This is a genomic window from Hyphomonas sp. (genome assembly GCF_017792385.1).
Lineage (GTDB): Bacteria > Pseudomonadota > Alphaproteobacteria > Caulobacterales > Hyphomonadaceae > Hyphomonas.
The window spans coordinates 1-57,671 of the sequence record NZ_CP051230.1 but is presented as its reverse complement, the minus strand read 5'-3'; the positions used below and the strand labels follow the sequence as shown (position 1 = coordinate 57,671).

Below are 57,671 nucleotides of genomic sequence, written 5' to 3'. Positions count from 1 at the left end.
TGTAGGGTGCAGGCAGGGCCGCGAAGGGCGATGGGGCGTCCGTTGCAGGCGCCGCGGGTGCGGGCGTGGCGGCCGGGGTGGCCGCGGCCGGAGCGGGCTCAGCAGGCGTTTCATTTGCGGGGGCATCCGAGCCGCCACAGGCAGCAAGCCCCACAAGGGCGGCGATTGCGATGGAGGAAATCATCTTCATGTCAGGTCAGGCTCCGAAAGGTCTGGCCGCACTTTGTGAGGTAACCGGGCGGAAGGCAACCGGCCTGCGTCAAGTGGCCGCCGCGTACACTGGCGTGCCGGGCCTGCGGGCAGGCAGGGACAAGCACGCCGCATCGCGATATGCTGGAGGAATGGCTGATTCCGTCCGATCCCGCCCCGAAATACGCAAGCTGCCCCCCGATGTCGTGAACCGGATTGCGGCCGGTGAAGTGGTCGAACGCCCGGCTGCGGCGGTCAAGGAACTGGTCGAGAACGCCCTTGATGCGGGGGCGCGGCGCATTTCGGTATCGATCGAGGCCGGCGGCCTGAAGCGGATCATCATCGAGGATGATGGTTGTGGCATGTCTGCCGATGACCTGCTGGTCGCTCTGGAGCGGCACGCCACGTCAAAACTCGTCCCGGATGATGGCGGACGGGTTGATCTGCTCAACATCCATACGATGGGGTTTCGCGGCGAAGCGTTGCCGTCGATTGCCTCCGTCAGCCGGTGCAGCATTTCCTCGCGTGCCGCAGGCGAGGATGCTGCGGAAGTGTTTGTCGAGGCCGGACGGATGGAAGGCCCCCGCCCGGCAGCGTTTACCGGGCGCGGCGAGACCGGAACGCGGATCGAAGTGCGGGACCTGTTCTATGCAACGCCCGCCCGGCTGAAATTCATGAAGGGCGAACGCGCCGAAGCGATGGCCGTGACCGACACGGTGAAACGGCTGGCCATGGCCAATCCGCATGTGGCGATCTCGCTGGAGAACAATGGCCGCAACTCCCTGAGATATGCCGCCGAAGCGGAAGGTGCGGCCGGGCAATTGGCAAGGCTGGGCGCAATCATGGGGCGGGACTTCCGTGAGAACGCCCTTGAAATCGATGCGGAACGCGAAGGCGTGCGCCTCAGCGGATTTGCCGGGCTGCCGACGCTGAACCGCGGCAATGCGCAGATGCAGTTCCTGTTCGTCAATGGCCGGCCGGTGAAGGACCGGATGCTGAATGGTGTCATCCGGGCGGCGTATCAGGATTTCCTGGCGCGGGACCGTCACCCGCTGGCCGCCCTGTTCGTGGATCTGGATCCGGAATATGTCGATGTGAACGTGCATCCGGCGAAGACGGAAGTCCGCTTCCGGGACGCAGGGAATGTGCGAGGGCTGATGATTGGTGCGCTGCGCCATGCCTTAGCAGCGGCCGGGCACCGGGCCTCCACCACCGTAGCAAACTACGCCCTCGGCAAGGTGAAGATCGAGGAGGCGACTTCTCCGAATCTCTGGTCCGTGCCGCCGGCACCAGAACGCCAGGCTTCGCCCTCGTCCTATTATCGCCAACCCGTCGGGCCGGATCTGGACCAGCCCCTGCCGCCGTCCGCTGCGGCCCTGCACGGGCTGAGCGAAGCCCCGCCCCCTGTCTTTCGCCACGATGGGGCCCCCTCGGCGCGTGTGGAGCCCGGGGCCACGCCCGCGCAGGGCGTGCCTGGCGACTTTCCGCTTGGCGTGGCCCGCGCGCAATTGCACGAAACCTATGTCGTGGCGCAGACGGCGGACGGGATCGTCATTGTCGATCAGCACGCCGCACATGAGCGCCTCGTCTATGAAGACATGAAGCGGCAGATGGCGGCTGGCGGCGTGAAACGGCAGGCGCTGTTGATTCCGGACGTGGTGGAACTCTCCGAAGACGAAGCCGCCCGTGTGCTGGAGCGTGCAGACGAACTGGCTGAACTCGGTTTGGAGATTGAACCCTTTGGCGCTGGTGCGATCTGCGTGCGGGCGACCCCGGCCCTGTTCGGCGAAATGGATGCGATGGGACTGATCCGCGACCTTGCCGATGATTTTGCCGAATATGATGCCGGGCTTGCCCTGAAGGAGCGGTTCGAGGAAGTGATGGGCAATATGGCATGCCGCGGTTCGGTTCGGGCCGGTCGTCGCCTCAATGGCGAGGAGATGAACGCGTTGCTGCGCCAGATGGAGGCCACGCCGCACTCAGGCCAGTGCAATCACGGCCGGCCGACCTATGTGGAACTGAAACTGGCCGACATAGAACGCCTGTTCGGGCGGCGAGGCTGACCTGCGTCACGCGCCGGGGAAAACGTCCCGCAAGATGGCCCAGTCTGCTTCATGCGATGCGGCGTGGTTTGGCATTCCGGGGGAAGTCAGCCGTCCCCTCGGCTTTGTGTAGCTGTCGATCTGCCGGACAGGATTTTCCCGCCATTGTATGTTCACGGCCCAGAGCTTTGGGAAGAAATACAGCGTCGAATACGGCAGATGGTCGTGGATCCACCAGGCCAGCTTCTGCCAGTCCCCTTCTCCGGAGAAGGCGTCATGAAAAGCCGGGATGACGATACAGGCCGTCGCGCCCATATTGCCCTCTGCGTCGCGCCTGTCCCAGATGTGGTGAGCGTGGTTGCTCTCGTTTGACGCGCAATTGTATCCGGCCTTGCCGGCTTTCTGCATCTGGTTGCCAAAGCCGTTGACTTCCGGTGACCGGTAGGCCGATCGGATGGCGACCCGGCCGAACACATCCTGGAGCGGTTCGAGCAGTTCGGTACACAGCCGGGTTCCGGCGGCGATGGCCAGATCTGGATCCCCGGGAATGTTTGCAAAGCCGTGCAGGGCGGCAATGTCGGAAAACAGGAAGTCCCGCATGAAGAACGATTTCGAGAGGCGGGCCCGGCCAAAGTCCGACAGTGTGCTGACCGAGGTGGGAGGTTTCATGACGCGGCCCTGCGCAATGTGGTGATCAGTCGGCGTCGCTGCTGTCCGGATCGATGACGGAAAAGATTTCCGGTGTGCAGGTGCCCTCCACAATGCGATCCAGGCGCAGGGTCAGTGTGTCGCCGACCTTGGGCGGTGTGCCCAGATAGGATGCGGAGACCCAGAACTCACCTTCCGGACCGTTGAAGACCGCGCCGTCTTCCTCGACTTCGGCAACTGTGGCCGTGATGATCGAGGATTCATAGCTGCACGGACCGCCAACCATCGGCGAGTCCGGTGCGCATGCCGCAAGCAAGGTCATCAGGCCGAAGCCCAGCGCGAAAGTCCGCATGTCTCTTCTCCCACCACTCTGGCGACAAGGCTAACGTCATACCGCCCGAAGGCAAGGCCCCGCAGGGTCAAGTCTTGATGACGCGGCCCGGATTCATCAGGTTTTCCGGATCAAGCGCCCGCTTGATGGCGCGCATCGTGGCCGTGGCCGCGGGCGGACGGATGCGTTCCAGCTCATCGCGCTTGAGACGGCCGACACCATGCTCGGCGCTGATGGAGCCATCAAACGCCATGACCTGATCGTAGATGATCCGGAACACGGCCTCGTCCTGACCTTTCAGGACCGGGTGTTCGGCGCCCGCCGGTTCGCAGACGGAATAATGCAGATTGCCATCGCCGACATGGCCAAAAATGACGAATTCAGCTGTCGGGTATTTTTCAAGCACAGCGGCATTGCACGCCTCGATGAAGTCCGGGATGCGGCTGACAGGGACGGAGATGTCCTGGTTCAGGGCCGTGCCATAGGCGCGTTTGGACAGCGGGATCGTCTCGCGAATATGCCAGAAGCTTTCCGCCTGCGCGACGCTCTCGGCCAGGATCGCGTCCCGGATCAGGCCATCCTCATAGGCAGCGGCCAGCGCATCCTCCAGCAGGTCGCGGGCATGCGCCGTGCGCGACATGGAGATTTCCATCAGCACCCGCCAAGGCAGGTCCGACGGCAGCGGATCGCGCGTGCCCGGCACATCTGCCTGTACCATGGCGATGGCATTGGCTGGAATGATTTCGAAACTGGTCACCGTGTCGCCGGCATGGTCCCGGACCAGCGACAGGAGCTTCACGACATCGTCCGGGGTTTCGCAGGTCACCCAGGCGCTGGCGCGCTGGACCTTCGGGAACAGTTTCAGCGTCGCCGCCGTGATGATGCCGAGCGTGCCCTCTGCGCCGGCGAACAGGTGTTTCAAATCATAACCGGTATTGTTCTTGCGCAGGCCGGACAGGCCGTTCAGGACTTCCCCGGTCGGCAACACGACTTCAAGGCCGAGGATCAGGTCCCGCATCATGCCATAGCGCAGAACCGCCACGCCGCCGGCATTGGTAGAGATCAGGCCGCCGATCGTGGCTGTGCCTTCCGATCCGAGCGAGAGCGGAAACAGCCGCCGCGCCTCGTCCGCCGCCTGCTGTGCGGTGACCAGCGGCGCGCCTGCCTCGATGACCAGCGAATTGTTGAAGGCATCCACCGAGCGGATCGCCGTCATGCGCTGCAGAGAGATGCAGATCTCGCCATGCGGCGTGCCGGCATCGACCAGACCCGTATTGCCGCCCTGGGGCGTCATGGCGACGCCGTGCCGGTTGCACAAGCTGACCAGCGCGGCGGTCTCCTCGGTCGTGGCCGGCTTGGCGAGGAAGGGTGTGTTGCCCTTGTAGGTGCCGCGCCACGGGCTCGTCACCCTGTCGAGGTCCTCTGAATCCATGCTCCATCCGGCGGAGCCGAGCAGGTCCTTGGCGGCGGTGAGGAAGTCCGGGCTGAGCTGTGTCATGGCGCAAGCCTAGTCTTTTTCGCGCGAAAATTCGATGGGGCGATCTGGCAAGCCGGTCTCATTCCCGGTGCGCAGCGCGGGCGAGACGGTCATTGATCGCTTCACCAAGGCCGTCTTCGGGAATGCGTGCCACGGCGATGCGGTCCGCTCGCGAGTCGAGTTCACGCAGCAAGGCAAACAGATTGGCGGCCGCTTCGGTCAGGCTGCCGGTGGGCGAGAGGTTTGCGCCGCCATGCACATCCGGCCCGAAGCCCAGCCAGGCCTCCCCTGCTTCCGGGGCGTCGGCGTTGAGGCGAAGCCTGGCGTTCGGGGCATAGTGGCTTTTCAACTGGCCGGGCGCAGAAATTCCATCGGCGCTGCCGGGACGCTGGAGGGGAACACCGAGGAAGTCTTCCAGCGTCGGCGTGTCCACCGCGCCCGCGCGCAGCAGGACGGGCTGTTTGCTGACCAGGGACATGATGGTGGACTCGATCCCCTGTGTGCAGGGGCCGCCATCGAGGATCAGGTCCAGCTTGCCATCAAGGTCTGCCTTGACGTGTTCGGCGCGGGTCGGGCTGACATGGCCGGACCGGTTTGCCGACGGAGCGACGACCGGGCGGCCGAAGGCGGCGATCAGCTGGCGCGCGCCGGGATGGGCGGGCATGCGGATGGCGATCGTGTCGAGACCGGATCGCGCCAGGTCACACACAGTGCCACTCTCGGCGACCGGCAGGACGAGGGTGAGCGGGCCGGGCCAGAAACGTTCGGCAAGGGCCAGAGCGGTCTCCGAAAAGACGGCTTCGCGCCGGGCCATGTCCAGGGTGGCGACATGTGCGATCAGCGGATTGAAGTGCGGACGCCCCTTGGCAGCATAGAGCCGGGCCACCGCGTCCGGATTGGCAGCGTCGCAGGCCAGCCCGTAGACGGTTTCTGTCGGCATGGCCACAAGCCCGCCCTTGCGCAGGAAACTTGCGGCAAGATCGATCGGACCGGGCTGAAGAGGCGCGATGGCAGTCATGCGGGCGCCCTTAGCACCCGCGCGCGCTGCCCGGAAGTCGCTGCATCACCTAATTGCGGCTGGCCGTACCGGTGACCGTCACGGTGACATCCTCACCCACCCATGTGCCGGCAGGGTCCGAGGCCTGACCAAGATCGAACGCCTTCCGGTTCATGACCGTGGTTGCGTTCAGCGTGGCGATGTCGCCATCGATGTCGAGTGTAAAGTCGAGCGGGACGGTGACGAGTTCGGTCTTGAGAGAAATGGTTGCGTCCGCAGTGTAGCCGGTGTCGGTCTCACGGAAATTGTCCAGCCTGATACGGGCTTCCGGGAACGTGTTCGTGTCAAACCATTCCTGGCCCTTCAGGCTGTCATTGTAGAGCTTCTTGCCGGCATCTGCGGTGGCGGTGCGGACCGTGACGAGGGCTTCAGAGCCCGCAAGGTCGTCCGGATGGAATTCGATGTCTGCCGTCCAGTCGCCGAATGTGCCGGTAAACCCGGCTCCGTCATACTCCCCGGTAAAGCGGATTTCCGACTGCTCGTAATTGACGGTCCAGTTGGGGGACAGATTGTCGGCCTCCCCTTCTGCGACGGGGGCGGATTCCGCAGGGGCGGCGTCGGACGGGCCGGATCCGGCAATCGGAATGAGTGCGATCAGCGCAAAGGCAATGATGGCTGTGCCGAAGGCGCGAAGATATCCGCGCGCCGTTTTCGGCGGGGCGACCTTGCCAAACAGGCCGGGCAGCATCTTCTTCAGCACGCCCTCCTCGCCGCCAATCTCGTGTTTCACCGCGCCGGCCACATGCAGGCCGAGCAGGATGATCAGGACCCAGGCACCTTTCGAATGGATGTTTTCCAGAATGGCATGGGCAAGATCGCCGCGCAGGAAATCCGGCGCGGGCAGGTGGGGCCAGCTGATCGTGCCGAACAGAACGGTCGGCACCTTGAATTTCGAGGTTGAGACCAGCAACCAGCCGGCCAGCGGCAGAAGGATCATGAGGCCGTAGAACGCCATATGCACCAGATGCGAGGCCAGCTTCTCATGGGCCGGCATCTCTTCAGGCAATGGGGGTGGCGGGTTCATGGCCCGCCAGATCACCCGCACCACGGTCAGGAACAGCAAGAGGATGCCGACCGATTTGTGCAGCTGATAGCGTGCTTCGTGATCGTCCATGTTCCAGCCCAGCCAGATCATGAACAGAAGCAGGGCTGCCATCACCCAGTGCAGGGTGATGGCGATGAGGGCGTATCTGGAGGTTTCAGCCTTCATGATGTCCTGTCGTCCGGATTATTCGGCGTCTGTGGCGGGCGTCGCCATGACGAATTCCGTCTCGATGGTGAGTTCAATCTCGTCTCCGAGATTCGGCACCATCTTGTCGAGGCCGAACTCCGACCGGGTCAGGGATCCCGTGGCCGAAAAACCGATCTTCGGCTGTTCGGGCGCCCAGGGGAACGTGGCCGTGCCGTTGTAGATGACGTCGAGGGTGACCGGTTTGGTCACGCCCAGGAAAGTGAGGTCCCCGGTGACGGTGCCGGTCGACGGGCCTGTCTGGGTGACTTCGGTCGAGGTGAAGGTAATTTCCGGATACTCGCCGGCATTGAAATAGGTCGGGTCCTGAGCCAGCTGGGCGTTCCAGGATTCGTACGGGGAATCGGCATGGCTGGCCTTGTAATCGCCCGGATAGTCGGTCTCCACGGAGGCCGGATCAACGGTGACGGTCAGGGACGTGGCGCTGGCATCGTCCGGATTGAATTCCAGGGTGGCGTCCATCTTGGTGAAGCGGGCTGTGTAGCTGGACAGGCCGAAATGGTCGACGGTCCAGGTAAGGGAGGCGTGAGTCGGATCCAGCACATAGGTGCCGGCCGGGCCGATTTCCGGGGCCGGCTCTGCGGTTTCTGCAGGCGCCGCGGTGGTTTCAGCGGTTTCGGTCGCCGGGGTTTCCGCTTCGGCGGCCGGGGCGGTGGTCTCGGCCGCGCCGCAGGCGGCGAGGGCGAGCAGGGATACGGATAGAAGGGTGGTGCGCATGATGAGTCTCCTGGAGTGCTGCTTGAAACGTCCCAGTGATTATAGGGCGCAGTTGGCGCCGGGCCATCCCCGCGCTAGACGTCACGCAGGATATAACTTATTCAGATTCTAGGAGTAATCCATGGCATATGATGCCCCGCTGAGCGATATGGCATTCGCCCTTCAATCCGTCGCTGGCGTCTCGCGGCTGGAAGGGCTCGCGCCCTTTGCGAATTATGACCCGGACCTGATTTCTCCCATCCTGGAAGAAGCGAACAAGCTGGCGCGGGACGTTCTGGCCCCGTTGAACATGGTCGGAGATGCCCATGGCGCCCAACTGACCGAAGACGGGGTGAAGGCGGCGCCGGGCTTTGCAGACGCCTATGCCCAGTTCCGCGACGGCGGCTGGATGGGCCTGTCGGCGCCGGAAGAATGGGGCGGCCAGGGCCTGCCCAAGGCGCTGGCCCTGGCCGTGATGGAAATGTTCCACGCTGCGAACATGTCGTTCGGTCTCTGCCCGATGCTGAGCTTCGGCGCGATCGAGGCCCTGCTCGCACATGGCACCGATGACCAGAAACAGACCTATCTTCCAAATCTCGTCGCCGGCACCTGGACCGGCACGATGAATCTGACCGAGCCGCAGGCCGGTTCGGATGTCGGCGCGCTGAAGACCAAGGCGGTGCCGAATGATGATGGCAGCTATGCCATCAGCGGGCAGAAAATCTACATTACCTGGGGCGATCATGACATCGCCGAGAACATCATCCATCTCGTGCTCGCGCGTCTGCCGGATGCGCCGGCCGGGTCTCGCGGCATCTCCCTGTTCATCGTCCCGAAAGTGATGGTGAACCCGGATGGCAGCCTGGGCGACCGGAATGCCGTGAAATGCATCGGTCTGGAAAAGAAGATGGGCATCCACGCTTCGCCGACCTGTGTCATGGAATATGATGGCGCCACGGGCTGGCTGATCGGGCAGGAGAACAAGGGGCTTGCCTGCATGTTCACGATGATGAACTCGGCGCGCCTGAATGTCGGCCTTGAAGGAGTCGCCGTCGGTGAAGCGGCCTATCAGACGGCTTTCGAATACGCTCAGGAACGCAAGCAGGGCAAGGTGTCCGGTGTGGACGGGCCTGCCCCGATCCTGCACCATGCCGATGTGCGCCGTACCCTGACTACCATGCGGGCCCGCGTCGCTGCCGCTCGGTCAATTTGCTATGCGTGCGGCGTGGCGGCAGATCTGGCCGAGGCGGCTGTAGACGAGGAAACCCGCAAGGCTGCGAAGATGCGCGAAGACCTGCTGACGCCGATCGCGAAGGCCTGGTGTACGGACATGGGAGTCGATGTGGCCAGCCTGGGGGTCCAGATCCATGGCGGCATGGGCTTCATGAATGAGACGCTGGCTGGTCAATTGTATCGCGACTCCCGGATTGCGCCGATTTACGAGGGCACGAATGGTATTCAGGCCATCGACCTGGTCGGCCGCAAGCTGACCGGTACCAATGGCGAGTCGATGCGGGTCATGCTGGGCGAGGTGGAGGCAACCGCCGCCGATGCGCGCGCCACGAACGATCCGCAACTGGTCCAGATTGCGGACCGTCTTCGCGCCGGGGCAGATGCCCTGCGCGAGGCAAGCGACTGGATGCTGGAGGCGATGAAGGATCGTGATCAGGCCAAGGCGCTTGCCGGGGCAACCGCCTATCTGGCGCTGGCGGGGGATGTGATTGGCGGCCACTTCCTGACGCGGGCCGCAGTGGCGGCGCGCAGCGAAGATGGCAGCTTCCGGGCCCGTCAACTGGCGCTGGCCGGGTTCTTTGCAGAGACGGTTCTGGCCACCGCGCCGGGGCGTGTGTCCGGCATCACTGATGGCGGCTCCCCCTTCCTCGAGAACAGCGAAGCCCTGTTCGGCATCGCCTGACCGGGCCTCAGGCCTCCAGTTTCGGCAGGGCCAGAAGGCAGAGCACCGAGGCACACGAGACCGCAGCGGCGACGGCCGCCAGCGGGGCTGCGCCAAGTGTCACGACCGGGGCGGCAAGGGCCGTTCCGACAGCCGCCGTGACCAGAATGGCCACCAGTACCAGGGCGGATCCACGCGCATCGTCTCCGCGGGCCGCAATGACGGCGCGGAAGAATCCCGGGGGTCCCCGAAAGCCGAGGCCGAGGTTAACCGGGACGAACAGCGCTGCCAGCACAAGCGGTTCCGCGCCGCCGAGCAGGGCGAAGGCCAGAACGCTGATCAGTCCGCAGGCGGACAGGATCGAGCCGAACAGGATCATGGTTTCCGGACCGAAGCGCTGGGTCAGTTTGCCGGCCAGGTTTGACCCGATGATGAAAAAGGTAATGCCTGCCACCTGCATGATGATGAAGTCATTGAGGCTGCCGTTCATGCCCTTTGTGATCATGGCAGGGGCGCCGAACACGAAGATCAGCAGCCCGCCAAGAGTGAAGGCCTGGCTGAGCGCGTAGCGCAGGAAGACGGGATTGGTGAGATGCCGGACATAGCTGCCCGGCGCACGCGTGGAGGGCGGTGGCGGCATCCGGTGGCGCAGCAGGGCGACCGACGCGGCCACTGCGAGGCTGAGCCCACCGAGCGCGAGGAAGGAGCTTTTCCATCCGAAGGCCATCAGCAGCCAGACGCCGAGCACGGGCGCGAGGGCGGGGATGAGGGATTCGATGCTGGCCATGAAACCCAGTGCCCCCACGGCCTTGTCTTCCGGAAACATGGCCCGGATCATGCCGGGCGCGAAGACGGCGGCTGCCGATCCGGCGAGGCCCTGAACGAAGCGCAGACCGACCAGGACCGGCAGGCTGGGCGCGATCATGCAGGCCAGGGAGACCAGCGCATAGGCGACCAGGGAGCCCACCAGAAGGGATCGCTGGTCGATGCGGGCGCCCAGTTCTCCAAAGGCCAGCAGGCCGATGCAGCCCCCCGCCACGAAGGCCGCCAGCACAAGCTGGGCCATTGCCTGGGTGCCGCCCAGCGTATCCGGCAATGACGGCACCGCCGGCAGAACGAGGTCGGTTCCGGCCAGGCCGAGGATCGTGCCCAGAACGATCAGGGCAAAGGCAATTCCGGGGGTGGCAGCGCGGGGATCAGACATCGGACAGGCTCTTCGAACGGGGCGCCCGCCTATGCCGCAAATGCGCCAGCCTGTCGACCGCGAGTTGCGAGCAGCGCGCCACGCCGATAAGACGGGCCGCAACAGTGCAGGAGGCGCCCCGTCATGGCGTGGACCAAGACCTATACCGGCGATGAGCCCTTGCGGATCAACAAATGGCTGGCGCTTGAAGGCGTGTGCTCGCGCCGCGAGGCGGATGCCCTGATCGAACAGGGCCTCGTCAAGGTGAACGGCGAGACTGCGATTTCCGGCCAGAAGATCGAGACCGGCCAGACGCTGGACTTGGCGCAGAAGGCCTCCCGCCGGCTCGACAATCAATTGTCCATCCTCTTCCACAAGCCGGTGGGCATTGTGTCCGGCACGCCGGAAGGTGACGAGATCCCGGCGGTGCGCCTGATCACGTCTGAGTCCTTGTCTGGGAAGAGTCATGCCATTCCGGGCCGCTACAACAAGCTGGCGCCGCTGGGCCGGCTCGACAAGGATTCACGCGGCCTGCTCATCCTGTCGGAGGATGGTGTTCTGGCGAAGGCCGTGATCGGCCCCGAAAGCCAGCTCGACAAGGAGTATATCGTCAAGGTCAAGGGCGAGGTCACGCCCGAACGGCTGGCGAAATTGCGCCACGGCCTGGAACTGGATGGGCGCAAGCTGAAGCCCGCCATTGTCGAGCAACTGAAACCGCAGGAGCTGAAATTCGTCTTGCGGGAAGGTCGCAACCGACAGATCCGGCGCATGTGCCAGCTGGTCGATCTGCGCGTGGTGGACCTGATGCGGGTGCGGGTCGGACCGCTGGAACTGGCAGGCCTGCCCGAGGGCAAATGGCGGCCGATCAGTGGCCGGGAACGCGCCGCCCTGCTGAAGGGCGAGGCGCCACGGGCCCGCAAGCCCCGGACGGACCGGCCTGATCGGCCCGGACGGCCCGAGCAAGCGGACAGGTCAGACCGGGATGCCCGGCTGGACCGGCCTGCGCGCGGCGAACGCTCGTCCCGTCCCGGCAAGCCCGGCGCACGCAGCAGCGGCAAACTGGCCTCCGCCCCTGCACCGGACCGGAAGGTGTCGCCCCTGAAAGGCGAGAAGTTCAAGCGTACGAAGCTGAAACCGCGCAAGCGCACGCCCATCAAATGACGGACCTCGTCATCATCATGGGCGTGGCCGGCAGCGGCAAATCGTCGATCGCCGAAGCGCTCGCTGCGGCCGGAGGATGGCCGTTTACCGAGGCAGACGACCATCATTCCGCGGCCAACAAGCAGAAGATGGCCTCTGGCACGCCGCTCACCGATGCTGACCGGGCAGACTGGGTCGGCAGCCTGTGCCGGGCCGTCTCCGCGCGACCGGAGGCACGGGTCATCCTCGCCTGTTCGGCGCTGACCCCCTACGTCCAGGACGGGTTGCGCGCTGGAGCCGGACGGGCCTGCCGGTTTGTCCTGCTGGACGTGCCGAGAGAGGAACTGGCGCGGCGTATCGCGGCCCGCCAGGATCATTTCATGCCCGTCTCGCTGCTCGACAGCCAGTTGGAGGCGTTGCAACCCCCGGATGACGTTCTGGCGGTCGACGGCACAGGCCGTCCGGACGTCCTGTTGGCGCAGATACAGGCAATTCTTGCAGAGGCATGACCTTGCGGTACGGCTCGACGGTGGAGAAAAGCTGCGTATCCTCCTGATATGGACGGTACAGAACTCAGCAAGCCGAAACGGCCGCGCCTCGAATATCCGCTTGGCCAGACGGTGCCGGCAATCGGAGAAATGAAGGAGGTCGCCCCCGGCCTGCACTGGGTGGCCATGCCGCTGCATTTCTCGCTCAAATCCATCAATGTCTGGCTGATCGACGATGGCGACGGCTGGACGATCGTGGATACCGGCATTCCATATGATGAAACGCGCGATGCCTGGCGGAGCCTGCTGACGGACCGCATCAGCGAGGCGAAACCGCTCAAGCGCGTGATCGTGACCCACATGCATCCTGACCATGTCGGAACCGCCGGTTGGCTGTGCCACAAATGGGGTGCCGAATTGTGGATGACCCGGCTGGAATACACGACCTGCCGCATGCTGGTGTCGGATACGGGCCGCAGCGCGCCCAAGGCCGGCCTGGACTTCTATCTGAAGGCTGGCTGGAACAAGGCCCAGATCGACCAGTACAAGGAGCGTTTTGGCGGATTTGGACGCGGTGTGATGCCGTTGCCGGATTCGTTCCGGCGCCTCGTCGATGGCGATACGTTCGAGATGGCCGGACAGGTCTGGGAAGTCGTCACCGGCAGCGGCCATTCGCCGGAACATGCCAGCCTGTTCTGCCCGTCCCTGAACATCGTGATCTCGGGGGACCAGTTGCTTCCGAGAATCTCCTCCAATGTGTCGGTGCACCCGACCGAGCCCGCGGCCAACCCGCTGCTCGACTGGCTGGAGAGTTGTGAAAAGCTGAAGGCGCGCCTGCCGGAGGACGTGCTCGTCCTGCCGGCCCATAATGAGCCCTTCACCGGCGCCCACAAACGCCTGCAGCACCTGATTGACGGGCACCATGTGGCGCTGGACCGGCTGCTGCAACGGCTTGGCCGGGGGCCGATGAAAGCGGTCGACACCTTCACCACCCTGTTCGGACGGTCGATTGCCGATGACGAGGTGTCCATGGCGACCGGCGAAGCGCTGGCGCATCTGAATTACCTGATCTATCGCGGCGATGTTTCGGTGAACCGCAGCGAGACCGGCGTGGACCTGTACAGCCTGAACTGACCATGACGGTCTCACCCGGCCAGCTTTTGCAGCGCCGGGCGTGTTTTGGTGTTCGCAATCGCCTATCCTTTCGTCTAAGACAGGGCGCACGTCCAAACGGCGATGAATGAGGGTCCCATGGCATCAGACAGCAATTCTGCGGCAGAAAACGGCGTGTCTGAAAAGCCGAGCCTGGGAGCCAAGCTGAAACAGGAATTGCGGGAATGGGGCGCCACGCTGGCCGTCTTCGTGCCGGTGTTCCTGCTGTTCTCCGGTCTCGCCTACGAGCAACGTGTGATTCCGTCCGAGAGCATGGTGCCGACCCTGCAGGTGACCGACCGTGTGGCAGTGGCGAAGTTCGCCTATGGCTATGACCGCTACTCGCTGCCCTTCTCGATGGGCCGGTTCATCCCTCTGCCGCCGGGCCGCATCTTTGCCAGCCAGCCCAAGCGCGGTGATGTGGTGGTCTTCGAGCACCCGCATACCGGCCGGGTCATGATCAAGCGCCTGATCGGCCTGCCCGGGGATCAGGTCCAGCTGATCGGCGAACAATTGTTCCTGAATGGCGAGCCGGTGGAAACCGAATATGAGCGCACCGTACGCTTCGTGCCGCACCGCGGTGTCGCCATTGAGGCGTCGCATGAATGGCGCGAAACCATCGGCGACAAGAGCTGGTCGACCTATCGTCAGGAAAAGGGCGGCCGGGGCGACAATACCGACCTGTTCATCGTGCCCGAAGGCCATGTCTTCATGATGGGCGACAATCGCGACAATTCCCTCGACAGCCGGTTTCCGAGCGGGCACTGCCCTGCCATTGACGGCGTGATCGACCGCGCCGGCTGCCAGCCGCGCGTTCCAGCGGTTGAGGCCTCCATCGGCTTTGTTCCGATGGACCATCTGATCGGGCGGGCGGAAACCGTTCTGGTCAGCTTCCACAAATGCAAGCTGCAGGACGATGAGCCCTGCCGCAAGCGGGTGTGGAAAGGGCTGTAGTCCGCTTGGCCCGATGGAGACGCCGCGCCGGTTGAGGTGAAACGCGCCTTGCCCGGCCGCACCAACCCCGTTAGGGCATTTTGGAACGAGTGGTCACTGGGGGCCCGCAAGAACGAGTAGAACGCGTATGGCGATGCCAGACACGACATCGACAGGCCGTAAGCGCGGTCCCATCATCATTTCGCGTCACGGTCGGCCTGCGCTGGACCGGACGGCGGGGCCGCGACTGAACTGGAAAGAGTATCGCGACTGGTGGGAGCGCTACGAGATCGGCCCGCTGGCGGATGACCAGGACGCGCCGGATGCGCTGAAACAGGTCGTGGCCGATGCGGACATCGTGTTCGCTTCCGCCCGCCTGCGCGCCCAGCAGACCGCCGCCAAGGCAGCCCCGCACCTTCAGGCGCTGTATGATCCGGTGTTCAACGAGGCGCCGCTGCCGCCGCCTTTGCTGCCGGGGGTGCGCTATCTGCCGAAGACATGGAATGTGCTGGCCCGGGCCGTGTGGCTGAACGGCCATGCGCTTGACGGGGAAAGCGTAAAGGAAGCGCGCCTGCGCGCGGCATCTGCCGCCGCCAAGCTGGATGAGGCCTCCAGCGAGGGAAAGGTCTATCTGGCCGCACATGGCTGGTTCAATCGCATGATCCGGCCGGAGATGAAGAAGCTGGGCTGGAAATGCACCTTTGATGGCGGCGATGCCTATTGGAGCTTCCGGGTCTACGAGTTCAAATAATTCTGCCCCTAAAATGGTTGTGGACCACAGGTGGGCGAATTAGTGTCACGGAAATTTCAGGAAGGATGAGGCGGCAGAATGGCTGACGCGAAAGAGAAACCAGTCGACAAACTCAGCTTCGAGGAAGCCCTGGCGGAGCTGGAAGTCATTGTGCGTCAGCTGGAAGCCGGTGAGGTCGAACTGGAAAAATCGATCGCGATCTATGAGCGCGGTGCGGCCCTGAAGGCGCATTGTGAATCGCGCCTGAAATCCGCCGAACTGAAAGTCGAACAGATCGTGCAGGGGGCCAAGGGGCCGACCACTGAAACCGCCAGTTTCGACTAGAGGGGCGTCGACATGGGCGATGCCCAGGAATTCGAGCAGCGCCTGAAAGAGGTCGCCGACCGGGTCACCGTGGCCCTCGACCAGTTGATCCCGCCGGCCAGCGGGCCCGAGGCCAATCTGATGCGCGCCATGCGCCATGCCGCCCTGGCCAATGGCAAGCGGATGCGGCCTTTCTTTCTTCTCGAGACCGGGGCCATGTTCGAGGCCCCGGAAAAGACCTTGCTGAGGGCGGCTGCGGCGCTTGAATGCGTGCATTGCTATTCGCTGGTGCATGATGACCTGCCCTGCATGGATGATGATGATTTCCGGCGCGGCCAACCGACCGTGCACAAGGCCTTTGACGAGGCCACGGCGGTCCTGGCGGGTGATGCGTTGCTGACGCTGGCATTCAAGATTCTTGCATCCTCGGAAACGCATGAGGATGCCGGTATTCGCGCGATGCTGATCGAGCGCCTGGCCGACGCGTCCGGCGCACGGGGCATGGTGGGCGGCCAGATGATTGACATGCTGGAGACCGACAGCCCCCGTGATCTGAACACGATTACCCGGATGCAGCGCCTGAAGACAGGCGCGCTGATTTCCTATGCGACCGAGGCCGCTGCCATTGTCGGGCGGGCCCGTGAAGCCGAGCGCAATGCGCTGGCCGGCTTTTCGAACGATCTCGGGCTGGCCTACCAGATTGCCGACGACCTTCTGGATGCGACCGGCGATGAAGACCGGGCCGGCAAGCCGCTTCGCACTGATGAAGCTGCAGGAAAGGCCAATTTCGTGACCATTCTGGGGATTGAGGGCGCCCGCCAAAGGGTGCGTATTTTGGCCTCACAGGCGAAGGAACACCTCGCAATCTTTCATGAAAAGGCCCATATACTGCTGCAATCGGTCGATTTTGTGCTCGATAGAACGCATTAAGACCTGGTCAGAACAAGAATTCGAACCGAGCAAAGACTGGAATGACCGACGCCCGCCCCAACAGACTGCTGGATTCCATCCAATCGCCGGATGACCTGAAAGGCCGGTCGCGGGCGGAGCTGAAGCAGATTGCCGACGAGGTGCGGGACGAAGTCATTGATGTCGTGTCGGTCACCGGCGGGCATCTCGGATCCGGTCTTGGCGTAGTGGAACTGACCCTGGCCATCCATGCCGTGTTCGACACGCCGGATGACAAGCTGATCTTTGACGTCGGCCACCAATGCTATCCCCACAAGATCCTGACCGGACGCCGCGACCAGATGCGCACGCTGCGCCAGGCGGGCGGCCTGTCCGGGTTCACGAAACGGTCGGAAAGCGAATACGACCCCTTCGGCGCGGCGCATGCCTCCACCTCGATCTCGGCCGGCCATGGCTTTGCCAAGGCGCGGGACTTGCAGGGGGGCAAGAATCACGTCGTCTGCGTGATCGGCGACGGGTCGATGTCTGCCGGCATGGCCTATGAGGCCATGAACAATGCCGGGGCCAACAAGTCGCGCCTGATCGTGATCCTCAACGACAATGACATGTCCATCGCGCCGCCGGTCGGTGCGATGAGCAACTATCTGTCGAAGCTCGTCTCGTCGCGGCCGTATCGGGGGCTGCGCCGGATTGCCAAGAAGGTGGTCTCGCCAATGGGGTTGGAAAGCCCGGCGCGCCGGGCGGAAGAATATCTGCGCGGCTTTGCGATGGGCGGCACGCTGTTCGAGGAACTCGGTTTCTATTATGTCGGCCCGATTGACGGGCATGATCTCGATACGCTGCTGCCGGTGCTGGAAAACGTGAAGGCCATGCGCGATGGGCCGATCCTGATCCATGCGGTGACCCAAAAGGGCAAGGGATACGCCCCGGCAGAGAATTCCGCCGACAAGTATCATGGCGTGTCGAAATTCTCGGTGATCACGGGTGAGCAATCCAAGCCCCAGCCGAAGGCGCCGAATTATCAGAAAGTGTTCGGCCGGACGCTGGCCCAGCTGGCAGAAACCGACGACCGGATTTGCGCCATTACGGCCGCCATGCCGTCCGGCACCTCGACGGATATTTTTGCAAAACAATTCCCGGACCGCCATTTTGACGTCGGCATTGCCGAACAGCATGCGGTGACGTTTGCGGCCGGACTTGCGGCGGACGGCATGAAGCCATTTGCGGCGATTTATTCGACCTTCCTTCAGCGCGGCTATGACCAGGTCGTCCATGATGTGGCGATCCAGAAGCTGCCGGTTCGTTTTGCCATCGACCGGGCCGGCCTGGTAGGCGCCGATGGGGCCACCCATGCCGGAAGTTTCGATATCGGCTATCTCGGCGCGCTTCCGGGCATGGTCTGCATGGCCGCCGCGGACGAGGCCGAACTGGCGCGTATGGTGGTGACGGCAGCCGGGATCGATGATGGTCCGTCTGCGTTCCGTTATCCCCGCGGAGAAGGCACCGGCGTGACCGTGCCGGACAATCCGCAACCTCTCGAAATCGGCAAGGGCCGCATCGTCCGTGAGGGAACGAGTGTCGCAATCCTGTCCTACGGCACACGCCTCGGCGAAGCCGTGAAGGCCGCGGAAATGCTCGCCGCGCAGGGCCTGTCCGCCTCGGTGGCCGATGCGCGTTTTGCCAAGCCGCTGGACGCGGATCTTGTTGAACGCCTTGCGCGTGAGCATGAAGTCCTGATCACGGTCGAAGAAGGTGCCATGGGTGGTTTTGGAAGTTTCGTGCTGGAACACCTGGCCCGCGCCGGCGCATTGGATGGCGGGCTGAAAATCCGCCCGATGACCCTGCCGGACACGTTCCAGGACCAGGACAGCCCGTATCAGATGTACGAGACAGCGGGGTTGAACGCCCGCCATATTGCGGCGCAGGCAATCGAAGCGCTGGGGCGCGGTGACCTTGCCGAACTGGAGCGCGTGGCCAGCGCCTGACTATCTTGCTGAAAAGCAATTTGCGGCTGCGCGCGAACCGGTCTTATGTGCCGCCCCATGAGACGTCTTCAAACCAGTACACTACTTGCCGCCGCGCTGTTTCTGGCCGCCTGCGCCACCGCGCCGGATCCGGTCGATCCCGGTCTGCCGCCGGAAACTGTGATCGCGCAGGCCCTGTCGGAACAAAACCCCTATACTGCCGAGCGCCAGCTAAGCGGTCTCCTCAATCGTGACACGCTGACGACGGAGCAGAAGGTCCAGGCTTTGTACCATCGGGGCAGCCTGCGTCGCCAGTCGGCCGACAATCGGCGCGGCGCCGTTGAGGATTTCGAGGCGATGCTGGCCCTGGCTCCCGACCATGCGCTGGCCGCCAATGCCCGCACCGAACTGGACTATGCGCGTACCGATGTGGAACGGATTGAAACGTCCATGAACCGGTTTTTGAACCTGCCGGACTGGTTTGACGGCATGTGGGTGCTGGGCGAGCATGAGGCGGCCGTGGCCCGGTTTCGCGACTCCGGTCTCGCGCCGACCCCGGAACAGGTCGAAAAACTGGTCGCCGCCGGCTATGTCTGCGATGCGGATGATCCCGATGCCCGTCTGCACACCTATGGCGACGATCGCGACGATCTGAAGGGCCTCGACTGGTGCGCGGCACTGACCGGATAAAGATCACATAAAATCCACAATACCGCCCTGTCCGCGCGCAGGTTGGCAGATTAGGACTGGTGGTCGACCCCTTTCACTTCCTGCTGGAGACGCCCCATGATTCGTATCAGCCTTCTTGCTGCTGCTTCCGCCCTGGCCCTTGCGGCCTGTTCCTCGACGCCTGCGCCGGCTGGCCCGGATGCGACAGCGCCGTCCGTCGCAGACGCCCCGACCGGGTACACGCTGGCCATGATGACCGTGGAGGGCCTGCAGGAGGCTGGCAACACACAGACCGCGATTGACCGCCTTACCCAGCTGACCGGCGACCCCAAACTGTCGCGCGAGGAACTTGCCGAGGCGCTGGTTCGCCGCGGCGAGCTGCGTATGGGCGCTTCAGGCTATGATGTCATGGGCGCCGTGGACGATTTCGAGGAAGTCGTGAACACGCTCGACGACACGCCTGCCTACAACCGCGCCCTGCCGCTGCTCGAAACGGCGCGCGGAAAGGCGGATTCGCTGATGACGCTGCTCAATCAGCCGGAGACGACCCGCCAGCAGAAATTCGACATCCTTATGCAGCTGGGCCGGCATGAGGACGCCATCGACCTGATGATCGCCAGTGACCTGACACCCGACAATCAGACGCTGATCGCCATGTACCAGATCGGCTATCTCTGTGATGGCGACGAGCTGACCGGACGGGCCTATGATGCGGTCGAGCCGGATGGAACCGAGCACGCGCTGCGATTCTGCGATTTCGGGAAATAAACCGAGACTTTTTCAGGTCCTGGACCGGAAACGCTGCGGGCACCGTCAAACCGGCGGTGTCCGTATTTTGCCTGTGGCGACGGGCGGCGGAATTCGCTCTTCCTCGCGAAAAATTGTCGGCTGAACGGACAGTTTTTCCTTCAACAGTCGGGTCCGGCGTGATTGTGTGGAGGAAACACACATTCAGAGGAAACCCATGCCCGCAGACACCTTGCCGAACTGGCCCGCCATGTCCATCGCCCAGGCGAACGACCTCCTGGCCGGACCAGGCTCTCCGCTTGAACTGGTTGATGGCGTCGTCGATGGCGTCGAGATGAAGCTCTACAAGAACGCGCCGCCTTCCGTGCCGCTGATCCTGCAACTGGCGAGCGTCCAGTACGCCGACCGTGACTATATCGTCTATGAGGATGAGCGCGTCACGTTCAGCGCACTGGCCAAGGCGGTGGTGAAACTGGCCGGGGTCATGCAGGAAACCTATGGCATCCAGAAGGGCGACCGTGTCGCGATCATCATGCGGAACTATCCGCAATGGCCCGTGGCGTTTTTCGCTGCATCCATGATCGGCGCCATCGCAACGCCGATGAATTCCTGGTGGACCGGCGAGGAGCTGGAATACGGCCTCTCCTTTGCCGGCGTGAAGCTGGCGGTTGTGGACCCGCAGATCTATGAGCGCATCCGGGCGGCATGGGAAAACCTGCCGGACCTGAAAAATGTGATCATCGCGCGCGACCCTGAAGGCGAATATGGCGATCCGCGTGTGGCCCAGATGGAAACCCATATTGGCGGAGCGAATGACTGGGCAGGCCTGCCCGACGTGTCCTGGCCGGCGATCAATGTCGGGCCCGATGACGACGCCACGATCATGTACACGTCCGGGACGACCGGAAAGCCGAAAGGGGCGCTCGCCACCCATCGGGCGGTGGTGTCCAACATGTTCAATTCGATGACGTGTCAGGCCCGCATGTTCCTGCGCAAGGGAGAGCCGGTGCCGGAGCCCGATCCGAACGAGCAGCGTGCGACGCTTCTGGCCATTCCATTCTTCCATGCGACCGGCGCGTTCGCGATCATGATCCCGTCCCTGATGCGCGGTGACAAGATTGTGTCCATGTACAAATGGGACGCCGGCAAGGCCCTGCCGATCATCGAGCAGGAAAAGGTCACGGCGGTCGGAGGAGTGCCGGCAATCGCCTGGCAGCTTCTCGAACATCCGGACCGGGACAAGTATGACCTGTCCTCGATTGCCGCCATTTCCTATGGGGGCGCGCCATCCGCACCGGAACTCGTCTCCACGATCAAGAAGCGCTTCCCGGATGCGGCGCCCGGCAATGGCTGGGGCATGACGGAGACCTGCGCCACGGCCACGCTGAATATCGGCGAAGACTATGTGAACCGGCCCGGCAGCGCCGGGGCGCCGCCCAAGGCGGTCGAACTGAAAATCTGCGATTCGGATGGCAATGAGCTGCCCCAGGGCGAGGTCGGCGAACTCTGGTGCAAGGGTGCAATGAACTGCAAGCTGTACTGGAACCGTCCGGACGCCACGGCGGAAACCTTCCGGGATGGCTGGGTCGTGACCGGAGATCTTGCGCGTCTGGACGAAGAGGGCTTCCTGTATCTGGTTGACCGGGCAAAGGACATGCTGATCCGCGGTGGGGAGAATGTCTACTGTATCGAGGTTGAAAACGCCCTGTACGAACATTCCGCCGTTATGGACGCAGCCGTCGTCGGCATCCCGCACAAGGTGCTGGGCGAGGAAGTTGGCGCGGTGGTGCAACTGAAGCCGGGTACGTCGGTGACCGAGGATGAGTTGCGCGCTCACGCCGCTGGTCATCTGGCCGCGTTCAAGGTGCCGGTGAAGATCATTTTCATGGAGGAGCCGCTGCCGCGCAATGCAAACGGCAAGATCCTGAAGCCGGTCCTGCGCGAGCTGTTCCAGAAACCGGAGCCGGCCTGATGGCGCCGGTACGGCAGGTTGGCGGCCGGGATGTCTTTCCGGTCGGCCTGGGCTGCATGAACATCACGCACGCCTATGGTCCGCCCATGGACGAGGGCGCGGCCAAGGCATTGCTCGTGCGTGCGCTCGATCTCGGCTATGATTTTCTGGACACGGCGACACTGTACGGTTTTGGCCGCAGCGAAGAACTGATCGGCGAAGCGCTTAGGGACCGCCGCAGCGAATACCTGCTCGCCAGCAAATGCGTGCTTGGCTTCAAGGACGGCCAGCGCACGCTGGATGCCCGCCCGGAATCCATCAAGGCGGCCTGCGAAGCCAGTCTCAAACGTCTCCAGACCGATGTGATCGATCTCTATTACATGCACCGGCCCGACCCGAACGTGCCCATCGAGGATTCTGTCGGTGCGCTTGCCGATCTCGTGCAGGAAGGAAAGATCCGCATGATCGGTCTGTCGGAAATGGGGGAGGCGGATCTGCGCCGGGCCCATGCCGTCCACCCCATCGCTGCCATGCAGAGCGAATACTCCCTATGGGTGCGCAATCCGGAAATCGCCATTCTGCAGGCATGCCAGGAACTGGGCGTGGCACTGGTGGCCTTTTCGCCGGTTGGGCGGGGCTTTCTGGCAGACCCTCCAGTCGATCCGGCCAAGTTCCACGCATCGGATTTGCGCGGCTCGATCTTTCCACGCTTCTCCCCGAAAAATTATGCAGGGAATTTGCCATTGCTGGACGTTGCGCGCGAATGTGCCGGAGATGTGGGGTGCAGCGTCGCTCAACTCGCGCTCGCCTGGACGTTGGCAAAGGGCGACCACGTGGTTCCAATACCGGGCACGACGAACTTGCAGCATCTCGAGGAGAACTGGCGGGCAGGGCAAATTGAACTTTCAGGCGACATCGTCGCAAGGCTTGATGCGCACTTCCTGCCGGAGAAGGCCGTTGGCCCGCGCTACAATACGATGGGCCAGTCAGTGGTGACCACGGAAATGTATCCGTTCGAGCAGACGCAATGAACGGCGATCCGGATCAGGCCTACCCGAAATCTGAAAATGGCAAGCCGGTCGCCCTCGAGGCGCGCGGCGCGGAAATGGATGGCCGCCGCTTCTCGCCGTCCGTCGCCCGCAACCGTGACCCGATCCTGAAAGTATTCCGGGAGCATGTGTGTACGGATGGTCATGTCCTGGAGGTGGCATCCGGCACCGGCGAGCACGGCGCCTATCTGACGGAAGCGCTGACGGACCTCCACTGGACCTATTCCGACATCGACCCGGAAAGCCGGACCAGTCAGGCTGCGTGGCGGAAAAGCGCGGCGCATGACCGTCTTTCGGGCCCCCTGATCCTGGATGCCAGCAAAAGCGATTGGGGCGAAGCCGAGCGACCGGGGCACTGGGATGCGATCGTGTCGGTCAACATGATCCACATTGCGCCTTTCGAAGCCGCGCTCGGCCTCATCGCAGGCGCGGGCCGCCTGTTGAAGCCCGGTGGCCGCCTGTTCCTGTACGGACCCTTTGCGCGCGATGGTGACATCGCGCCGTCAAACGCGGCGTTCAGTGAAAATCTTCAGGCGCGTGATCCCGCCTGGGGCGTCCGGGATCTGGATCGCCAGATTGTTCCAATGGCAGAAGAAGTGGGGCTGTCAGTGGCGGGCATTCTGGAGATGCCCGCCAACAATTTCAGCGTGGTGTTCCGGCGTCAGGCCTGATCACCACCACCGAAGCGTTCGGTCCACTCCGCGACCTGGGTATCCTCGATTTTCTGGAACAGGACGTCCGGCGGCGAAATCTCCATTCCGTGGGGTAGGCTGTCGAGCAGTCCGGCAATGTCGCGGAACCCGAAAGTGCGATGCTCTTCCGGAATGCCGAGAGCGTCCAGAATCTTCTTTCCGGCCTCGGGAATGATCGGCAGAGCGAGAATGCCAAACAGCGCAGCGAGGTTTAGGCCGGTGCGCACGCCGACCGCGGCGGCATCGACATCCGATTTGTACTTCACCCAGGGTTCGGCCTTGGTCAGGTATTCATTGCCTGCGGCCCAGATGGCGCGGGTCTCGGCGGCGGCCTTGCGGAATTCCATCGCTTCATAATGCTCGATCAGGCGCGGCAGCCGGTCTTTCAGTTCGGCGACCATCCAGGCTTCTGCCTCACCGGCCTGTCCGGCTTCCGGCACCTTGCCGTCGAACTTGGACACGGTGTATTTGGTGATCCGGTTGACGAAATTGCCGAGCACGTTTGCGAGGTCGGAATTGATGGCAGCCTGGAAGCCTTCCCAGGTGAAAGCAGCGTCGGAGCCTTCAGGCGCATTGGCGATCAGGTACCAGCGCCAATAATCGGCCGGCAGCAGGTCCAGTGCCTGATCCATGAACACGCCGCGCTTGTTCGAGGTCGAGAACTTTCCGCCATACCATGTGACCCAGTTAAAGGCCTTTAGCTTGTCGACCGTCTTCCACGGCTCGCCGGAGCCCAGCAGCGTGACCGGGAAACTGACCGTATGGAAGGCGACATTGTCCTTGCCCATGAACTGGACATATTCGGTCTCGTCTGCGCCCTTGTCGGTGCGCCACAGGGCTTCCCAGTCATTGCCCGTGGCTTCGGCCCATTCCTGGGTTGCCGCGATATATTCAATCGGCGCATCGAACCAGACATAGAAGACTTTGTCTTCGAATCCTTCGCGGGGGGCGCCGTCTTTTCCGACGACCGGGACACCCCAGCTGAGGTCCCGCGTGATGGCCCGGGCGATCAGGCCCTCATCCAGCCATTTGTTGGCGATGGAGACGGCGAGGCTGGGCCATTTGGCGCCCTTGCTGTTGACCCAGTCGCGGATCCTGTCCTGCATCCGGCCCTGAAGCAGGTAGAGGTGATTGGTGTCGCGGATTTCGATATTGCGGCTGCCGGAGACCGAGGAATACGGGTCGATCAGGTCGACCGGGTCGAGCAGGCGTCCGCAATTGTCACACTGATCGCCGCGCGCTTTTTCGAACCCGCAGGTCGGGCACGTCCCTTCGACATACCGGTCCGGCAGGAAACGGCCGTCATCAATCGAATAGACCTGTTTGGAGGTACGCTCCTCGATCAGCCCGTTCTGTTCCAGAACTTGTGCAAAATGCTGTGTCAGCACGCTGTTTGCCGGGCGTGAGGAGCGGCCGAACCAGTCATAGGACAGGTGAAAGCCTTCGCCCGCCTTGCGCTGGATTTCGTATTGCTCGTCGCAATAGGCCTGTACGCTCATTCCTGCCGCCTGGGCGGCCAGTTCGGCCGGCGTACCGTGCTCGTCAGTGGCGCAGATATAGGTCACGTCATGGCCCATCAGCCGCATCACCCGGGCATACACATCGGCTGGCAACATCGAGCCGGCCAGATTGCCGAGATGCTTGATGCCGTTGATGTAGGGCAGGGCGGAGGTGACGAGGATGCGCCGGGTTTGCGTCATGGAGATGCGGTCTTTCCCAAATAGCGTTACAGGCAGAGCCGGGCCGGGTGCCCGACAGCCCAGCACGTTTTAGCGGCGCGCGCAGGAAAGGAAAGAATGCCCGGCTGTGAAATGTCAGGCATTTCCGGGGAAAAGAACGCCCCGAACGGGCTGCAATCCATTCGGGGCGAGGCAGCTCCGGGATGCGGTGACGTGTCCGGAGCCTGTGGGAGGAAGCTTGATGGCTACAGTCCGTAGCTGGTCGACGCCTTGACGGTCAGGTCCACACGGCGCGCCATGGGGACGGTGAGGTCCTCCGACGGATTCGCCAGATGGGCCGGTACAAAATCGGTGTGGATGTCACGGGCACGGATGCCGCGGGCGTTCAGCGCTTCGAGCACCACGGCAGCGCGCGCTTCGGACAAATTGGCCGCTTCGGAATTATCGGCCGCATCGGCGGAGACAACCCGCGCCTGGATATCGGTCACGGCGCATCCGGCCAACTCGTCCCCGGCGGTATTGAGCGACCGGACAGCATAGGAAGAGAGGATCGATTCGTATTTCGAGAAATAGACGGTGATCTGCCTGTCCTGGCATGTCTTTTCGTACGGCACATGCACCGGCTCGGAGGGGGGCGCCTTGGGCGCATCCGACATGGCGGGAAATGCCAGGGCGATGGCGGCGATGCTGAATCCGGCGAGGAGTTGCGCGCGTTTCATGTGCAGTCTTCCTTCAGGCTTGTTGTGTCGGCTGACACCCATCCACGCCACATCTGTCGTGTGGCCTCATGACAAACTGGATAGACGTTCAATGGGGCGGAAATGTGCGGCTGGCAGGGCGATTGGGGCAAACTGGCGGTTTTAGGAAGGATTCTGCGCGCTGCTGCAGGAAGCGTGATAACGGACTGGCGCTTTCACTTGCGCCGGCTGCACGATCGAAGTAGTGACAGCGGTTCCAGCGGTGGCCGGCTTAGCTCAGCTGGTAGAGCATCTGATTTGTAATCAGAGGGTCGGGGGTTCGAGTCCCTCAGCCGGCACCATCAGACAGTCATCAGCTGCAAAATCCTGCATCAGCTGGTGTCGTGTCATTGTAAAACCCCGCCTGTCAGGTAGTATTTTCTTGTAAACACCGTATTCGCCTGTGGCGAAGCAAGTTCTTTGCGTGAATGCTGGGCTCATTCCTCGAAGTTACTTGCCCTAAGCTGGATGCAACATGACGAACCTTCGCATCGATTGGGACAAGCTGCGTGTCTTCAAGGCCGTGGCCGAGATCGGCAGCATGACGTCTGCGGCGGCCAGACTGAAGGAATCGCCTCCGACGGTGAGCCGCAAGATCGATGAACTCGAGGAATTCCTGAACAGCAAATTGTTCACGCGATCGACGCGCGGGGTGGAACTGACAGAAACCGGCAAGGTGGTGTTGCGCTATGCCCAGTTGATGGAAGACGCCGCCAATGAAGTGCTCAGCCAGGCCATCGGGAAAAGCAGCGGCCTGGAAGGGCGGATCCGGATTGGCACGGGCGATGGTGTCGGCCCTTACTGGATTGCGCCGCGCCTGAAGGAGTTCCAGGAAGCTCATCCCAGCGCACAGATACGTATGCATATCGATGAGCACGAACCGGACCTGTTGAACGACGAGGCGGACATATCCATCCAGTTTTCCGAACCGCGCGATCCGGAAATCATCAGCCACAAGCTGGGAACGCTGCATTATATCGGCTTTGCCTCGCAGGAGTATCTCAACTCACGCGACAGTCAGCCGTCCAGCCTGTTCGAATACCATCATCACCGCTGCATCCTGCACGAATCATACGTCCAGCAGGTCGAGCGTTGGGCGCCAAAGGCCGAAGAATTGAAGAAGATGATCGATTTTGCCTTCGTCACCAATTCGGCCAGCGCCATGATCGAGCTTTGTCGGCAGGGCGGGGGAATCGCCTTGTTGCCGACCTATCAGCAGGACGTCTTTCCGGACCTTGTTGCGCTCGACATGTCGGAAGTCGCGCCGATCCAGTTCTGGATGGCGTATACCGAGCAAACGCGGCGGTCACCTTTGGGAAATCTGATGATCGAATGGATCAAGGGCCTGTTCGACAAGCAGGCATCGCCCTGGTTCACGGATGACTTCATTCATCCCAAACAGGTCGCAAAACTGCGGCGGCAAACGGGCGGCAGCGCCGCCCGGCTCACGGCATTCTGAAGGACCGGGAGCCTAGTCTGCCGACATTGCCCGAAGGACACGCGCCATCATGCTGAGGCGTTCCTTCGACGGCGTCCGGTCAATCCAGGAATGGCATTCGGCGCGCACCTTGGCAGAAGGGTCTACCTTCTTGCCATCGTTTGCATTTTCGTCCTCAAACAGGCTCGCAATGGAGACGCGCAATACCTCCGCGACATTGGCCAGCATGCCGGCGCTCAGGCGGTTGGTGCCGGTCTCGTACTTCTGAAGTTGCTGGTGGCTGATGCCCAGCTCCGATCCCAGTTCGGCAAGCGTGAGATTACGGTCAAGACGAAGTTTTCGGATCTTCTCGCCAACCATTTGATCGACCGCGGTCGGGGCTCTGGAAGTAGATTGCTTCATGTCTCTGTCGCTCCGTATCTCCATCAGAGGTAAACAATTTTCGCGCAAAGGGTGTTATGGCAAGATCACCAATACCCAAGAAAACGGAATGCAGCGCGGAATCTGTATTACATCCTGATATCCGTTCCGATATTGGACTAATTTTTTCGGCCAAAAAACCCAAAAAAAGCAGCGTCTTGTGTAATTGGCTGATTTAGATCAACTTAACCGGCATCCCACTTTTGGTGGATGCGCCTGAGCGAAATTTAATAATCCTTCTTCCACTCTACGGAGAGCTTTGCCTCGCCATCTGTAGTAGTTTCTGAAGTAACAGAGACTTGAGGTCTTGGTTCCCACTCAACTTCAACGGAGCTTCCTGCAGCTCCTGCGGAGTTCAACTCGAGATATACATCCTCTGCGATGTATTGTCCGACACCTACTTGTGCCGTTCCTTCTTCGGATGTGCCAAAAGACAGCCGGTCGACCCCCAAAGCCGCCTGAATCTGCGAAGTCGGATCGAATCCCGAGCCATTGCCACTGAGTCGCGCAATGGAATTGGCGAGTTGGGCGGCCTCCAGCGCCGACAGGTCAACCGAGGATCGCCCGAACAGGAGTCGCGAAAGAATCTCGTCTTCCGGCAGATCGGGCGAACTGCTCAATTCGATGCTCGGATTGGTGGGCGAGCCAGTCAGGTTCACCTTGGCTTCGAAGCCATTCACCGTGCGGTCGGCTTCGATATCCAGCCGGGCCCGCTGAATCGGGCCGTCAAAGGTGATGGTTCCCGAATCAAACACGAACGGGCGTCCGGCCAGGTCCAGCGTACCGCGCCGCATCGTGGCTGTTCCATTCAGGCGGGGGCTGGCGGCCGTGCCGGACAGTTTCAGGTCTGCTCCCCATTCGCTCTCCAGGCCGCGCCCGTCGACATATACGCGCCGGTCGGCCGTGATCTTGATGTCGAGCGTCAGGGACTGTCTCAAGGCACTTTGAGCGGAGGGTTCATCGCCATTTTCCTTCCAGTGCACATCAATGGCCTGGGCCCGTGAGGAAGGCAGATTGTCCAGGTTGAAGCGTGCCGATTGCACGGTCACCGTTCCGGACACGTCACGTCCGGTCGGCGTTCCGGTGATCGTCACCTCGCCGCCGGCCACCAGGCTGTCACCGTCGCGATCATAGACCAGGAGGTCGGTGAAGTCCGTTCTCAAGTCTGTCGATTCGCCTGACACCTTGCCGGAAACACGCGCTGTGCCGCCTTCCGCGCCTTTCCCCGTCCCGTTCACGGTGAGGACCTGATCTGCGTATCGGGTCGCAAGGTCGAGATCGACAAGGCGGAGACTCGTGGCGCCGAATTCGTAAATACCGTCCGTCACGTCCGCACTGGCGTCCAGACGCGGTTGCCGCAAGGAACCGGACAGGCTGGCCGACGCGTCGATTGTTCCGCCAAGATCGTGCCCGTAGGCCAGCGCCAGTGATCGCAGGTCCGACAGGTCTCCGGCGAGGCGGGCAGTGCCCGAAACCGGCTGGTCCAGATCGAGCCGGGCCATGCGATCCGGTTGGGCCCTCACCGGCAGGACGGCGGTGCCGTCAAGATGCAGGGCGCCATAGTCGCCGTCGCCCGTGACCCGCAGCGCGCCATCGCGCAGCCGCCCGGTGACATCCACGGCCAGGGTCCGTTCCAGCCCCGGCAGAGGGCCCGCCACCACAAGGTCGAACTGGCCGGTCGGGTTCGCGCCAAACAGATCGAATTCGCCTTGGCCGTTGACCATGACCTGCCGGGTCGCCAGTCCGGCCGACGCAAACAATGGCGCGAGATCGACCTCATCCACGCTGAGCCCCAGCCGGGGATTGCGGTCGTCTTCCGATATGTCTGCGCGGATGGTTCCCCCGAACAGCGCGAGATGGGCCTCGATGGCGGGCGTGTCGCCCAGTTGCCAGTTGACCGGCTGGATGGACCGGACCTGTTCCCCGAGCAGCGTCCCGTCGAGTTCGATTTGGCCGCCCGTATACTCAGCCGAGAAGCTGGCCTCGCCCATCAGGCTTAGGTCGGTGGGGCGCGTGTCATGGGACCGTTTCAACTGTACGGTAAAATTGTAGCCTTCCGGCGCATTGCGAACCTGACCGTCCACGGAATCAAACCGCAGGGACGGCGACAGCCATATGTCTGCCACCTGCCCGGAGGCGATGATGGACACATCCGTGTCCGGAGCGCGGTCAACGGCCAGACGTATGTCAAACGCTCCGATACGGCGATCCCCGAAAGCGAAGCGGTCGCCCGCCAGGTCAATATCCAGGTCGAGGCCGGTGTCTCCGCCATAGGAAAGTTCGCCGGACAATTGGGCGGACTCGTAGTCGGACCGGATATCGCGAAGGGCAAAGATCCCCGATTGCCAGGAAGCGCCGGCGGTTATCTGAACCGGCTGGGTGTCCATCAGTCCTGCCACGGCAATTGGCCCGGCCCACCCATCCTCTCGGCGTGACAGGGATACATCCGTCGTCAGGGCATCGATATCTATTCCGCTGCGCTGGAAGTTGCCGTCATCCGAGGTCAGGCGGATCTCGTGCATGCCGTTCGAGCCGGACACATCGAAGCTGCCACCAGACAGATCGATTTCCGTGCCGGACAATGTGACTTCGCGCGCCTGAGTGAACCGGCCGCGGATCGCGACCGGGCCGCTCGGTGTGTACTGTCCGGACGCGGTTGCGGACACAACCTCTCCCTCAAGTGTGGCGGAAAGGATGCGAAAAGCGTCGCCTGATTTCTCCGCGGTCGCTTTCAGACGGGGGGCGCTGCCAAGCAATTCGGCCAGGGTCGTGTTCAGGGTTTCAAGATTCCGGATCGTCAGGTCGGTTACTGCGCCCGGTGCGGAGAAGTTCCCCGCCAGGCGAACACTTCCGGATGCGGAAACAGATGGCGCCGACGCGACAAACCCGGAGACCCCGTCCAGCCGTGCGACCAGATTCAGGGTGCGCGCGCGTGTGTCGACCGTTCCGTTTGCAGCGATGGCCCCGCGGGCAAGGCGCGCGGTTGACGGGGACAGTGTGAGCAGGCCGCTGTCGCGATTGTATCTGGCCGCGATGTCCGCGCGTGGTGTGGATCCCAGAATGCGCCGCGCCGTCGAGTTGGATTTCAGAAGACCGGCGGCGGCGAGCGAGGCCGTCAGGTCTACATCCGAACCGTCAGTCTGGACGGTTACGGGTCCTTCAAGCCGCTCAAAGGGAAGTCCGGAGTCCGCGGCGGCGGCCAGGCTGGCAGTGCCAGCCAGCACGGGACTCCCTATCGGACCGTCCACTGTCCCCTGGAAGGAAATGCGGGCATCGACGTCTGACAACTCCTTGAGGCCGTCGAAGGCGACATCAAGGGAAACGGGGCCGTCAAAGTCTGATGTACGGCGTCGATAAGTGCCGCCGGCGGCGACGGTTCCGGCCTGTCCTGCGGCAGACACGTCAAAGGGAATGTTCCGCTTTCCGATTGTTGCGTCGAGCGTCATGCTGGCTTGAGGGCCAATCAGTTTCGTCAGATTGTCTGGCAGCGGCAATCGACTCCCGTTGACATTCGCACTGGCCCGCAAATCGCTGTCGCTGATCTTGCCGGTAATTTCGCCCACGGTCTCACCGGACAGGCTGACTTCGGCAAAGCCGTCGCCCTCCCGCAATGTGCCACTGGCGCGGGCAATGATTTGCGCGCTTTCTCCTTCGGGAAGCCCGGCCAGAGAAGCCAGCGTGCCGCCGGCTGGGGCCTTAATCTCCGTATCGAGACGGTAGGCGCCGGAAACCGCGCGCTTCAGCGTTGCGTCGATCCGGTCGCCTACGCCCTCAAGAGGCAGGGCGGTAACCGACAGGTCGAACGTCTTTTCCTTGGGCAGGCGGAACCGGCCGTCTATCGTGAACACGGCGCGCGGCCCGGCGACTCCCTCCTGCAACAGCAATTCGTCAATCTTCAACTGGTCGAGCGACACGGCCCAGTCGCCGGAAGAGCCATCAGTCTGCTTGTCGCGTGTTTCCGTGACGGGGCGCCGGCGGATGTCCACCTTTCCGGCGCTGACAAGGTCGAGCTTTACCGTTCGCGACATCAGCCGGGCGGGTGACCAGGCCAGATCAACATCCTCGATGGACAGCCAGACCCCTTCGGCATCTGTCAGGGTGATCCGCGCGGCGCCGAACCGATCAAGTGGGTCGCCTGACAAGCCTTCTATGTCGATCCGTCCGAAGCTTCCCGCCTTGCGTCCGTCGATCTGCGATTCGATGAAGGCGCGTCCGCCGCTGGACCCGATCCAGAGGCGCGCTGCGGCCAGGCAGGCCAGCACGACCATCAGGACCGACAGGCTCACCACCAGCCAGGGGCGACGACGAACCATTCCAAGGAGCGGCGAGAGGACTGACATCAGAATGCCTGCCCGATCGACACATAGATCTGAACCGGATCTTCACCCTCCTGCCGGTCCAGCGGCGTCGCAATGTCGAACCGGATCGGACCGAACCCCGGATAGAAGCGAATGCCGAAGCCAGCAGACATGCGCATCTCGCTGATGGCCTCATCAATCGAGCCAGCGGCGTAACCCGAATCCACGAAGGCGACGTATCCCCAGCGGTCGGAGTGCCGGAACCGGAGTTCCGCGGACGCTGCAAACATCGCATCGCCGCCAATGATGTTGCCGTCGGTATCGGTGGGAGACAGGGATTGATATTCGAAGCCACGGACAGAGCCGCCGCCTCCGGCGTAGAATTTCCGGTCCACCGGCACATCATCATCGCCAAGGAAAGTGCCGGCCTCGGCGCGGACAGCCGCCACAAGCCGGTCGGTAATCTTTCTGTAGGTCGATGCCGATGTCGTAATGCGTGTGAAGGGCGCCTCGCTGTCGCCAACTGAGACGCCCGGCTCTACACCCAGTGCGATACGATTGCCGGCCTGCGGGTCCAGCGGCTGTTTCACCGTGTCGTAGGTCGCGCCCAACGGGAACGAAAAGGTGACCTGTTCGACATATTCATCCTGGCCGGCGGATCGCAATTCATAGTCGGTTGACCGCGTCGCGTCGATTGTTGCGCCTGCGGACAATGTGAAGTGATCATTGAAGGGTTGCGACAGGCTGGCTGTGGCACTGACGCCCTGCAGGTCGTAGGCATCCGTTTCTTCCGCACGAATGCCGGTCTCGGCTGAGAAATCGCGGCCATATCTGCCGATGTTCGGGCGTTCATAGCTCAGTGTCAGTTCGCTGGTCAGGGTGGCGATCTGGGCGTCCACGCCCAGCGTGTCGCCGACACCGGTCAGGTTGCGGCGTTCCCAGCTGGCCGTGGCGCCCGCGCCTTCCGAAGTGGACACGCTGAGACCTGCGCTGATCGACCGGCGTTTGCCTTCCGAGAGCTGCAGCTCAACGGAGTGATACCCGTCAGTTCCCGGATTTTCAGCAATCTTGACCCCGATCCCGTCGAACAGGTCCGTGCTGCGCAGGCGCGTGCGCAGTGTTTCCATTGTGTCCGGCTTGTAGAAGTCTCCGGGTTGCCAGTTGCGCAGGGTGCGGATGGCGCCCGGACGCGTTTTCAAGTCCACCGGAACAATCAGGTCTCCCAGGCGGACGCGCGGTCCGGGGGAGAGCGAATAGGTCAGCTCCAGTGTCGAATCCGCCCGGGATGCCAGCGCATCAATCCCTTCGCTTTCGGCAAAGGCATAGCCGGCCTTGCGCAATGTGGTGACCAGGCGCTTGTCGAGACTTTCGATGTCTTCGGTCACGGCCCAGGTGCCGATGCCCAGCTCATCTGAGACAAGCTCAAGTCGGGTCAGCACCTCCTCCGGCAGGTCGCCGGTGCCAGCAAGAGTGACCGATGCGATGGTGAAACGCTCACCGGGATCAACATCCAGCCGGGGCGTCATGTCCATGTCTTCGACCAGATCAGGCGTGACGACCGCAGCGAAATAGCCTTCGGATGCGAGGTATTCCTGAAGGGTGTCTGCGGCCTGATTGGCTCTCCGGCGAACGTCCAGAAGACTGGTGGGGGCACCCGCCCGGATCGATACGGCATCGCGTGCGCCGTCTTCCAGGGAGTTTGGTACACCGTCGAAGGTTACGGGCATATATGCCGAACCGGAGGTGGCAGACTCGCCAGTTCCGTTTCCGCGCAGATACGCACAAGCTGGCAACAGGCCGAGCGCCACGCAGCACACAGCCATTCTGCCAAGTTGCAGGCGGCGCGTGTCGGTCAGGCGTTCTGCCCGGTTTACCATGTCGACGTCAGTCCCTGAATATTCACGGCGAATTGTGCGCCATTGAGCTGAGTGTACGGTGAACAAGTTTGCTGAAATTTGTCGCTTCCAACCCGATAGCTGTTTTTTTTGCGGCTTTGCGACGCCAACCGTTCCCGCAGAAATACTTGGCAAGGGCCTGATTGCGGCGCGTCGCGCATCCCCCCATATTTGCACTTCAACTTTTTCCCACGGGGATTTTCATGACATATCTGATGGTTCTTGGCGGCCTCGTCCTCCTGTTTGTCGGGGGCGAAGGGCTTGTCCGGGGATCGGTGAGTGTTGCGCGCAAGCTCAATATCTCCGAACTGGTGATTGGTCTGACACTCGTCGGCTTCGGAACTTCGGTGCCGGAACTGGTGACCAGCCTCAATGCCATCAACGCCGATGCCGTTGGTATAGCGGTCGGAAACGTGGTCGGTTCCAATATTGCCAACATCCTGCTGGTACTAGGTGTGGCGGCCGTAATTCATCCGATCATCACCAACCCTCGCGCCCTCATGCGGGACACGCTTCTGATGTTGTTGGCCACGCTGTTGCTTTGCACGATGATCTGGTTCGATCTTTTCTCGCGGCTCGGTGGTGCGCTGCTCGTTACTGCTCTAGCGATCTATATTGTGTTTTCGCTGATGGCAGACCGGGCCAGCCAGGGCGCGGTGGCCGAAATGCATGCTGGGGAAGGGGAGACGGTCGAGGCGAATTACGGCGTTGCGCTGGGCGCGCTGATTGCGTTGGCCGGTCTTGCGGGTGTTGTGCTTGGCGCCAAATTTCTGGTAGATGGCGGCGTCGTCATCGCGCGGGAATTCGGTGTCAGCGAAACCGTGATCGGCCTGTCGATTGTTGCAGTCGGCACCAGCCTGCCGGAACTCGCGACGTCGGCCATCGCCGCTTTCCGGGGCAAGGCAGACGTCGCGCTGGGCAACATCATCGGCTCGAACATCTTCAACATTCTCGGCATTCTGGGGCTGACCGCCCTTGTGCACCCGTTCAGCGTGCGCCGCGAACCGAGTGGCGATGTCACCGCCGATGCAATGGCCTCCGGCATCGGCAACAGCCTGATCAGTGTGGGCGATATTGCGGCGCTGGTCCTGTCGGTCGCGCTGATGGTGGTGTTTGCGATTACGGGCAAGCTGGTGGCGCGCTGGGAGGGAGCGGTTCTCCTTTTCGCCTATGCGCTCTATATGGGGCTCACCTTCAACCTCATTCCCGTACCGGCGATCCTCTAATATGGCTGACAATCCGATTTATCAGGGGCTGGGCCAACTCGGCCAGCAGACCCACCAACCGCAGAGTCCTGAAGAGGCCCGGCTTGAACGTGTGGCCAATCCCCATGCGGACACATTGTACCTGACCCGGTTCGTGGCTCCGGAATTCACATCGCTGTGTCCCGTGACCGGCCAGCCTGATTTTGCCCATCTGGTGATCGACTATGCGCCCGGAGAGTGGCTGGTCGAGTCCAAAAGCCTGAAGCTCTACCTCACCAGCTTCCGGAATCACGGAGCCTTCCATGAGGAATGCACTGTATCCATCGGCAAGAAGATCTTCGACTTCACCGAAGCGAACTGGCTGCGCATCTCCGGATACTGGTATCCGCGCGGCGGGATCCCGATCGATGTGTTCTGGCAGTCGGGTGATGTGCCGGCAGGACTCTATGTGCCCGAGACCGGCGTCGCGTCCTATCGTGGCCGGGGCTAGCGCGACCAGCGTGTGACGATGTCTGACATGCAGGCGCGTCCGCGTTCGGGCGGGGCGACCCTGGATGTGCCGAGATAGATGAAGCCGGCCACGCGCTCCGTGCCCTCCAGGCCGAGTGCGTCGGCAACTTGCGAGTCAAAGGCCGGCCACTCGCTGAGCCATGCGCCCGCCCAGCCGCTGGCATTGGCCGCCAGCAGAAGATTGTAGCAGACGGCACCGGCAGACAGCTCCTGTTCCCAGACAGGTGTTCGCCCGTCATCTTTCGGCGAGGAGATGACGGCGACGACAGTGGGGGCGCGCAGGAACAGGCCGGCGGCTTCCATCAAGTCCCGGGATTCTGCATCTTCAAGCGTTTCGCCGCGAATGCGGGCGAGTTCCTGACCGAAATCCGCGCGGGCCTCGCCCTCGAACACAATGAAACGCCATGGAGTCAGTTTGCGATGATCTGGCACGCGGGCGGCGATTTCCAGCAACTCGTCGAGCGCGTCCGGTGATGGGCCTGGTTCGTTGATGAAGTGCTTTCCAGCAGACCGGCGGCGGGCCAGGAGCTGGCGTGCCTCGGCGCTGGGACGGGTGGCCAGCATGGGCGTACCAATGGCGGGGGCGGGGGGGAATCGCTTTGTCATTGCCGCAACATAGGTGCCGCCGCGATGATCTTGAAGGCGGCCATTAACGAATTGCGTGTTGTGATTTCAGGTGGATGGGAGTACAAGAGTGAACAGTGTTCACTTTCTGAACACTCTGCTTGAGCGCTGGATCAAATGGAAACAGACAACGCCCCCGAGGTAACGCCGGCTGACCGCCGCCGCCTGCGCGTGCGGGAGTCGATCATCTCGGCTGCCGAGCGCGTTTTTGCGCGGGAAGGCGAGACAGGGCTGTCGATCCGGCGTCTGGCCGACGAAATCGATTATTCACCGGCAGCGATCTACAAGTATTTCGGTTCCAAGGAGGAATTGATCGACGAATTGAAGGAGGCGTTCTTCGAACGGCTGCTCGAGAAGGTCGACAACAGTTCCAGCGCTGACCGACCATTTCTGGAGCGCGCGAAAGCGTGTGTCGCGACCTATGTTGAAACGGCCGTGACGCGTCCTTTCCATTATGCTGCGGCCTTTTCCAGCATCCAGCATGACCTTCCCGAGAACGGAGCCGGTATCCTGTCCTGGGAGGGCTTCGTCGCATCCCAGAAAGGGCAGGCATTCGGCGTGCTGATCAGCATGGTCAGAGAGGGACAGGAACTGGGCGTGTTCGATCCCGTACTGGACCCGGTCATGGCGGCAAAGTCCCTCTGGGCGGGGTCCCACGGGCTCGCCCAGCTGCTTATTCACGTGCCGAAATTCCACCAACTCGTCCCGGACGAGAACCCGATTTCGGCAAGCGATTTCATCGAGTTTCATGCAAGCCTCCAGATCCGCAGCCTGTTGAAGCCTGCGGTGACGGACACCAATGGCGACCTTCCAGGACATACTTCATGACAGAGACTGATCCCCACACCGGAGACGTGTCGCGCGACAAGCGGCCGACAGCCCTGAAAGGGTTGTTCTTCATGATCGTTCTGGCGTTGGTCTGCGCCGGTCTCGTCTTTGCTGCGACCCGTCTGCGCAGCGAGGAGGGGCCGAAGATTGCCAAGGCGGCCCCGGCGCCCATGACGGTTCAGGTTGCGCCCGTCGAACTGGTCACAGCCTTCACGCTGAACGAGACCTATTCCGGTCTCGCGGAAGCCAGACGCAGCAGCGCGCTGGGATTCTCCAGTGGCGGGCGGATCGAGACCATTGCGGTAGATGTCGGCGACCGGGTCAAGCGCGGCAGCGTGCTGGCCAGCCTGGATACGCGTGGTCTGCGGGCCCAGCTTGCGTCAGCAGACGCGGTGATCGAGGAAGCTCGCGCGGCGCATTCTCTTGCCCTCAGCACAGTTGAACGGCAGCGGAAGCTGAAAATGCAGGGACATGTGTCCCAGCAGGCGGTCGACGAAGCCGAAGCGCAGGCTGATACCGCTCTGGCTCGAGTGGAAGCCGCGAAGGCGCAGGCCGACATTTTCCGGGTCCAGATTGACCTCTCCCGTATCACAGCCCCCTTCGACGGAGTGGTGACAGCCCGCCTGGCCGACGAGGGCACGATTGCCGGAGCAGGCCAGCCCGTGCTGGACCTTGTGGAAGCCGCGCATCTGGAAGCGCGCATCGGCTTGCCGGCCGGGAGTGCAGCGCGCCTGAGCCCTGGCGAAACCTATCAGCTGCAGGCAGACACCGGTCCGGTGGAAGCCGTTCTACGCAGCGTGACCGGTGTCATCGATCCGGCGCAGCGAACCGTGGCCGCCGTGTTTGAAATCGACAATACCGGCGCTGTGGCCTCTGGCGCCGTCGTGCGCCTGACCATGCAGCGTGACATCGATGAGCCGGGCTTCTGGGTGCCAGTGAAATCATTGTCGACCGCTTCCCGCGGCCTGTGGACGATTTATGTTGCCGAGCCGGCCGGATCCGGCTGGACCGTTGCCACACGGCCCGTGGAAATGGTGCACACCGACGGGGACAGGGCCTTTGTACGCGGCGCAGTCGAGGCCGGAGAAAGAGTCATCACGGACGGCCTGCAGCGGATTGTGCCTGGCTTGCCGGTGGAACCGCGCGACGTTCATCGCGCGGCGGCTGTGAACGGCGGCTGAAGGTCATGTCGACGCTGTTCTTCAAGTTGCCGCGCCTGGCCATTCTCGCCATCCTGGTGGTCCTGATTGGCGGTCTCGGGGCCATGCTGACTCTGGGGCGCCAGGAGGATCCGACCCTGATCGAGCGCTACGGCTTCGTGCTGACGCCGTATCCCGGCGCAGATGCGGAACGCGTCGAGGCGCTGGTCACCGAGCCGGTCGAGGCCGCCTTGATGGAGCTTGCCGAGATCGAGGAAGTCACGTCCACCAGCCGGGCCGGTTTTTCGCAGGTCCGCATCCAGATCCGCGAAGACCTGTCGGAGGGCGAAGTGGACGATACCTGGACGCTGATCCGGGGGCAGGTCGAGGAGGCGCAGGCGCAGTTTCCCGCAGGCGTCGGATCGCCGGAAGTGGAGCGGCTTTATGTGGGCGCGGCGACGCTGGTCGTCGGACTGACCTGGACGGGCGAAGGCGATCCGCCCCTCACCGTCATGCGCCGATTGGTGCTGGATCTCGAGGACAAGTTCCAGCGCCTGCCCGGCACGGAGGAAACCGAAACCTACGGCCTGCCCGAAGAAGAAGTGCGTGTGGTGGTCGACCCGCAGGCGCTATCGGCAGCCGGCCTGTCCTTCCGCGACGCGGCGGGACTGATCGCATCGGCGGACAGCAAGACTCCGGCCGGGCGTCTGCGCGGGCAAGGCGGTACAATCGGCCTGGAAGTCGGCGGTGAATTTGATGGCATATCCCGGGTCCGTCAGGTGCCGCTTCTGCAGCGCGCCGACGGATCGGCCGTGCGCGTTGGCGATGTTGCCCGGGTCGAGAAAGGCTATGCGGACCCGGCGACGAAACAGGCCTATGAGAACAATCTGAGGACGGTGCTGGTGGGTGTGTACATTTCACCCGGGCAGCGTGTGGACAGATGGGCGGAAAGCGCGCGGGCGATCGCGGACGAGTTTGCAGCCTCTGCACCGCCGGGGCTGAAGGTCGAGACCGTGTTCGACCAGAGCCGCTACACCAATGACCGGTTGAACGGCCTTGCGCAAAGCCTGCTGTTCTCGGCCTTCATCGTCGTGCTTGTCCTGTTCGTCACGATGGGGTGGCGCTCGGCCATCGTGGTCGGCATGGCCATCCCGCTGACGATCAGCCTCGTGCTGATCCTGTTCAGCGTGTTCGGTCATCCGCTCCACCAGATGTCGGTGACCGGCCTCGTCATTTCGCTTGGACTTCTTATCGACAATGCGATTGTCGTGGTTGACGAGTTCGACCAGTTGCGGGCCAAGGGGAAGAACCGGTTCGAGGCCATCCGGCAGAGCCTTGGCCATCTGGCTGCGCCGCTGGCGGCGTCCACACTGACCACAGCCCTGGCGTTTGCGCCGATTGCCCTGCTTCCCGGCGGCGCCGGAGAATTTGTGGGCATGATCGGCCTGTCGGTTGTGTTCTCGATTTCGGCTTCCTTCATCGTCTCCATCACCGTGATCCCCGCCATGGCCGGCTGGTTTGACCGCAAGCGCGGCTGGGAAACCGGACAGGCGAAACGCCCGCGCCGCTGGTGGCGGGACGGCGTGATGAACGATTTCATCTCGGATGGCTATCGGGCCTCCATCGAAGCGACGCTGCGATTCCCGCTGCTCGGCATCGCCATCGGCGTGGCGCCGGCAATCTTCGGGTTCTGGCTGGTGGGTCAGTTGCCCTCTCAGTTCTTTCCGCAGACGGAGCGCGACCAGTTTCAGGTGACGTTCCAGCTGTCACCTGAAGCGGACATACATGACACGGTCGATGTGGCGCACCGCGCAACGGACATGATCAGTGCCATCGAGGGGGTGGAGGATGTGACCTGGGTGCTCGGCCAGCCATCTCCGCGTGTCTATTACAATGTCCTCAACAATACCGAAGGCGTTGAAGGGTTCGCCACCGGCTGGATTCAGCTGGATTCGAATGAGCGCACGCACGAGATCGTCGGCGAAGTGCAGCGCATGGTGCGTGAGGAGTTTCCAAGCGCGCGCTTCCTGGCCCTGCCATTCGAACAGGGACCTCCAGCGGATGCGCCGATCGAGTTGCGCATCATGGGCAATGATTTCGATACGCTGGACAGGATCGGCGACGAGATCCGCGGCGTGCTCGGCCAGACGCCGGGGATCACCTACACGGTTGCCTCGCTCGAGCTTGGCGCGCCGACCATGCGCCTGCAGGCCGATGAGGCCGCTTCTGCCATGGCGGGCGAGCGTCTGACGGATATTGCTGCAGATCTGAGCGCGGAGCTGGAAGGCGTCCGGGCCGGCTCCGTTCTGGAGGGCACCGAGGAACTGCCGGTGAAGGTGATTGCCCCCATGTCGCGTCGATCCGGCATGGCGGATCTGCGCTCCGCCACGGTTGGCACCGGTGCCGGCACGCCCATTTCGGCCCTGGGCGATGTCACGCTCGTCCCGGAGACTGCCGTGATCACGCGGCGCAATGGCCAGCGCATGAACCAGATCCTGGCCTATCTCGATCCCTATACCTTGCCGGCGCCTGTGCTGGCGGATTATCAGGCGCGCTTCGCGGACACCGGATTCCACATCCCGGCGGGCTATGACGTCGTGATTGGCGGGGAGGCGGAGAATTCCAGCGACGCCCTCGGCAATCTCGCCGCTGTTGGCGTGCCGCTGGTGATGGTGATGGCAGGGGCGATCATGCTGGTGTTCAATTCCTTCCGCATGATGCTGCTGGTGCTGGCCTCCGGGTTCCTGTCGCTGGGCTATGCCTTTTTCGGCGTGTGGCTGTTCAACCTGCCATTCGGGTTCAATGCGATCATCGGCGGGCTGGGCCTGTTCGGCATTGCGATCAATGGCTCCATTGTCGTTCTGTCATTGTTGAGGGCCAATCCCGGCGCCATGGCGGATGATGTGATCGCCCAGCGCGAAGTTGTGGTGGATGCCACACGGCATATCGTGGCGACCACGTTGACCACGATGGGCGGTTTCGTGCCGATCCTGCTGACCGGGGATTCTTTCTGGATGCCTTTGGCGGCGGGCATTTCCGGCGGGGTCGGCGGCTCGGCACTGCTGGCATTGTACTTCACGCCGGCCATCTTCCGGATCACGACGATGAAACCGGTGCGGAAGGCCCTGCGCCATATGTTCGGCGGCCGCGAAGTGCCAGCAGAGTAAACCGGCAACAGGGGTTGCACTCGGGCCAAAACGGCCCATTTCGATAGATCAGGGACCGGAAGGAAGAGACATGCCAGAGAACCCGGATATCGGCGCCCCGGCGCCCGCCTGGAACCGCCTCAGATTCGAGGCCCGCGCCGCTGCGGCAGATGAGCCGACCCTGGCGAGCTATCTGAATTCGGCCATCCTGGCCCATGCCACACTGTGTCAGGCGCTTTCATTTCATCTCGCGGAGAAGCTGAAAAGTCCGGTGATGAGCACCCAGCAGGTGCGTCAGATCCTGGGCGAGACCTATGACACCCATCGCTCGCTGGTCGATGCGGCGGAAGCCGACATGCAGGCCGTGCTGGAGCGGGATCCGGCCTGCCGTGGCATGTTGCAGCCCTTTCTCTATTTCAAGGGCTTCCTCGCCCTGCAGACCTATCGCGTGGCCAACCTCCTGTGGCGCGAAGGGCGGGAGACACTGGCCTTCCATTTTCAGAGCCGCGCTTCGGAACTGTTCGGAGTGGACATCCATCCGGCCGCCCGCATCGGCACCGGCGTCATGCTCGACCACGCGTCCGGCATCACGATTGGTGAAACGGCGGTCGTGGGCGATGGCTGTTCGCTGCTGCATGGCGTCACGCTGGGCGGCACCGGCAAGGAAGTCGGCGATCGCCATCCGAAGATCGGCAAGGGCGTGCTGCTCTCGGTCGGTGCCAAGGTGCTGGGCAACATCCAGATCGGCGACGAGGCCAAGGTGGCGGCCGGCAGCGTTGTGCTGAAGGATGTACCGGCGAAATGCACGGTGGCCGGTGTTCCGGCGCGCATTGTCAGCGGCCCGTCCTGCTGTCATCCGGCAGAAACCATGGACCAGACGATTCCCGACGACATCGGCAAGTAAAGCCCCGGTTCGCGTGACAGGCGTTTGCCTTGATTACAACTCTCGCCCCGGCTGAATCCCAAGAAGAATTGTCAGCAATATTGTCTTCGCGGACGTTTCATTTCGGGATCGGAATGTTGTTGGAGCCCTTTGTTTCGGCTAGTGTTTGACGCAATTCCCGAAATCGGGTGGGGCGTGGATAACAGGCGTGATGAGGGTTGCAGTTTGAGTGACAGCACCGGCACCGGGGGACGGTTCCTGCAAACGCGCAAGGTGCGGCGGGCATCCGGCGAGCCTGTGCCATTCTTTCCATTGGGCGGCATTCCGCTGATTGCGCTGGGGCTGTTGTTGCTGTTCGCGCTCTGGCCGTTCGCCTTTGGCGTTGTGCAGTCGACCGCCGGGCGGACAGCTGCCGAAGCCCTGATCGAGGCAGATGCCGCGTGGGCCCGGGCCAATGTTTCGGGACAATGGATCACGCTGGAAGGGCGCCCACCCAGCCGGGAGGCTGCCGAAGCGGCCGTCGCCGCCGTGCGGCGGGCTCGCGCACCGACCCTGTTCGGATCTGCGCGCCCGGTCACGCGTGTGCGGGACGCGTTCGATTATTCAAACCTGGGCGAGGGCACTCCGGCCACGGCAATCGACTGGTCGTTCCGTGTCGCCAACGGCGTGCTGACGCTGGACGGGGACATGCCGGACAATTCCGTCCGACAGCAAATCGTCTCCGCAGCCCGGGCGAAAATCGATCCGCCGCGTATCCTCTCGATTCAGGACAGTCTGTCGATCACCCAGGATGCGGCGCCGTCCGGATTCTTCGAAGTGGCGCAGCGCGGCCTGAACACGGTGACGCGGTGTGACCGGGGCGTGGCGGGGTTCAATGACAACCGGTTCTCGTTGAGCTGTGAACTGCCGGGGGCCGAGGCTGCCGCGGTTCGCGAGATGGCAATTGCGCCGATCCCGCTGGGAGAAGTTGGCGCGGTGGACATCATCGCGCACGAGGCCGTGGCGACTTGCGAATCCTCTCTCGCCGATCTGCTGGGGGACACGCGGATCGAGTTCCAGTCCTCGAGCGCCGTGATCGGTGCATCCAGTGCGGGCCTGCTGGACAGCGTGGCGGAAGCCGTGCGGTCCTGTCCGGGGACTCTGCGTATTGCGGGCTATACGGACAGTACCGGATTGCCGGACATGAACCGCGCGCTGAGCCAGGCGCGTGCAGAGGCAGTGCGCAATGCGCTGATTGCGCGGGGGGTGCCTCCCGGCCGGCTTGTGGCCACGGGCTATGGGGATGCCAGCCCGGTTGCCTCCAACACCACACCGCAAGGGCGGGCCCAGAACCGCCGAATTGAAATACGGGTGATCCGTGTTTCCGAATGATTTCCTCCTGATACGTCGAAAGTAAACATCATGTGGTTCCTTCTCATCCAGATCTTCCTGCTGATGCTGCTTGCCGCCCTGGCAGGCGCTGCGCTGGCCTATTGGTGGTTCCGGAACCGCTATGAGGATGTCACCGAAACCTACGAAACGCTGATGGATGAGAGCGCCGAAGCCGACGCCCTGCCGGCCGTGTCACGCGACGAAATCGCGTCGTATTTCTCCATGATCGAGGAGCGCATTTCGGCGCTGCCATCGCCGGTCACGCGCGATGAGTTCCATGCCAATATTCACAGTATCGGTGACCGGCTGACCAGCCTGCCGCTTCCGGACATTTCGCCCCTGCATGCACGTCTTGATGCGATCGAGGCCCGGCTGACCGACAGCGGTGCCGGCTTCGACCCGGTCCTGTCGCGCCTGTCCGACCTGGACCTGGCCGTGGGCCAGCTGAAGAACACCGACCTAGAGGATATCGAAGGCCGTCTGTCCCGGATCGAGGACAATGTGAATGTTCTGGTCAATTCGGAACCGGCGCAGATGCCGGAACCGGACCTCGGCCCGATTCACAGCGGGCTGGCGCGGCTGGAACTGGCCATCGAGAATCTCGACCTGCCGATGACCGACCTCGAGCCGATCCGCAGCGATTTCGGCCAGATGGAATCCCGGCTGGCCGAGTTTGCCGAACGGCTCGACGCGCAGCGCAAGGCGGACAATGAAAGCATGACCATTCGTCTGCAGACCCTGTCATCCTCGCTTGCCTCCCTGCGCGTGCCGGATGTCGACAGTCTTCGCGACCGCCTGGCCAAGCTGGAAACCGCCATTGGCGAGCTGTCACTTCCGGAGCCGGATTTCGGGCCGATCACGGAAACGCTGCGTCAGATCGAGCGCGATTTGAAAACGGCGCCAGACCACGTGCGGGTCACCAACAACAAGCTGGCGGATCTGGAAGGCGGCACGGCGGCGCTGCATTCCAAACTGGCCTCGCTGGAGGCTCATGTCTCGACGCTGGATCGCACGCCGGTCGATTTCTCGCCCCTTCAGGCGCGTCTGGCAAATCTCGAATCCTCGCTGGCAACCCTGCGCATCGACATGCAGGCGCTGCCGGATGTGGCACCGCTGGAGCGCCGTCTGGCCGCCCTGCAGGAAACGGTGGTCACGCTGCAGGACCCGGACCTGTCGAGCATCACCAATTCCCTGCGCAAGATGGAAGCGCGCCTGAACATGGGCGCCGTGGAAGACCGGCTGACCTCCATCGAGTACGGCATGGCGGCGATGCATCACATGGTGCGCACGCTGCAGGAAACGGCGTATGCCCGCACGGATATCGATATCAGCCAGCGTGTGCCCCTGTCGCAGGCGCGGTTCACCCAGACGACCGTGAACGAAACCCCGGCCGCCCCGCCGCCGCCTCCACCGCCTCCACCCCCGCCAGCGCCGCAACCCACGACCACAGTGCGCAGCGTGGAGATCCTGCGGGGGCAGGACCCTGTGCGTCAGGCCATGCGGCCGGATGACAAGGCCAACCTGCTGGTCGAAGCGGCCTTCGGGCAGGAGGACGATCTGGAACGGGTCAACGGCATCGGCCCGATGCTGGCCGAATTGCTGAACGAGATCGGCGTCTATTATTTCTGGCAGATTGCCGAATGGGGGCCAGACGAAATCCAGTGGGTCGACGACAAACTGGAACACTTCAAGGGCCGGATCCTGCGGGACGACTGGGTCGGGCAGGCGAAACTGCTCGCTGCCCAGCCCGATGTTGCCCAGCGCCCCGGCGCGGCCTGACCCCCTGGCCCGGACGGGCCGATCCAACTGACCCCTTTTCTCGTGCCGGGAATTGGGGTTAGTTAACGCAGCGCGCTGGGGAGGGATGTCGCGACTTGCGGAAGGGGACGCCCGCCATGCTTCGGACCATTGTTTCAGCCCTGTTTTGCCTGATGCTGGGGCCACTCGCCCTGTCGCAACCGGCTGACGCGCCGCGCTATGCGCTGGTCATCGGCAATTCCAACTATCAGCAAACCGGCTGGCAATTGCCCAATCCGGCCCGCGATGCCCAATTGATGGCGGACACGTTGAGCACGGTCGGCTTCACGGTGGACCTCGTGATCGACGGTACCGAAGACGAGATGGAAACGGCCTTTGCCGCGCACGGGGCCCGTTTGAAAGCGGCCGGGGCGAGTGCGGTGGGGCTGATCTATTATGCGGGACATGGGGTGCAGTCACAGGGGCTGAACTATCTGGTGCCGGTCGATGCGAATGCCCGCTCCGAACAGGATATCTGGCGACAGGCACCGCGCCTGGGCGATGCGCTGCGCTATGTCGAGCATGCCGGGAATGCCGTCAATTTCGTGATCCTGGACGCATGCCGGGACAATCCGCTGCCCAGCGCCACACGCAGTGCGGCCGGGGGGCTTGCGGAGGTGAAGCCGGCGCGTGGCCTGTTGATCTCCTATTCCACAGCGCCCGGCTATGTCGCCTATGATGGGGAAGGCCGCCACTCCACATTTGCCGTCGCCCTGTCCGACACGATCCAGCAGCAGAATCTGATCGCCGAACAGGTGTTCAAACGGGTTGCCGACCGTGTGAACCAGTCGACCAATGGCCTGCAGACGCCTTTCTACAATTCCGGCCTGACCGGCGCCGATTTCTGCTTTGCCGGCTGCAATGGCGGCGCGGCGCCCCAGCCCGTACCGGTCACCTCAACTTCGCGGCTGCCGCCGCACGGCGCTCGCACGTCCGCTGCCCGCAGCGCGGGAGATACGCCCGGCACGCCCGCCAGTGAAGACATTGCGCCGGGATTTACCGAGGTGTCGACCCTGCTGCGCCGCGCCGCTTTCACCGCGGCCGCGGCTGGCGGATCCATTGAGGAGCGCACATTCCGCGACTGTACCGATTGTCCGGAAATGGTGGCCATTCCAGGCGGTGAGTTCCTGATGGGATCGCCCGAGAGTGAGGCCGAACGCAAGGACAATGAAGGTCCGCAATGGCGGGCCACCCTTGCGCCCTTTGCCGCTTCGGCGACGGAGATTACCTGGGCCCAGCTGGACGCCTGCATCGCGGATGGAGGCTGCGCAGGCAACAAGGCCGCCCAGGAAACCCGCAGCCAGCAATGGCAGCAACCGGGCCTGCCCGTGATCAACATTACCTGGGTCGAGGCGATGGCCTATGTTGACTGGCTGAACACTCGCGTGGAGGGCGAACCCTATCGCCTGCTGAGCGAGGCGGAATGGGAATATGCGGCCCGCGCGGGAACCCGCACGCCGTTTCACACCGGAGAGACGCTGAGTGACCAGCAGGCAAACTTCAATGCCGGGCGCATCTACAACAATGGCCCCAAGGGCAGTTGGCCCCGGCGGCCCATGCCGGCCGGCTATTATCCCGCGAATGGATTCGGCCTGCATGAGATGCATGGCAACGTCGCGGAATGGGTCGCGGACTGCAGCGTGCGGAGTTATCTCGGCCGGTTCGGTGCGGCGAGCGTGTATGACGAGCAGGGCTGTCGCAGCCGGGCTGTGCGGGGTGGCAGCTGGGAGAAAATTCCCTCCTATGTCCGTTCGGCCTTCCGGGACGCCTTCCCGGATACCGGGCGCGATGACGGAATTGGCTTCCGGGTCGCGCGGGATGGGGAGTAGGGCATGAAGACGATCAGCCCCCTGATCAGCCACCACCGGGCCGAGCTCAAATCGGAAGCCCGGCTCAACAGGTACTTGCTGCTGGGGGCCATCTTCATGGCGCTGGTTTCGTTCAGCGTCTTCGTGTCGACCCTGCTGGGCCATTATCCATTGCCGGTGGGGGAAGACCTGTTCGCCGACAATCCCGAGCGCATGATCGGCGCGTCCAATTTCTTCGTGGCCACGGCCATCGGCGCCGCCCTGCGGATGTGGCGCAAGCGCCAGATGCGCATCAAGCTGCTGATTGCGGAAGCCTTCATCCGCGAGGAGGATTCCGACACGGGACTGCGCCTCCTGCTGGAGCCGGTGTTCGGCCCCTCGGTCTGGGACGGCAGCGACCGGCCCATCCTGTCAGAAAGGCCTGTCGCATGAGCCCCGTTTCCGACTCCGCCCAGAGCCCGGTCACCTCTCTTGATCTGCTGCGGGAATTGCAGGGAGAGCAGAAGGCGTTCCGTTTCCTGATCCGCGCGCTTGCCGTGCTTCTGGTAACTGCGGCCGTCATCGCTGTCGGCAGCGTGATCTATTTCTACATGGCCCTGCAGGGACTGAAATCGGAATATGCCCATCAGGCCCGTCTCAACGAGATCAATCTGCGCATCGTCGCCGGAGAGGCGAGCCGCCAGCGCGAATCGACCCAGGCGCAACTGGTCGCGATCCGCGAGGAGAACGAGGCGGCGCGTCGCCAGGCCGAACTGTCGCGCGAATTGCAGCAGGCGGGCTCGGCCCGGCAGATCGCGGCCTACAAGGACCGCGCAGTCAACATTGCCCGCAGTCACGTATTGGGCAAGCCGATGAATGATGTCACCTCCCAGGTGGTGAGCATGGTGTTACGCGCCGATGATGGCGATGTCCGTTTGTTGAGGGATGAGGAACACCTGTTGCTGCAGGCGGCCCTGAACGATTGGGGCGGGGAAGTTGAATCCAGCGATGTGCGCGCGGCATTCCAGCAATTGATGGCGGCGGACGCGCTGCCCGACCAGGCGATGGGCGCAGCCGGTCTGGCCATGCTGGAATATCGCGAAGCCAATGACGCGTCCCTGATCTGGAACCGCGGATGCTCGACCGTCGTGGACTATGTGAACCAGGCCACGGCGCGGGATCTGGACGCGCCGATGCTGCTGCTCTGGAAGGGGCAGTGCCTGCGCAAGCGCGGGGATGCGCTGCTGGCCTATCGCGCCTTCAGCGAAGCGGCGCACCTGATCGGGGCGGACCCCGAAGACATCACTCTGGAGCAGGAGCAGATGGCCCACCATGGCGTCGGCACGACGCTGGTGGCGCTGGCGGCGCAAAGGCAATTGCCGGAAGGCCGCTTGTATGAAGAGGCGCTGCAGGAAGCCCTGTCGGAGCTGCGCACGGCGGCACGTATCCGGGCCGAGCGCGGCGCAACGCAGGTCGGTGTGGCCTACACGGAAGAGAATATCGGGTTCATCCATGTGCTGGACGAAGACTGGCCGGCCGCGCTGGAACACACGCAGCGCATTGATGACATCCTGCCGCTGGCGTGGAACCTGACAGTACGCCACATCGCGGCGCGGGAGAATGCCGCCGCCTTGATGCAGGCCGGCGCCAGCCGGGAAGCGCTGGATGCCATGCAGACCATTCAGGACGAGACCGCCATGGTCCTGTCCCTGATGGCGTGTGACCAGATCGACAAGGCGGAGCTGCAGCGCCTGTTGCCGGCCCGGTTCGAAACCGTGCTGGAGGACTTGTCGGCGCACTGCACGGTGGAGACCGGGCGCACCTGAGCGGCGCGTGACTCGCTAGATCGACTTCAGAAGGCCATCCAGACGGCGATAGGTGAGGATCAGGTCTTCCTCTGCCGCCGGGTCGATCGAGGTCACGCCATGCTCCATCCCCAGCACGCCGCGATAGCCCTTCTTCCAGACATGCTGCAGCACATTGGCATAATTGGTCTCGCCCGTATGCGGCTTGTTCCGGCCAGGATGATCGCCGAGCTGGAAGTAGGCGATCTCCGACCAGCACGCATCCATGTCCCGGATGATGTTCCCGTCCATGATCTGCTGGTGGTAGATGTCGAACAGCAGCTTGCACTCCGGCCGGTCGACGGCCTTGCTGATCAGGAAGCCGTCCGACGTCCGATTGAGAAACACACCTGGAAAATCGACATTGTTGATCGGTTCAACGACCATGGTCAGCCCGTGCGGCGCAATGCGGTCGCAGGCCTCGCGCAGGGCATCGACGATATGGGCCATCTGGTACTGGCGCCGCAATCCGGGCGTGGCAAGGCCCGGCAGCACGGTCATCCGGGTGGCGCCGGTCCGCTCGGCCACGCCAATCGCATTGTCGACCTGGGCCATGAAGTTCCTGCGGGCCTGCGCATCGCCGGATGTGAGGGTCGGGCTTTGCCAGCCTTGCCTGTCTCCCAGAACGAAGACGCCCATTTCGATGCCAAGCTCGCGCATTGCGTTGCCCAGCCGGATCTGGTCGGCGAGCGGGCGCACGGCCATGCTGTTGTCTTCCCAGGCACGGAACCCCTGATCATGGGCGAATTTCAGCTGGTCCACGAAGTCTGGACCGGCCAGGCCCTCGAACATGCCGAAATGCGGTGCGAACCTGGCCGTGAACGGGCCGGTGGAAGGTGGGATGTCCTGAAGGGTGCCAACCGGACGGTATGCCCCCTCGCCGACGCTGAATCGGTCAAGCAGCGGCTCGGCGGTCTCGTCACGCCGGGAACAGGCGGCGAGCGACAGGGCCGGAATGAGGCCGCCCAGCAACGTGCGCCTCGACAGGCGGCGGGTGATGGGCAAGGGGCGATCAGGCATGGGCGTGTGGCCATTTCTGCAGGCCCGGGAATCTCGCCAGTCGGGCAGACTGGCCATATGCCGGGTCAAGTCACTGATTTCGTTCAATAGTCGTGATGAACGATGCGAGATTTGTGCCATATCGGGAAGCTTCGTCCCCCGAACTGCAGATGCCCGCAGCGAAAGCCTGGACGGGGTCATCCGACCCCTGTGACGGGACGCAAGGAGGGTGCGGGCACGCGCAGCTGATTTGCAGGCTTTGCGGTTGCAACGCCGGTCAAAATCTCTAGGTTCGCGGCGAACCCGAAGCCCCAGAGGAGCCCGATTTATGGAGCGCGAAGAAACGCTGCGCCTTGAAGCCTATCTCAAGGAAAAACTGCACCCGGGCCTGCGCCTGGTTGCGCGCGACAAAACCGATGATTCCGTCGAGTGCTATCTCGGCGCGGAATTCCTGGCCGTGGTCTACAAGGATGTGGACGAGGGCGAGACATCCTACCAGTTCCAGATGACGGTTCTGTCGGAAGACATCAGCTAGGCTGTCTCCGCCTCGACAGATGCACAGGAAAAAGGCCGGCGCTCCTTTCTGGAGGCCGGCCTTTCGCTTTTTGAAGCGCTGTCGTGTTAGTCGATTTTCTGTCGGACGGTCACGGCAGTCTCGGGATAGTCGGTCCAGATGCCGTCGACGCCGGCTTCGATCAGGACGGTCAGCTCCTGCTCAGCCGTTTCAAACCCTTCGGCCGGGTCGTCATCGCGCACGGTGTAGACGTGTACAAGTTTTCCGAGGGCGTGGGCGCGCTCCACGAAGTCTGTCGTCCCGCCTTCCGGCGTCAGGATCATCGCCTTGTGGGCACCGACGCCTGGTGTCGGAATATCCTCCAGCTTCATGTCCAGGCCGAGCAGGGCAGCATAGGGCGGACCAACGAGGTTCTGCACGAGGGGCAGATCGCTTTTGGCGGCGACCTTGGCGAGGAAGTCCGGTTCGAAACACTGGATGAAGATCGGGAACCCGGCTTCGACGAGACCGCGCTCTTCAATCGTGTTCAGGATGGGGTCCACCATGTCGAGACCGGCCGCCGAGAAATTGGATGGCCATTTGGCTTCGATATGGAGGCCGACCTTCCGGCCTTGCGCCGCATTCTCCTCGACGAGGTCAATGATCTCGTCAAAGGTCGCGATCCGGAACTGGTCATTAAAGTCCTGCGGACGGCCCTCTACGCGCTGAATGGCGTTCAGCGTCTTCAATTCGGCGAGCGTAAAATCGTCAGACCACCAGTCTTCCTTGTCGCCAAGGGGTGTCTGGCGGACGCTCTTGCGGTCTGCGAATTCTTCGTGATCGGCAATGTCGGTTGTATCGGAGAGATAGCCGTCATGATTGGCGATCAGCACACCATCCCTTGTCATCACCAGATCGGGCTCGATGAAATCGGCGCCCTGGTCGATGGCGACCTGATAGGCTTTCAGCGTGTGTTCGGGATAGAGCCCGCTGGCACCGCGATGGGCGATGATGATGGGCGGGGCGCCGGTCAGCGTCTTGAATGCGGCTTCGGTGTCGCTTGCATCGGCCGGGGCTGTCTCTGCTGGCGCTTCAGCTGCGGGCGCCGCGGGTGCGACCGTTTCGGCTGCGGGATTGCAGGCCGCCAGCAACACGCCGCCGAGGATGAGATATTTCTTCATGGATCAGGATCCTGTCTGGAAATGACGGGGCGAGCTCAGACCCGCCCCGATAGGACATCAGCCTAGAACTTGATGTAGGCACCGGCTTTCAGCATTTGCGGCTTGCCGCGAATGATGGTGTGCAGGCCAAAAGCACCGCCAGTGTTGCCCACATCGATCAGATATTCCTCATCGAAGAGGTTCTCACCCAGGAAATAGACCCCCCACTGATCGTCTGCGCTGTCGAATCCGATGCGGAGATTGGCGATGCCATAGGCGTCCTGCTCTTCCTCGACAAAGGTGCCGTCCGGATAGGCCTCACGGACCCGGACAAACCCACCATTTCCGTCAGCGGCATAATTGTAGCCATTGTCGTCTTCGAAATAGTGATGATCCTTCCACACATAGCTCGGCACGATCGAAAAGTCGCCACGTTCGCCAGCCGGGATCGTGATGTCAGCCGCCAGCGAAAAGCTGTGCTCCGGGCTGATCCGGAAGCTGTTGCCGGCAAATTGGAGCGGGTTTCCATTGTCGTCTTCATCGTCATATTCCGAATGCGTGTAGGCATAGGTGCCGAGCAGGCGGACATTGTCGGTGATGAGGGCCTGGCCGTCGAATTCGAAGCCGTACTGGGTGGCGTTGCCGGAATTCTCCGTGATGAACACACCATTGATCGGGTCGAAACGCGTGGTCTGGAAGTCCTTGTATTCGCCATAGTAGATCGAGCTGGTCATCTGGACACGGTCTTCCCAGAGTCGGGCAAAGACCCCCGCTTCCACATTGTCCAGTGTTTCGGCGTCGATGACATTGTAGGTCGCACCGGAGGCCGACAGCACTTCGGGACGGCGGCCCCGGCCATAGGCGACCCAGGTGTTCACATTGTCGGACACGCGATAGGCGGCATTCAGTCGCCAGGTGAAGGCCCCGTCGGTTTCTTCCGATGCGGAGGCCTTGTTGTTCAGCGTTTCAGAGCTGAGCAGCAGGGTTGGCGCCAGGGTGACGCCGTTCAGGCCGCCGAGATACGGATTGGACTTCAGCACATAGCCGACCGAGCTGGCCGCAAGGTCTTCCTTTGTATAGCGCAGACCGCCGGTCAGTTCGATTCGGTCGGTCAGTTGGTAGGTCACGTCGCCGAACAGGTCATATGTATCGCGATCATTGGTCGATATCTGCTGTTCCAGATGCTCGTCATAGAGCGGTACGAGAGCGCCCTGCAGCAGGGCGGCAAGGGCGGAATACTGGAGCGGATCGTCGAAGCTGCCGAAGTTTGCACCGCCCGGAACGCCTGCCAGGGTGAGTGCGCCCTGGACCTGTCCGACTGTCAGTCCGGCGGCGCCTGCAAGGTTGGGCGCGAACAGGGACTGGGCATAGGCCTCATCGGTGGAGAAGCGCAGTTCGTCCTTGCCGTTGACGGTGAAATAATTGCCGCCGAAGAAGGCAGACAGCTTGCCGCCGGCATCATAGTTCAGGCGCAATTCCTGGCTGAACGTATTGGCCTGACGTCCCTGGTAGAATTGCAGCAGGTTGAAGGCGGCGCCATCAGAATCCCATGCCTCGTTCGAGAACAGGTTGCGATAGTCGGTCAGGGAAGTCAGCGACCAGTCATCGTTCAGGTCATACTCCACATTGGCGGTGACATAGAACAGTTCACGGTCATTGCCGAGCTTGCCGCGGACCTGATCGTCATTCACGTTCATGGCGGTGGCACCATACGGATCGACCTTGCCGTTCACTTCGAAATAGCCGGAAGTGAACTGGGTGCCGGTGGAGTCGTCGTCCTGATAGTTGATGAACAGGTCGGCGCGCAGCTGGGGGCTCGGCTCCCAGTGCAGGGCGGTGCGCAGGGCAAGCGTGTCCTGTCCCATCAGGTCCGGCGAGTTGGCCGTATTCGGCACATAGCCGTCCATGTTCTTCAACTGGCCGGCCACGCGCAGGGCGAGCGTGTCATTGATGACATAGTTGTAGTGGCTTTCCGCGCGGACGAAGCTGTAGTCGCCGCCTTCGATGGAGGCTGCGCCGGAATTGCCGGACAGGGAGGCGCGGTTCTGGATGAAGTTCACGCCGCCAACCAGTGCGCCCTGACCGAACAGGGTGGCCTGCGGGCCTTTGACGATTTCGACGCGCTCCATGTCGTAGATGGCGAGATTGGTGGCGAAGGAGACGTTGCCGATGGCGACACCGTTCTGGAACATGGCGACGCGGGGCGTGCCGCCATCGGAGACGACGCCGCGCAGGGAATAGCTGGGCGCATTGAGGCTCTGGGCCTGAACCTGAAGGCCTGGCACGAAATTGCCGAGGTCCTCGAAATCATCGGCCGCGAGCAGGTCGATCAGGGCCTGGTCGGCCACAGACACGTTGATCGGAACGTCGATGAGCGCCTGCTGCTGCTTCTGCGTCGTCACGGTGACGACGTCCAGATGGCGTGCCTTCTCGGCCCCCGCTTCCTGTGCGTGAGCGGACAATTGTCCAAAGAGCCCAAGCGCTGCAATTGCCGTTGCGGTGAGATAGGAATGTTTCATGATTTGACCCGTTAACTAGGCGCACTGTGCGCAGTCGGGCGCTGCCTACTCAGCGGTTCAGAGTGGCTCAAATCAAAGTTTTACAACAAGAAATTCGAGAACATTTCAGATTTCCCAATGTGATGGGCTTTCGTCGAAAACATCACAAAACCTTGTTGAAGATGCTCTTTTTCGTACGGGGTGAGTGTATACGGATGAAGGAAATCAGACATTCGACCGAATGTCGAAAGTCTTGTATTTTTTCCGTATGTGCAGCGTTGATCAAATAGCGTGCACATTGCGAAGAACGATGGGATGAACCTTCCGTAGGGGGAGGTCAGGGGTGCCGATTTCCTGATTCTCCCTAGAACAGGGAGCCCTGGTCCGTTTTCGGCTTGGCCGGTTTTGCTGCTTTGGGTGCTGCAGGCGCAGGCGGGGGAGGCGGCGCCTCTCCGTCCGGACGGGCCATGACATCGCCATCGCCAAAGCTGACCTTGAAGCTGGGGGCGCCTGCAGCCGTACTGGCAGAGCGAATGAGATTGCCTGCCGGATCCCGCACGATGGCGTAGCCCCGCTTCAGCGTGGACTGGTAGGACAGCGTCTCCAGCAGCTTGCCTTGCGCGGCAAGCGTATTCCGGCGCGCCTCGATCAGGCGGGTGAGGGCCGGACGCGCGCGGACGGCAGTGTCACGCAGGCGCTGTTTCGAGGCCCGTATCTCGGCGTTGAGGCTGGCCGGACTGATGGCCAACCGGGAGACGCGCAGGCGGGCCTTCTGAACGAGCGCGAGCGCGGCCTTGGGCAGGCTGGCGCTGGCATAGTCGAGCCGCTGGCGTTTGGCCTGCAGCAGGGATTCCGGCCGGGGCAGGCGGGCCGCCGCCAGCTTGTCACGAGACTGGCCGGTGCGCCGGGCAAGGGCGCGTTTCAGGCGCTCGCCATGCTCTCCCGTCATCAGCAGCAATTCGGAGCGAACGGGCACCGCGATTTCGGCCGCGCCGGTCGGGGTTGGCGCGCGGGCATCAGACACATAGTCGATCAGGGTCGTGTCGGTTTCATGCCCCACGGCAGAGATCAGCGGAATCTCGCTGTTGAAGGCTGCGCGGACGACATTTTCCTCATTGAAGGGCCAGAGATCTTCAATCGAGCCACCGCCGCGGGCGACGATCAGCACGTCGGGGCGGTCTGCGCCGGTCATGGCGTTGAACCCTTCGATGCCTGCCGTGATCTGGCCTGCCGCGCTGTCGCCCTGGACCAGCGCCGGCCAGACGATGACGCGCACCGGGAACCGGTCGCTGATACGGTGCAGGATGTCACGGATGACGGCGCCGGTGGGGCTGGTGACCACGCCGATGGTGCGGGGCAGGTAGGGCAGCTTTTTCTTGTGGACAGGATCAAACAGCCCTTCCGCCGCCAGCTTCTTCTTGCGCTCTTCCAGCAGCGCCATCAGAGCGCCGGCACCGGCCGGGCGCATGGAGGCGGCAATCATCTGGTAGTTTGATCGGCCCTCATAGATGGACAGGCGGCCGGTGGCGATCACTTCAAGCCCTTCCTCCGGCTTGAACGGCAGGCGATTGACCTGACCTTTCCACATCACCGTGTTCAGCACGGCCTTGTCGTCCTTGAGGTCACAATACATGTGGCCGGACCGGGCAATGGTCACCCGGCCAAGCTCGCCTCTCACCACAACATGATCGTAATTTGTCTCGACGGTTCGCTTCAGGCTGGCTGACAGCTCCGAAACGGACAGGGCAGCATCGTTTGGCGTGGGGGAATCCTGCGGCATTGCCCCAGTCATAAGGCGCGCGCGCCGGAGGGCAAGAGCTGCTTTGCGGCCTGGTCCGGTCATACGGGGTTAACGTCTGTCCGGAATGATCCTGGAAGCTTGAGTCGAGGACAGACGCATCATGGATGAAGAGTCAGCCAAAGCCGAAACGCGGGCGGATCTGAGGTTCCGGCAGGTCGCAGACCAATGGTCCCTGCCGCTGATGGCGCTGGATCGGGACCTGCGCTTTGTCTATGCGAACCATGCCTATATGGAAACGACCAATACGGACTGGGCGACTCTGAAGCACCAGTTCATCTTCGATGTCTTTCCGGATGTGCCGGAACGCAGGGATCCGGTGGAAGCCAAGTTCCGCAGGGTATTTGCCGGCGAGCAGACTCGTCTCGACGCCCAGCCCTATGAGCTGAAAATGCCGGACGGCAGCATCTCCACCCGCGTCTGGCAGACCATTCAGGACCCGCTGTGTGACGAGACCGGCAGGGTCACCCACATGATCCAGCGGGCGGAAGATATTACGGCGCAGATGGAACTGAAGCGCCAGAACGAATTCATGGAAAGCGAACTGGCGCACCGGATTCGCAACATGTTCGCGGTGATCATGGCAACCTCCCGCATTTCCGGTGCGGTGGCGGAGGACACGAAGACCTTCATTCACGACTTCAACGACCGGCTGGCTTCCATGAGCCGGGTCTATACGAAGCTGACCGAGAATGACTGGCGCGGCCTGGACCTGCGACAGGTGATGCAGGATGAGCTGGACGCCGTCACCCGCCGGAGCCGGCATCGCTACACGCTGGAAGGCAGGAGCGTGATCCTGACAGTGAAAGCCAGCAAGGACGCGGCGATGATCATTCACGAACTGGCAGCGAACGCCCGCAAATATGGTGCGTTCCGGTATCCGAACGGGCATGTGACGGTGAAATGGGAGGTCTCGGATCAGGTGTTGACGGCGGTCTGGACCGAGAGTGGAGTGGGTGTAGTGCCTGAGCCTGAACGCAAGGGGTTCGGCACGATGCTGTTCGACATGTTCCCAAAACTGACGATGAAGCGCGAGTTCGGGCCGGACGGGGTACAGGTCACCATCCGGGTCCCGCTGCTGAAATCCCCGATCGATCCGCCGGTCAGCTGACCGATGCCGCAGGCGCCGGCACGAGCTGGTCAAGCTTTGCCAGAAGCTTGCTGGTGATGATCGGCTTGGACAGGAACGGGCTCTGGCTGAATTCGTCGCCGGTGGATTCCGGAGTGTTGCCCGAAACCGTGACGAAGGGAATGCCGTCTGCAAGCAGGCGGCTGGCCACCGGAGCCGAGGTTTCGCCGGCCAGATTGATGTCCAGCACCGCGCAATCGCAGGGTTTCTCGTCGAGCAGCTGCATGGCCTCGAACACTGAGCCCACCGGGCCGATGACGCTGAAGCCGGCATCTTCGAGGGCGGCGGCCATGTCGATGGCGATGATGGCTTCGTCTTCGACCACAAGCACCCGGCGCTGCCCGGACGCCGGCGCCGGTGCCGGGGCGCTCGGCCGGGCGGGCGCAGACAGGTCTGCCGGTGAACTACTGGCTTCCTCGGCCACGAAATCGGATTCGAAGACGCGGTCATCGACGCTGATCAGATGCCAGTGCAGGCCT

The 57,671-nt window shown here is 62.8% G+C and carries 48 protein-coding genes and 1 tRNA gene (1 of these 49 running past the window's edge); 30 read left to right on the top strand and 19 right to left on the bottom strand.

Annotated features, from left to right (window positions below; all coding sequences use genetic code 11):
• A protein-coding gene (locus tag HF955_RS00245) for a cytochrome c family protein (protein ID WP_291077024.1) crosses the window boundary here: on the bottom strand, positions 1–190 show its start. It extends 350 nt beyond the left edge of the window; only the first 190 of its 540 coding nucleotides appear in the window; its start codon is at positions 188–190; its stop codon lies beyond the left edge, outside the window.
• A 151-nt stretch (positions 191–341) separates the two neighbouring features.
• On the opposite strand from HF955_RS00245, the gene mutL reads away from it, so the two are divergent.
• Positions 342–2,252 (top strand): DNA mismatch repair endonuclease MutL, encoded by a 1,911-nt coding sequence (gene mutL / locus HF955_RS00240; protein ID WP_291077023.1) that lies wholly within the window; start codon positions 342–344, stop codon positions 2,250–2,252.
• A 6-nt stretch (positions 2,253–2,258) separates the two neighbouring features.
• On the opposite strand, the gene HF955_RS00235 is transcribed toward mutL, so the two are convergent.
• The 6 genes from HF955_RS00235 to HF955_RS00210 all read right to left on the bottom strand — a co-directional run bounded on the left by HF955_RS00235 (position 2,259) and on the right by HF955_RS00210 (position 7,710).
• A complete protein-coding gene (locus HF955_RS00235) occupies positions 2,259–2,900 on the bottom strand; it encodes a hypothetical protein (RefSeq protein WP_291077022.1) in 642 nt (213 codons plus the stop codon).
• 25 nt (positions 2,901–2,925) lie between these two features.
• A complete protein-coding gene (locus HF955_RS00230; protein WP_291077021.1) occupies positions 2,926–3,231 on the bottom strand; it encodes a hypothetical protein in 306 nt (101 codons plus the stop codon).
• 67 nt (positions 3,232–3,298) lie between these two features.
• Entirely contained in the window at positions 3,299–4,708 is a 1,410-nt protein-coding gene (locus tag HF955_RS00225) for an FAD-binding oxidoreductase (RefSeq protein WP_291077020.1), read from the bottom strand.
• A gap of 58 nt (positions 4,709–4,766) precedes the next feature.
• Complete coding sequence (locus HF955_RS00220; protein WP_291077019.1) at positions 4,767–5,705, bottom strand: L-threonylcarbamoyladenylate synthase; 939 nt, start codon at positions 5,703–5,705, stop codon at positions 4,767–4,769.
• Between the two features lie 49 nt (positions 5,706–5,754).
• Positions 5,755–6,954: a cytochrome b/b6 domain-containing protein gene (locus tag HF955_RS00215; RefSeq protein WP_291077018.1), complete on the bottom strand. Its 1,200-nt coding sequence runs from the start codon at positions 6,952–6,954 to the stop codon at positions 5,755–5,757.
• A gap of 18 nt (positions 6,955–6,972) precedes the next feature.
• Positions 6,973–7,710, bottom strand: coding sequence for a YceI family protein (locus HF955_RS00210; protein ID WP_291077017.1), 738 nt, complete (start codon positions 7,708–7,710; stop codon positions 6,973–6,975).
• 121 nt (positions 7,711–7,831) lie between these two features.
• Here HF955_RS00210 and HF955_RS00205 point away from each other — a divergent pair, with 121 nt between their 5' ends.
• Complete coding sequence (locus tag HF955_RS00205; RefSeq protein WP_291077016.1) at positions 7,832–9,604, top strand: acyl-CoA dehydrogenase; 1,773 nt, start codon at positions 7,832–7,834, stop codon at positions 9,602–9,604.
• A gap of 7 nt (positions 9,605–9,611) precedes the next feature.
• Here HF955_RS00205 and HF955_RS00200 read toward each other — a convergent pair whose 3' ends face one another.
• The gene (locus HF955_RS00200) at positions 9,612–10,787 is read right to left on the bottom strand and encodes an MFS transporter (protein WP_291077015.1); all 1,176 of its coding nucleotides are present in this window, start codon (positions 10,785–10,787) and stop codon (positions 9,612–9,614) included.
• Positions 10,788–10,910: 123 nt separating this feature from the next.
• Here HF955_RS00200 and HF955_RS00195 point away from each other — a divergent pair, with 123 nt between their 5' ends.
• The 13 genes from HF955_RS00195 to HF955_RS00135 all read left to right on the top strand — a co-directional run bounded on the left by HF955_RS00195 (position 10,911) and on the right by HF955_RS00135 (position 23,493).
• Entirely contained in the window at positions 10,911–11,927 is a 1,017-nt protein-coding gene (locus HF955_RS00195) for a pseudouridine synthase (RefSeq protein ID WP_291077014.1), read from the top strand.
• On the top strand, positions 11,924–12,415 hold the full coding sequence (locus HF955_RS00190) for a gluconokinase, GntK/IdnK-type (RefSeq protein WP_291077013.1): 492 nt from the start codon (positions 11,924–11,926) through the stop codon (positions 12,413–12,415). Before HF955_RS00195 ends, HF955_RS00190 begins: the two co-directional genes overlap by 4 nt.
• A gap of 48 nt (positions 12,416–12,463) precedes the next feature.
• Positions 12,464–13,528, top strand: a complete 1,065-nt coding sequence (locus HF955_RS00185; protein WP_027836544.1) for an MBL fold metallo-hydrolase — start codon at positions 12,464–12,466, stop codon at positions 13,526–13,528.
• Positions 13,529–13,645: 117 nt separating this feature from the next.
• Entirely contained in the window at positions 13,646–14,500 is an 855-nt protein-coding gene (lepB, locus tag HF955_RS00180) for a signal peptidase I (protein ID WP_291077012.1), read from the top strand.
• A 133-nt stretch (positions 14,501–14,633) separates the two neighbouring features.
• Complete coding sequence (locus HF955_RS00175) at positions 14,634–15,230, top strand: histidine phosphatase family protein (RefSeq protein WP_291077030.1); 597 nt, start codon at positions 14,634–14,636, stop codon at positions 15,228–15,230.
• 78 nt (positions 15,231–15,308) lie between these two features.
• Positions 15,309–15,554, top strand: coding sequence for an exodeoxyribonuclease VII small subunit (locus tag HF955_RS00170; protein ID WP_291077010.1), 246 nt, complete (start codon positions 15,309–15,311; stop codon positions 15,552–15,554).
• 12 nt (positions 15,555–15,566) lie between these two features.
• Positions 15,567–16,463, top strand: coding sequence for a polyprenyl synthetase family protein (locus tag HF955_RS00165; protein ID WP_291077009.1), 897 nt, complete (start codon positions 15,567–15,569; stop codon positions 16,461–16,463).
• A gap of 41 nt (positions 16,464–16,504) precedes the next feature.
• Positions 16,505–18,427 (top strand): 1-deoxy-D-xylulose-5-phosphate synthase, encoded by a 1,923-nt coding sequence (dxs, locus tag HF955_RS00160; protein ID WP_291077008.1) that lies wholly within the window; start codon positions 16,505–16,507, stop codon positions 18,425–18,427.
• 57 nt (positions 18,428–18,484) lie between these two features.
• Entirely contained in the window at positions 18,485–19,096 is a 612-nt protein-coding gene (locus tag HF955_RS00155; protein WP_291077007.1) for a hypothetical protein, read from the top strand.
• Between the two features lie 96 nt (positions 19,097–19,192).
• Positions 19,193–19,843, top strand: coding sequence for a hypothetical protein (locus HF955_RS00150; protein ID WP_291077006.1), 651 nt, complete (start codon positions 19,193–19,195; stop codon positions 19,841–19,843).
• Between the two features lie 196 nt (positions 19,844–20,039).
• A complete protein-coding gene (locus HF955_RS00145) occupies positions 20,040–21,794 on the top strand; it encodes a class I adenylate-forming enzyme family protein (RefSeq protein WP_291077005.1) in 1,755 nt (584 codons plus the stop codon).
• Positions 21,794–22,804, top strand: a complete 1,011-nt coding sequence (locus HF955_RS00140; RefSeq protein WP_291077004.1) for an aldo/keto reductase — start codon at positions 21,794–21,796, stop codon at positions 22,802–22,804. The genes HF955_RS00145 and HF955_RS00140 overlap by 1 nt, the downstream gene beginning before the upstream one ends.
• Before the next feature lie 74 nt (positions 22,805–22,878).
• A complete protein-coding gene (locus tag HF955_RS00135) occupies positions 22,879–23,493 on the top strand; it encodes a DUF938 domain-containing protein (RefSeq protein ID WP_367279808.1) in 615 nt (204 codons plus the stop codon).
• On the opposite strand, the gene metG is transcribed toward HF955_RS00135, so the two are convergent.
• Positions 23,484–25,214 (bottom strand): methionine--tRNA ligase, encoded by a 1,731-nt coding sequence (metG, locus tag HF955_RS00130; protein ID WP_291077002.1) that lies wholly within the window; start codon positions 25,212–25,214, stop codon positions 23,484–23,486. The genes HF955_RS00135 and metG overlap by 10 nt on opposite strands.
• A 224-nt stretch (positions 25,215–25,438) precedes the next feature.
• Positions 25,439–25,912 (bottom strand): hypothetical protein, encoded by a 474-nt coding sequence (locus HF955_RS00125; RefSeq protein ID WP_291077001.1) that lies wholly within the window; start codon positions 25,910–25,912, stop codon positions 25,439–25,441.
• 244 nt (positions 25,913–26,156) lie between these two features.
• Here HF955_RS00125 and HF955_RS00120 point away from each other — a divergent pair.
• Together HF955_RS00120 and HF955_RS00115 are read left to right on the top strand one after the other, a co-directional pair.
• Positions 26,157–26,232 (top strand) — tRNA-Thr (locus tag HF955_RS00120).
• Positions 26,233–26,405: 173 nt separating this feature from the next.
• The gene (locus HF955_RS00115) at positions 26,406–27,389 is read left to right on the top strand and encodes a LysR family transcriptional regulator (RefSeq protein ID WP_027836531.1); all 984 of its coding nucleotides are present in this window, start codon (positions 26,406–26,408) and stop codon (positions 27,387–27,389) included.
• A gap of 12 nt (positions 27,390–27,401) precedes the next feature.
• Here HF955_RS00115 and HF955_RS00110 read toward each other — a convergent pair whose 3' ends face one another.
• From HF955_RS00110 to HF955_RS00100, 3 genes are all read right to left on the bottom strand, one after another.
• Positions 27,402–27,770 carry a helix-turn-helix transcriptional regulator gene (locus tag HF955_RS00110; protein ID WP_291076999.1) on the bottom strand — a complete coding sequence of 123 codons (369 nt, stop codon included), beginning with the start codon at positions 27,768–27,770 and terminating at the stop codon, positions 27,402–27,404.
• 245 nt (positions 27,771–28,015) lie between these two features.
• Positions 28,016–32,101 carry a translocation/assembly module TamB domain-containing protein gene (locus HF955_RS00105; RefSeq protein WP_291076998.1) on the bottom strand — a complete coding sequence of 1,362 codons (4,086 nt, stop codon included), beginning with the start codon at positions 32,099–32,101 and terminating at the stop codon, positions 28,016–28,018.
• A 26-nt stretch (positions 32,102–32,127) separates the two neighbouring features.
• Positions 32,128–33,963, bottom strand: coding sequence for an autotransporter assembly complex family protein (locus HF955_RS00100; RefSeq protein WP_291076997.1), 1,836 nt, complete (start codon positions 33,961–33,963; stop codon positions 32,128–32,130).
• A gap of 221 nt (positions 33,964–34,184) precedes the next feature.
• On the opposite strand from HF955_RS00100, the gene HF955_RS00095 reads away from it, so the two are divergent.
• Positions 34,185–35,207, top strand: a complete 1,023-nt coding sequence (locus HF955_RS00095) for a calcium/sodium antiporter (RefSeq protein WP_291076996.1) — start codon at positions 34,185–34,187, stop codon at positions 35,205–35,207.
• A 1-nt stretch (position 35,208) separates the two neighbouring features.
• On the top strand, positions 35,209–35,676 hold the full coding sequence (gene queF / locus HF955_RS00090) for a preQ(1) synthase (protein ID WP_291076995.1): 468 nt from the start codon (positions 35,209–35,211) through the stop codon (positions 35,674–35,676).
• Here the strand turns inward: queF and HF955_RS00085 are convergent.
• Positions 35,673–36,302 (bottom strand): nitroreductase, encoded by a 630-nt coding sequence (locus tag HF955_RS00085; protein WP_291076994.1) that lies wholly within the window; start codon positions 36,300–36,302, stop codon positions 35,673–35,675. The two genes, queF and HF955_RS00085, sit on opposite strands and share 4 nt — an antisense overlap.
• A 135-nt stretch (positions 36,303–36,437) precedes the next feature.
• On the opposite strand from HF955_RS00085, the gene HF955_RS00080 reads away from it, so the two are divergent.
• The 9 genes from HF955_RS00080 (at position 36,438) to HF955_RS00040 (ending at position 49,097) form a co-directional block, all read left to right on the top strand.
• On the top strand, positions 36,438–37,148 hold the full coding sequence (locus HF955_RS00080; protein ID WP_291076993.1) for a TetR/AcrR family transcriptional regulator: 711 nt from the start codon (positions 36,438–36,440) through the stop codon (positions 37,146–37,148).
• Positions 37,145–38,329, top strand: coding sequence for an efflux RND transporter periplasmic adaptor subunit (locus HF955_RS00075; protein ID WP_291076992.1), 1,185 nt, complete (start codon positions 37,145–37,147; stop codon positions 38,327–38,329). Before HF955_RS00080 ends, HF955_RS00075 begins: the two co-directional genes overlap by 4 nt.
• A gap of 5 nt (positions 38,330–38,334) precedes the next feature.
• Complete coding sequence (locus HF955_RS00070; RefSeq protein WP_291076991.1) at positions 38,335–41,454, top strand: efflux RND transporter permease subunit; 3,120 nt, start codon at positions 38,335–38,337, stop codon at positions 41,452–41,454.
• Positions 41,455–41,524: 70 nt separating this feature from the next.
• Entirely contained in the window at positions 41,525–42,337 is an 813-nt protein-coding gene (gene cysE / locus HF955_RS00065; RefSeq protein ID WP_027836523.1) for a serine O-acetyltransferase, read from the top strand.
• A 204-nt stretch (positions 42,338–42,541) separates the two neighbouring features.
• Positions 42,542–43,687, top strand: coding sequence for an OmpA family protein (locus HF955_RS00060; protein ID WP_291076990.1), 1,146 nt, complete (start codon positions 42,542–42,544; stop codon positions 43,685–43,687).
• A gap of 30 nt (positions 43,688–43,717) precedes the next feature.
• Positions 43,718–45,466 carry a hypothetical protein gene (locus tag HF955_RS00055; protein ID WP_291076989.1) on the top strand — a complete coding sequence of 583 codons (1,749 nt, stop codon included), beginning with the start codon at positions 43,718–43,720 and terminating at the stop codon, positions 45,464–45,466.
• Positions 45,467–45,582: 116 nt separating this feature from the next.
• On the top strand, positions 45,583–47,313 hold the full coding sequence (locus tag HF955_RS00050) for an SUMF1/EgtB/PvdO family nonheme iron enzyme (protein WP_291076988.1): 1,731 nt from the start codon (positions 45,583–45,585) through the stop codon (positions 47,311–47,313).
• A gap of 3 nt (positions 47,314–47,316) precedes the next feature.
• Positions 47,317–47,724 carry a hypothetical protein gene (locus HF955_RS00045; RefSeq protein ID WP_027836521.1) on the top strand — a complete coding sequence of 136 codons (408 nt, stop codon included), beginning with the start codon at positions 47,317–47,319 and terminating at the stop codon, positions 47,722–47,724.
• Complete coding sequence (locus HF955_RS00040) at positions 47,721–49,097, top strand: hypothetical protein (RefSeq protein ID WP_027836520.1); 1,377 nt, start codon at positions 47,721–47,723, stop codon at positions 49,095–49,097. The genes HF955_RS00045 and HF955_RS00040 overlap by 4 nt, the downstream gene beginning before the upstream one ends.
• A 15-nt stretch (positions 49,098–49,112) precedes the next feature.
• On the opposite strand, the gene HF955_RS00035 is transcribed toward HF955_RS00040, so the two are convergent.
• Positions 49,113–50,135: a TIM barrel protein gene (locus HF955_RS00035; protein WP_291076987.1), complete on the bottom strand. Its 1,023-nt coding sequence runs from the start codon at positions 50,133–50,135 to the stop codon at positions 49,113–49,115.
• A 307-nt stretch (positions 50,136–50,442) separates the two neighbouring features.
• Here HF955_RS00035 and HF955_RS00030 point away from each other — a divergent pair, with 307 nt between their 5' ends.
• The gene (locus HF955_RS00030; protein ID WP_027836519.1) at positions 50,443–50,649 is read left to right on the top strand and encodes a DUF3126 family protein; all 207 of its coding nucleotides are present in this window, start codon (positions 50,443–50,445) and stop codon (positions 50,647–50,649) included.
• 86 nt (positions 50,650–50,735) lie between these two features.
• On the opposite strand, the gene HF955_RS00025 is transcribed toward HF955_RS00030, so the two are convergent.
• The 3 genes from HF955_RS00025 to xseA form a co-directional block, all read right to left on the bottom strand.
• Positions 50,736–51,788: a glycerophosphodiester phosphodiesterase family protein gene (locus HF955_RS00025; RefSeq protein ID WP_291076986.1), complete on the bottom strand. Its 1,053-nt coding sequence runs from the start codon at positions 51,786–51,788 to the stop codon at positions 50,736–50,738.
• A gap of 62 nt (positions 51,789–51,850) precedes the next feature.
• Positions 51,851–54,286 carry a TonB-dependent receptor gene (locus HF955_RS00020; RefSeq protein WP_291076985.1) on the bottom strand — a complete coding sequence of 812 codons (2,436 nt, stop codon included), beginning with the start codon at positions 54,284–54,286 and terminating at the stop codon, positions 51,851–51,853.
• A 343-nt stretch (positions 54,287–54,629) separates the two neighbouring features.
• Complete coding sequence (gene xseA, locus HF955_RS00015; protein WP_291076984.1) at positions 54,630–56,045, bottom strand: exodeoxyribonuclease VII large subunit; 1,416 nt, start codon at positions 56,043–56,045, stop codon at positions 54,630–54,632.
• A gap of 121 nt (positions 56,046–56,166) precedes the next feature.
• Between xseA and HF955_RS00010 the strand changes: the two genes are divergently transcribed.
• Positions 56,167–57,174, top strand: coding sequence for an HWE histidine kinase domain-containing protein (locus tag HF955_RS00010; RefSeq protein WP_291076983.1), 1,008 nt, complete (start codon positions 56,167–56,169; stop codon positions 57,172–57,174).
• Here the strand turns inward: HF955_RS00010 and HF955_RS00005 are convergent.
• Positions 57,167–57,484 (bottom strand): hypothetical protein, encoded by a 318-nt coding sequence (locus tag HF955_RS00005; protein WP_291079316.1) that lies wholly within the window; start codon positions 57,482–57,484, stop codon positions 57,167–57,169. The two genes, HF955_RS00010 and HF955_RS00005, sit on opposite strands and share 8 nt — an antisense overlap.
• Positions 57,485–57,671: the final 187 nt, after the last annotated feature.

Excerpts from the sequence above, each read along its gene's own strand:
- HF955_RS00100 (WP_291076997.1), bottom strand. The coding sequence starts at position 33,963 with ATGGTAAACCGGGCAGAACGCCTGACCGACACGCGCCGCCTGCAACTT.
- HF955_RS00200 (WP_291077015.1), bottom strand. The coding sequence starts at position 10,787 with ATGTCTGATCCCCGCGCTGCCACCCCCGGAATTGCCTTTGCCCTGATC.
- HF955_RS00070 (WP_291076991.1), top strand. The coding sequence starts at position 38,335 with ATGTCGACGCTGTTCTTCAAGTTGCCGCGCCTGGCCATTCTCGCCATC.
- HF955_RS00080 (WP_291076993.1), top strand. The coding sequence starts at position 36,438 with ATGGAAACAGACAACGCCCCCGAGGTAACGCCGGCTGACCGCCGCCGC.
- HF955_RS00050 (WP_291076988.1), top strand. The coding sequence starts at position 45,583 with ATGCTTCGGACCATTGTTTCAGCCCTGTTTTGCCTGATGCTGGGGCCA.
- HF955_RS00085 (WP_291076994.1), bottom strand. The coding sequence starts at position 36,302 with ATGACAAAGCGATTCCCCCCCGCCCCCGCCATTGGTACGCCCATGCTG.
- HF955_RS00195 (WP_291077014.1), top strand. The coding sequence starts at position 10,911 with ATGGCGTGGACCAAGACCTATACCGGCGATGAGCCCTTGCGGATCAAC.
- HF955_RS00150 (WP_291077006.1), top strand. The coding sequence starts at position 19,193 with ATGATTCGTATCAGCCTTCTTGCTGCTGCTTCCGCCCTGGCCCTTGCG.
- metG (WP_291077002.1), bottom strand. The coding sequence starts at position 25,214 with ATGACGCAAACCCGGCGCATCCTCGTCACCTCCGCCCTGCCCTACATC.
- HF955_RS00210 (WP_291077017.1), bottom strand. The coding sequence starts at position 7,710 with ATGCGCACCACCCTTCTATCCGTATCCCTGCTCGCCCTCGCCGCCTGC.
- HF955_RS00155 (WP_291077007.1), top strand. The coding sequence starts at position 18,485 with ATGAGACGTCTTCAAACCAGTACACTACTTGCCGCCGCGCTGTTTCTG.
- HF955_RS00025 (WP_291076986.1), bottom strand. The coding sequence starts at position 51,788 with ATGAAGAAATATCTCATCCTCGGCGGCGTGTTGCTGGCGGCCTGCAAT.
- HF955_RS00010 (WP_291076983.1), top strand. The coding sequence starts at position 56,167 with ATGGATGAAGAGTCAGCCAAAGCCGAAACGCGGGCGGATCTGAGGTTC.
- HF955_RS00140 (WP_291077004.1), top strand. The coding sequence starts at position 21,794 with ATGGCGCCGGTACGGCAGGTTGGCGGCCGGGATGTCTTTCCGGTCGGC.
- dxs (WP_291077008.1), top strand. The coding sequence starts at position 16,505 with ATGACCGACGCCCGCCCCAACAGACTGCTGGATTCCATCCAATCGCCG.
- xseA (WP_291076984.1), bottom strand. The coding sequence starts at position 56,045 with ATGCCGCAGGATTCCCCCACGCCAAACGATGCTGCCCTGTCCGTTTCG.
- HF955_RS00020 (WP_291076985.1), bottom strand. The coding sequence starts at position 54,286 with ATGAAACATTCCTATCTCACCGCAACGGCAATTGCAGCGCTTGGGCTC.
- HF955_RS00135 (WP_367279808.1), top strand. The coding sequence starts at position 22,879 with ATGGATGGCCGCCGCTTCTCGCCGTCCGTCGCCCGCAACCGTGACCCG.
- HF955_RS00045 (WP_027836521.1), top strand. The coding sequence starts at position 47,317 with ATGAAGACGATCAGCCCCCTGATCAGCCACCACCGGGCCGAGCTCAAA.
- HF955_RS00185 (WP_027836544.1), top strand. The coding sequence starts at position 12,464 with ATGGACGGTACAGAACTCAGCAAGCCGAAACGGCCGCGCCTCGAATAT.
- HF955_RS00230 (WP_291077021.1), bottom strand. The coding sequence starts at position 3,231 with ATGCGGACTTTCGCGCTGGGCTTCGGCCTGATGACCTTGCTTGCGGCA.
- HF955_RS00235 (WP_291077022.1), bottom strand. The coding sequence starts at position 2,900 with ATGAAACCTCCCACCTCGGTCAGCACACTGTCGGACTTTGGCCGGGCC.
- HF955_RS00040 (WP_027836520.1), top strand. The coding sequence starts at position 47,721 with ATGAGCCCCGTTTCCGACTCCGCCCAGAGCCCGGTCACCTCTCTTGAT.
- HF955_RS00145 (WP_291077005.1), top strand. The coding sequence starts at position 20,040 with ATGCCCGCAGACACCTTGCCGAACTGGCCCGCCATGTCCATCGCCCAG.
- HF955_RS00225 (WP_291077020.1), bottom strand. The coding sequence starts at position 4,708 with ATGACACAGCTCAGCCCGGACTTCCTCACCGCCGCCAAGGACCTGCTC.
- HF955_RS00005 (WP_291079316.1), bottom strand. The coding sequence starts at position 57,484 with ATGGCCGCCGCCCTCGAAGATGCCGGCTTCAGCGTCATCGGCCCGGTG.
- HF955_RS00115 (WP_027836531.1), top strand. The coding sequence starts at position 26,406 with ATGACGAACCTTCGCATCGATTGGGACAAGCTGCGTGTCTTCAAGGCC.
- HF955_RS00170 (WP_291077010.1), top strand. The coding sequence starts at position 15,309 with ATGGCTGACGCGAAAGAGAAACCAGTCGACAAACTCAGCTTCGAGGAA.
- HF955_RS00165 (WP_291077009.1), top strand. The coding sequence starts at position 15,567 with ATGGGCGATGCCCAGGAATTCGAGCAGCGCCTGAAAGAGGTCGCCGAC.
- HF955_RS00215 (WP_291077018.1), bottom strand. The coding sequence starts at position 6,954 with ATGAAGGCTGAAACCTCCAGATACGCCCTCATCGCCATCACCCTGCAC.
- HF955_RS00105 (WP_291076998.1), bottom strand. The coding sequence starts at position 32,101 with ATGGTTCGTCGTCGCCCCTGGCTGGTGGTGAGCCTGTCGGTCCTGATG.
- lepB (WP_291077012.1), top strand. The coding sequence starts at position 13,646 with ATGGCATCAGACAGCAATTCTGCGGCAGAAAACGGCGTGTCTGAAAAG.
- queF (WP_291076995.1), top strand. The coding sequence starts at position 35,209 with ATGGCTGACAATCCGATTTATCAGGGGCTGGGCCAACTCGGCCAGCAG.
- HF955_RS00220 (WP_291077019.1), bottom strand. The coding sequence starts at position 5,705 with ATGACTGCCATCGCGCCTCTTCAGCCCGGTCCGATCGATCTTGCCGCA.
- HF955_RS00030 (WP_027836519.1), top strand. The coding sequence starts at position 50,443 with ATGGAGCGCGAAGAAACGCTGCGCCTTGAAGCCTATCTCAAGGAAAAA.
- HF955_RS00055 (WP_291076989.1), top strand. The coding sequence starts at position 43,718 with ATGTGGTTCCTTCTCATCCAGATCTTCCTGCTGATGCTGCTTGCCGCC.
- HF955_RS00110 (WP_291076999.1), bottom strand. The coding sequence starts at position 27,770 with ATGAAGCAATCTACTTCCAGAGCCCCGACCGCGGTCGATCAAATGGTT.
- HF955_RS00035 (WP_291076987.1), bottom strand. The coding sequence starts at position 50,135 with ATGCCTGATCGCCCCTTGCCCATCACCCGCCGCCTGTCGAGGCGCACG.
- HF955_RS00190 (WP_291077013.1), top strand. The coding sequence starts at position 11,924 with ATGACGGACCTCGTCATCATCATGGGCGTGGCCGGCAGCGGCAAATCG.
- HF955_RS00175 (WP_291077030.1), top strand. The coding sequence starts at position 14,634 with ATGCCAGACACGACATCGACAGGCCGTAAGCGCGGTCCCATCATCATT.
- HF955_RS00205 (WP_291077016.1), top strand. The coding sequence starts at position 7,832 with ATGGCATATGATGCCCCGCTGAGCGATATGGCATTCGCCCTTCAATCC.
- HF955_RS00125 (WP_291077001.1), bottom strand. The coding sequence starts at position 25,912 with ATGAAACGCGCGCAACTCCTCGCCGGATTCAGCATCGCCGCCATCGCC.
- HF955_RS00095 (WP_291076996.1), top strand. The coding sequence starts at position 34,185 with ATGACATATCTGATGGTTCTTGGCGGCCTCGTCCTCCTGTTTGTCGGG.
- mutL (WP_291077023.1), top strand. The coding sequence starts at position 342 with ATGGCTGATTCCGTCCGATCCCGCCCCGAAATACGCAAGCTGCCCCCC.
- cysE (WP_027836523.1), top strand. The coding sequence starts at position 41,525 with ATGCCAGAGAACCCGGATATCGGCGCCCCGGCGCCCGCCTGGAACCGC.
- HF955_RS00075 (WP_291076992.1), top strand. The coding sequence starts at position 37,145 with ATGACAGAGACTGATCCCCACACCGGAGACGTGTCGCGCGACAAGCGG.